The following is a 55,793-nucleotide window of genomic DNA, read 5'->3' as shown; positions in this document are numbered from 1 at the left end:
GCACGGATGAGGCGGGTATCGTCAAGGCGCTGGAACTGGGGGCGGATGACTATATCACCAAGCCTTTCGGCATGAACGAACTCGTCGCCCGCATCCGTGTTGCTCTGCGCCATCGTCTGCAAAGCCAGGGGGAGAGGCCGGTGTTTCAGACCGGCGACCTCTCCGTCGATCTGGTCAGACGCATCGTCCGGGTGGAGGACCGGGAGGTGAAGCTCTCGCCGAAGGAATATGACATCCTGCGGGTTCTCGTGCAGCATGCCGGCAAGGTTCTGACCCACCGTTTCCTGCTGGAGCATGTGTGGGACGAACTGACCGACGTGCAATATTTGCGGGTTTATGTGCGCCAGCTTCGCCAGAAGATCGAAAAAATTCCGGATCAGCCCCGTTATATCCTGACGGAAACCGGTGTGGGTTATCGGCTGCAGGAGGTGTGAGGGCGTCGCGATGCGACGCCCTGATATTTCAGACGGCAGCGCAGATCGACAGGAAGTCGTCCACATCGGCCTCGGTTGTCGCGAAGCTGGTGACCATGCGGATCAGCATCTCGTCCTTGCCGACTTCTTGCGGCATGTCGCGCGGTTCCAGCCAATCATAGAACTTCGCACCCTTTGCCGTAGCAGCTTCGGCGGCAGCCTTCGGCAGAATAGCGAAAACCTCGTTCGCCGTGGTCGGCCAGGCAAGGCGGGCGCTGTTTAGCGAAGCGAAACCGGCGCGGAGCCGGTTGGCCATGGCATTGGCGTGGCCGGCGAGACCGAGCCACAGGTCGTCCTGCAGATAGGCCTCGAACTGTGCGGCAATGAAGCGTGATTTCGAAAAAAGCTGGGCGGTGCGTTTGCGCAGAAAGGAAAAGTCCCGGGCGAGCGAGGGATCGAAGAAGACGATTGCCTCCGCGCACCAGCAGCCGTTTTTCGTGCCGCCGAAAGACAGGACGTCGACGCCGCGTTTCCACGTCATTTCGGCGGGCGTGGTGCCGAGTGCGGAAAGCGCATTGGCGAAACGCGCGCCGTCCATGTGTAGCGGCAGGCCGTTGTCTTTTGCGATTTTGGCGATGGCGTCGATTTCATCGAGCGTATAGACGGTGCCGGCTTCGGTTGCCTGCGTCATGGTGATGGCCGCGGCGCGGCCGTGGTGCACGGCATCCTGCGGATAACGGGCAATGCGTTCGATCAGGTTTTCCGGCAGCATCTTGCCGTTCGGTCCCTCGACTGCCACCATGCGCATGCCGGAAAAGAAATCTGGCGCGCCGCACTCGTCCTCGATCACATGCGCTTCGGAATGACAGAAGGTCAGGCCGCCAGCGCGGGCAATGCTGGCCAGCGAAAGCGAATTGGCCGCCGTGCCGGTCGCGACGAAAAATACCGCGACTTCGCGTTCGAAAATCTCGTTGAAGCGTTTTTCGATGGAGAGATCGAGTTCGCTGGTGCCATAAGCTGCGGCAAAGCGTGTGGATTCCCGCGAAAGCCGTTCGTTGACGGCCGGATGGGCGCCAGCCCAATTGTCTGAAGCAAAAAACATCTCTGAAGGCTTTCCGATAGCTGAGGTTCTGTTCGGGCTGTTCGAAGCGATAACGGGAAAGTTCTAGGTCGGAACATTGAGATTGGCAAATCCGGTAATGAAAGCAACGGGTCGGGCTGCTTTGCGACAAGAAAGTTTCGCACAATAGGTCAGTATCGAAACTTCGCTGCAAAATGGGGCTTTCACTAATTGGATTCGCACCCTTGCAAAATTCGCCCGTTTCTGTCAAAATCCTCGTGAATTGAGACAGCTTTGCTGTCCTAAATTTGATCGAGCCGGGTTGAATACGGATTTTGCGGGAAGCGAAAATTCGTGTCGAGCCGGATCTTCGCATGAAACCATGCAAGTAATTTTGCAGGAGGGACAAAAATGATGAACAAGCCGCAGGCAGAGATTGCAGCCGCCGCCCTGACCACTGACTGTCCCACCGCGGCTGCGGCCGCACCCGTTTCTGCGAAAGCGCGTTTCGCGGGCGGCCTGCCGGAAAAGCAGGGTCTTTACGATCCCTCCAATGAACATGACGCCTGCGGCGTCGGTTTTGTTGCGCATATGAAGGGCGTCAAGTCGCACCAGATCGTCAAGGACGGCCTGTTCATTCTCGAAAACCTGACGCATCGTGGTGCCGTCGGTGCCGACCCGCTGATGGGCGATGGTGCGGGCATTCTAGTGCAGATTCCCGATCGTTTCTTCCGCGAGGAAATGGCCGGGCAGGGCGTGACGTTGCCAAAGGCTGGCGAATATGCTGTCGGTCACATCTTCATGCCGCGCGATCCTTCCCGCATCGAGCACTACAAGAAGGTGATCGTTGACGTCATCGGTGAGGAGGAGCAGCAGTTCCTTGGCTTCCGTGATGTGCCTGTCGATAATTCCTCGCTCTCCAAGGCGCCGGATATCGCAGCGACCGAACCGCACCATGTTCAGGTCTTCATTGGTGCCGGGCGCGACGCTGCCACCAATGCTGATTTCGAGCGCAAGCTGTTCCTGATCCGCAAGGTTCTCTCCAACCGCATCTATGATGAGGGCGGCGGCAAGGAAACGCAGGATTTCTATCCCGTGTCGCTCTCCTCCTCGACTATCGTCTACAAGGGCATGTTCCTCGCCTATCAGGTTGGCGCCTATTACAAGGATCTGGCGGACCCGCGTTTCGAATCCGCGGTTGCGCTGGTGCATCAGCGTTTCTCCACCAACACCTTCCCTTCGTGGAAGCTGGCGCACCCCTACCGCATGGTCGCCCATAACGGTGAAATCAACACGCTGCGCGGCAACGTCAACTGGATGGCGGCGCGTCAGGCGTCTGTTTCCTCCGTGCTGTTCGGCGACGATATCTCCAAGCTGTGGCCGATCTCCTATGAAGGTCAGTCGGACACCGCCTGCTTCGACAACGCGCTCGAATTCCTCGTGCGCGGCGGTTATTCCATGGCGCATGCCGTAATGATGCTGATTCCGGAAGCCTGGTCGGGCAACCTGTCCATGTCGGCTGAACGCAAGGCGTTTTACGAATATCATGCCGCGCTGATGGAGCCGTGGGACGGCCCCGCCGCCGTCGCCTTCACCGATGGCAAGCAGATCGGCGCGACGCTCGACCGTAACGGTTTGCGCCCGGCGCGTTATCTCGTCACCGATGATGATCGCGTCATCATGGCGTCCGAAGCCGGCACATTGCCGGTGCCGGAGGAGCGCATCATCAAGAAGTGGCGTTTGCAGCCGGGCAAGATGCTGCTGATCGACATGGAAAAGGGCTCTATCATTTCCGATGAGGATGTGAAGCACGAGCTTGCCGCCAAGCATCCTTACCGCACCTGGCTCGACCGCACCCAGCTCATTCTTGAGGATCTGAAGCCCGTGGAGCCGCGTGCGCTGCGTCGCGACGTGTCACTGCTCGACCGTCAGCAGGCCTTCGGTTACACCAGCGAAGATACGAAACTGCTGATGTCGCCGATGGCGACGACGGGTCAGGAAGCTATCGGCTCGATGGGCACCGATACGCCGATTTCGGCCATGTCGGACAAGTCGAAGCTGCTTTACACCTATTTCAAGCAGAACTTCGCACAGGTCACCAACCCGCCGATCGACCCGATCCGCGAAGAGCTGGTGATGAGCCTCGTTTCCTTCATCGGTCCGCGCCCGAACCTTCTCGATCACGAAGGTGCGGCCCGCGCCAAGCGTCTGGAAGTTCGCCAGCCGATCCTGACCAATGGCGATCTGGAAAAGATCCGCTCCATCGGCCACACGGAAGACCGTTTCGACACCAAGACGCTCGACTTCACCTATGATGTGGAGCGCGGTGCGGAAGGCATGCCTGAAATGCTCGACCGCCTGTGCGAGCGGGCGGAATCCGCCGTTCGCGGCGGCTACAACATCATCGTTCTCTCCGACCGTCAGCTCGGCCCGGACCGCATTGCGATCCCGGCACTTCTGGCGACGGCCGCCGTGCACCATCACCTGATCCGCAAGGGTCTGCGCACCTCGGTCGGTCTCGTCGTGGAAACCGGTGAACCGCGCGAAATCCACCATTTCTGTCTGCTCGCCGGTTATGGCGCGGAGGCGATCAACCCCTATCTCGCCTTCGATACGCTTCTCGACATGCACAAGCACGGTGCATTCCCGAAGGAAGTGTCCGATGATGAAGTCGTTTATCGCTACATCAAGGCAGTTGGTAAGGGCATCCTCAAGGTCATGTCCAAGATGGGCATTTCCACCTACCAGTCCTATTGCGGCGCGCAGATCTTCGACGCCATCGGCCTGTCTTCGGAATTCGTCGAGAAATATTTCTTCGGCACCGCCACCTCCATCGAGGGCGTCGGTCTGACTGAAATCGCCGAAGAAACCGTAACCCGCCACACGGCTGCCTTCGGCAAGGATCCGATCCTTGCCAACACGCTCGATATTGGCGGCGAATATGCCTATCGCATGCGCGGCGAAAGCCACGCCTGGACGCCGGATGCCGTTGCCTCGCTGCAGCATGCCGTGCGCGGCAACAGCCAGGATCGCTACCGCGAATTCGCCGGCATGGTGAATGAGACGGCGCTGCGCATGAACACCATCAGAGGTCTGTTCAAGGTCAAGTCTGCGGAAGCTCTCGGCCGCAAGCCGGTCTCCATCGACGACGTCGAACCGGCGGCTGACATCGTCAAGCGCTTCTCGACCGGCGCCATGTCCTTCGGCTCCATCAGCCGCGAGGCGCATACGACGCTTGCCATCGCCATGAACCGCATCGGCGGCAAGTCCAACACCGGCGAAGGCGGCGAAGAATCCGACCGTTACATGCCGCTGTTGAACGGCCAGCCGAACCCGGAACGCTCGGCCATCAAGCAGATCGCATCCGGCCGTTTTGGCGTCACGACCGAATATCTGGTCAATGCCGACATGCTGCAGATCAAGGTGGCGCAGGGCGCGAAGCCCGGCGAGGGCGGACAATTGCCCGGCCACAAGGTGGATGCGACGGTTGCCAAGACCCGTCACTCCACACCGGGTGTCGGCCTCATCTCGCCGCCGCCGCATCATGACATCTACTCCATCGAAGATCTGGCGCAGCTGATCTACGATCTGAAGAACGTCAATCCGGAAGCTGATGTTTCGGTGAAGCTGGTATCGGAGGTGGGTGTCGGCACGGTTGCGGCCGGTGTCGCCAAGGCGCGCGCCGATCATATCACCGTTGCCGGTTTTGATGGCGGTACGGGCGCTTCGCCGCTCACCTCCCTCAAACATGCCGGTTCGCCCTGGGAAATCGGCCTTGCCGAAACCCAGCAGACCCTGGTGCTGAACGGCCTTCGCTCGCGCGTTGCGCTGCAGGTGGATGGCGGCCTGAAGACCGGCCGTGACGTCATCATCGGCGCGTTGCTCGGTGCTGATGAATTCGGCTTTGCTACCGCGCCGCTGATTGCGGCCGGCTGCATCATGATGCGCAAGTGCCACCTCAACACCTGCCCCGTCGGTGTCGCCACGCAGGACCCGGTTCTGCGCAAGCGCTTCAAGGGTACGCCGGAACACGTCATCAACTACTTCTTCTTCGTGGCCGAAGAAGTGCGCGAAATCCTTGCCTCGCTTGGTGTTACCAGGCTGGACGAGATCATCGGTGCTTCCGAACTGCTCGAAAAGGATGAGATGCTCGCGCACTGGAAGGCCAAGGGGCTGGATTTCAGCCGGATCTTCCACAAGGTCGAGGCTCCCAAGGAAGCGACCTTCTGGACAGAGCGTCAGAAGCACCCGATCGACGACATTCTCGATCGCAAGCTGATCGAGAAGTCACTGCCGTCGCTGGAAAACCGCGAGCCTGTCGTTTTCGAAGTGCCGATCAAGAACGTCGACCGTTCTGCTGGTGCGATGCTATCAGGCGCGCTTGCCAAGCGCTGGGGCCACAAGGGACTGAAGGACGACACGATCCACGTGACGCTGCGCGGCACGGCGGGCCAGTCCTTCGGTGCGTTCCTGGCCCGTGGCATCACCTTCGATCTGGTGGGTGACGGCAACGACTATGTCGGCAAGGGTCTTTCGGGTGGCCGCATCATCGTGCGTCCGCCGGAAAACACCCGGATTGTTGCGGAAAACTCGATCATCGTCGGCAACACCGTTCTCTATGGTGCGATCACCGGTGAGTGCTATTTCCGCGGTGTTGCGGGTGAGCGCTTTGCGGTGCGCAACTCCGGCGCCGTCGCGGTTGTCGAAGGCGTCGGCGATCATGGTTGCGAATATATGACGGGCGGCATCGTGGTCGTTCTCGGTGAAACGGGTCGTAACTTCGCGGCCGGCATGTCCGGTGGTGTGGCTTACGTTCTCGATGAGAAGGGCGATTTCGCCACCCGCTGCAACATGGCCATGGTTGAGCTGGAGCCGGTTCCGGAAGAGGACGACATGCTGGAGAAGCTGCACCATCACGGCGGCGACCTCATGCACAAGGGACGTGTCGACGTTTCCGAGGACATGACGCGCCACGACGAGGAGCGTCTCTACCAGCTCATCTCCAACCACTTCCACTACACGAATTCGTCGCGTGCCAAGGATATACTCGACCGCTGGAGCGAGTTCCGTCCGAAGTTCCGCAAGGTCATGCCGGTCGAATACCGTCGTGCGCTTGAGGAAATGGAACGTATGCGCATGGGCGTGGCGGCGGAGTAATCCGCCGCGTGAGGACACTACACCAACTGGTCTCGCTGATGATCGCGGTCGCCGTTCCCACGGCGATCTACTGGACGAGCGGCGAGACCGGATTTGAATTCATCGTATTGGGGGCGGCCTTCGGTTTCGCCACCTGGTACTGGGGCCCGACAGGCGCTCCGCTTTGATGTGAGGACATATACGTGGGCAAGGTAACAGGTTTTCTGGAAATCGACCGGCAGGTGGGCAAGTATCAGCCCGCATCGGATCGTATCCGCCATTTCCGCGAATTCACCATTCCGATGTCGGATGCCGAGGTGCAGAAGCAGGCGGCGCGCTGCATGGATTGCGGCATTCCATACTGTCACGGTCCGACGGGCTGTCCCGTGCACAACCAGATCCCCGACTGGAACGATCTGGTCTATAACAACAACTGGGAAGAGGCGATCCGCAACCTCCATTCCACCAACAACTTCCCGGAATTCACCGGCCGCGTCTGTCCCGCACCCTGCGAGGAAGCCTGCACGCTGAACCTCGAGGATGCGCCGGTCGCCATCAAGACCGTCGAGCAGGCGATTGCCGACAAGGCTTACGAGCTGGGCTTCATCGTGCCGAAGCCGGCGACGATCCACACCGGCAAGAAGGTTGCCATCATCGGCTCCGGCCCGTCCGGCATGGCGGCTGCGCAACAGCTGGGCCGCGCCGGCCACGAGGTTCATGTCTACGAGCGCGAAACGAAGCCCGGCGGGCTGCTGCGTTACGGCATCCCCGATTTCAAGATGGAGAAGAACTTCATCGACCGCCGTGTCGAGCAGATCAAGGGCGAAGGCGTTACCTTCCATTGCGGCGTCAATGTTGGTGTGGATGTGACGGTTGAAGCGCTTCTGGCCGATCACGATGCCGTTCTTTATTGCGGCGGTTCGGAAACCCCGCGCCCGGCCGGCATCGGTGGCGCCGATTTTAATGGCGTTTATGATGCCATGCCTTATCTCGTGCAGCAGAACCGCCGTGTCGGCCGTGAAAACATCGACAGCATCGGCTGGCCGGCCGATCCGATCCTCGCCGGCGGCAAGCATGTCGTCGTCGTTGGTGGCGGCGATACGGCCTCCGACTGCGTCGGCACGGCTTTCCGTCAGGGTGCGGTGAAAGTCACACAGCTCGATATCCGCCCGATGCCGCCGGAAAAGGAAGACAAGCTTGCGGTCTGGCCTTTCTGGGCAACGAAGATGCGCACCTCGTCCTCGCAGGCCGAAGGCGCCGTTCGCGAATTCCAGGTTGCCACGCTGGAATTCGTCGGTGAAGACGGCGTTCTGACGGGTGTGAAGTGCTGTCAGGTGGACGATCGTCGCAAGCCGATTGCCGGTACGGAATTCATCATCAAGGCCGATCTCGCCTTCATCGCCATCGGCTTCTCCGGTCCCTTCACCGATAGCGTGCTGAAGGAAATGGAAGGCCAGCTGACGCTGAATACTGACCGCCGCGGCTCCACCAACGTGGTTGCCAACGAGACGGATTACAGGACCTCGGTGGACAAGCTGTGGGCGGCGGGTGACGTGCGCCGCGGCCAGTCGCTGGTGGTCTGGGCCATCCGCGAAGGTCGCCAGGCGGCGCGCGCGATCGATGAGGCGCTGATGGGGGCGACCGTTCTTCCGCGCTAAGCACCGAAGATAATACGAACGGAAAAGGCCTGTTGCGTCTGCAACAGGCCTTTTCTTTTGTCTTCGAAAATGAGGGCTTCTTCTTCAGCAATAGGGAAGGGTGATGCGGAAGCAGGCGCCACCGGTGGAAGCATCGCTGATGGTAATCTCTCCGCCATGATAGCGTATGATCTCCTGCACGAGGTTGAGCCCGAGCCCGGTGCCGCGATCCTTAGGCCGCAGGCGGTGGAAGGCCTCGAAAATCAGCTCCCGTTCCTCTTCGGGAATGCCATTGCCTTCGTCAGCTATCTCGATCACCCGGTTTGCCGCGACCCTCATCGTGATCGTTCCGCGATTGCCGCCATGTTCGATGGCATTCTGCACGATGTTCATCAGGGCGCGCTGCAACGAGGCGTCGTCGGCAAGGGCGAGGATCGGCTCTTCCTCCGGCTCAAAGGAGAGCGCATATCCCTGTGATATGGCGAGCGGAGCCATATCGGCGACGACCGACCTGCAAAGGCCGACAAGATCAAGCGGCACCAGAGGTGCCTTCTGCCCGCCGAGACGTTGTAGATCCAGCAATTGTTCGGCCAGCACGGCAATGCGGCTGGCATCCGCCAAAATTCTGTTTCGGGCCGGGCCGTCCAGCAGCGTTTCAACGCGGGTCTGGAGAATGGCGACGGGGGTCCGCAATTCATGGGCGGCATCGAGAATGAAACGCTTGTGCCGTTCGTAGCCGTCATCCAGCCGTTTCAGCGCGCCGTTGACGGCATGCACGAGCGGTTGCACCTCTCGTGGAATATCGCCATCCGGCAATCGATATCCACGTCTGTCGATATCTATGGTTTCCGCTGTCCGGGCAATGGCGGAAAGGGCGCGAAATTCCCTGCGGATGAGCCAGGGAATGGCGACGATCGTCACGATGGACATGAGAATGAGGACCGGCATGATCAGTATGTTTGAGAACAGCAGGACGGGGAAAGTCATGCTGAACGGGCCGCCCTTGCCGATCATGACGAATTCTCCCGCTGGGCCGGAGGCGCGACGAACGACGGCGATGCGCACCACGGCAAGATAGGAATAGGAAAGCGCTGCGTCGCGTACGTCCGAGATCCTGACGTCGCTAAGCTGTTGATCCATGTTGCTGAAGGCCTCAGGCACCTGCCCGCCCTGAACGATCTCGCCTTTTTCGCTGACGGCGACAAACCAGAAATCAGAGGTGCCGTTGCGCAGGTCGATGAACTCAGGTGTTTCCCTGAGAACCAGCCGATTATCCTTATCGCGCACGATCGCATTGGCGGTTATCTGGGCCGCCTCAGGGCTGAGCAGCGCGCTGCCCGCACCGCCACTCGACATATAGGTGATGATGGCCGCGGTAACGATGAAAAGGCTGCCGATCTGGAACAGCAGCAATTGAATGGTGAGGCGGCGTTTGAGCGATTTTCTTTTGGCCGGTTTCATAAGGTGGCCCTCAGGAGATAACCGACGCCACGAATGCCGTGGACTTCGAGACCCGCATCTGCGGCCGCCAGTTTGCGGCGCAAGCGGGAAATATGGGAATCGAGCGCATTGGACTGGATCTCATCATCGAAATTATAGACAGCGTCCTCGAGCAATGAGCGCAGCACCGTTCTGCCCTGCCGCCGCAACAGGGCTTCGAGGATCAGCAGTTCCCGTCTTGTCAGTGGAAGAAATTCACCCATGATGCGCACTTCGCGGGTTTCGAAGCAGAATTCCAGCCTGCCGAGCTTTGCTGTCATCGTGACCGCACCCGCCGGCCGGCGCATCAGGGCCCGGATGCGAGCAAGCAATTCCTCGACGGCGAACGGCTTGGCCAGATAATCGTCCGCACCGAGATTGAGGCCATTGACCCGATCCGCAAGTGAACCCTGCGCCGTCAGCACGATGACGGGCGGGGTGATGGGCAGGAGGCGCAAATCTTCTATCAGCTGGATGCCATCGCCATCAGGCAATTGCCGATCAAGCACAACGAGGTCGTGAACACCATCCATGATGGCGTGACGGGCAAGATCGAGCGTGCCGACGGTATCTACGATAATATCGAACCGGTGGAGCGCGGCGGACAGGGCTGCTGCCATTTCGCGTTCGTCTTCAACAAGCAGCAGGCGCATGAATTCATCTCGGCATTGTCCGGCGTACCTTCCGGCAGGAAGGGGGGCGGGCGAAAGGCAAAAAAAGACGGCGCCGCTGACGCTACGGACAAGCGAGGCGTCGCCGTCAAATAAATATCGCCATGCAAAAGGGGGACCGGGGGTGGTGGATGGCCAACCCCGCATTCCTGCAAAGCTCTACCTACCCTGTCATGCGCGGATTGCCTAAACATTACGCCCGCTGCGGGGCGGTCAGGCCGCTGCGAAAGTGATTATTGTTTGGCCTGTGTGGTATCCGGCGCCACACGATAATCATCAATGCGACCTGCCGGTGCATCGGCCATCTCGCCGCGCTTGGTCAGCCTTTCGCGCGGCGATTCCACAACGGATACGCGTGTGGGGCCGGCGGTCAAAGGGGCGTCGCCCAGCAGCTTGTCGCCGCCATCGAGATTGGGATCGGTCAGGCTGATCGGCTGGGTCCGTACCTGCCCCGCATCGATGCCAAGTGCGGGCAGGGAGGTGAGCGCCGGCAGATTGCTGCCGTCCAGTTTCACGAGGTCCGGTCCGGCGCTATCAAGGTGCCGGCGCACGAATTTTTCGACGTAAAATGCAAGCTTGCGCTTGCCGGCCTGTGTCATGCCGATGCCATCAGCCTCACGCAGACGGGCCTGCTGGCCGTTCATGTCGTAGCCGGTGATGACGAATTTTCCCGCCTCATCGACGAAACCGTCCCAGACATCAACGAATTCACCGCCATATTTTTCGACATGGCTGCGATAAAGCCGGTTGAAGCCAACGAGATCGGCCGAAAGCGACGGCGACTGGAAGGCGGGAACGCCAACCCAGAGCAGCGGCACCTTCTGGCGTCCGGCAAGGGTCAAAAGTTCGTCGATCCGCCGTTCATATTCCTTGAACCAGACCTCCGTGCCGAATTTTTCCCTGATATCACCGATCTGCATCTGCTGGCGATCATTCGATCCCATCATGATGACGATGGTGGCGGGATTGGTCTCGCTGATGAATTGCGGCAGGTTTTTGAACCAGTCATAATAATCGGTGCGGACGAGGCCGGAAGAGCCGTTGGCACGCACATCGACGGCGATTGCCGGCGAGCTGGCAAAGGCATTGACCAGTTCTTCCCCCATGCCGCCGGCGAGAAAATCGCCGATGACCAGAACGCGCCTTGCATTTTCAAGCTTGGCTGCCGGTTCCGGTTTTGCGGTCCGCATCTGCACCACCGAGGGCGCTTTTCTGGCGGGTTGCGGGCGGGTGACCGATCGTTCACGCGGAGCAGAGGGAAAATCCCGGCGGTTGCGGGGCTGGTATTCACGACCGGATCCGCCATCGCGGCCCACAGGTTTGCCAAAGAGCATTTCAAACAGGGTGCGCCGTTGCTCTTGTGCGAAGCTTTCGGAAGGAACGAGCGGCAGTGTAAGCACAGCGGAAAGAAGGACGGCGCAGAAACGCCAGCCGGTTCTTCCGTTTTTTTCCGCAGGTTTCCTACTCATGACATCAACCTTTCCGGATGCATCGACGGCGCCCACAACGCCGCCGAATTCGCCGGCACATTATCAATTGCGCAGGGCTCTCAGCAACCGCTGCGACGGCTGACCGTCGGTTTCCATACCCATGCGCGACTGGATGGCGCTGATGGCGGCTTTCGAACCGGAGCCGAAGTTCCCGTCAACCTCGCCATCATAATAGCCGAGTTCCTTCATGCGGGTCTGGAGTTCGAATTTTTCACGAATATCCAGCGTCCCGTCGGGACGCGGCCATTTCTGTTGCATGCCGCCATAACCGGCAATCTCATCCGCAAGCAGGCCGACAGCCAGCGCATAGCTGTCGGAAGCGTTGTATTTCTTGATGGTGAAGAAGTTCTTCATCACCAGGAAACCGGGGCCGTTTGCGCCACCCTGCAATTTCAGCATGGCGCGATCGGAACCGCGGGTAAAGTTCTTGCCGTTCGGACGGGTGAAGCCAAGCTTTGCCCATTCCGCAATGGTCTTCGTCTGCCCTTCATAACGGGCGCCGCCACGCGGAACGGCGGTTTCGTAACCCCAGGTGCGGCCGGGCTCCCAGCCGTTCTTGGAAAGAAGATTGGCAGCGGTTGCCAGGGCGTCGGGAACGGAATGCCAGATATCGCGCTTGCCGTTGCCATCCGCATCGACGGCATAAAGCAGGTAGCTGGTGGGGATGAACTGGGTGTGACCCATCGCGCCCGCCCAGGAACCCGTCAGCTGTTTCGGTGTCACGTCGCCCGCCTGAAGAATCTTCAAAGCGGCGATCAATTGCGTGCGCGCGAATTTGGCGCGCTTGGGATCGGAGTAGGCGAGCGTTGCCAGCGCCTGCGGAATATTGTGCAGCCGCTCCGGCTTTTCGAGAACCGCGCCGTAATTCGATTCCATCGACCAGATGGCGAGAATGATGTGCTTGTCGACATTGAAGTTACGCTCGATCCAGTTGAGCGTCGTCGCGTGCTTCATCTTCATTTCGCGGCCGATCCGCACCGTGTACGGATTGACGCGGGAATCGAGATAATCCCAGATCTGCGTGGTGAATTCCGGCTGGAAGGTGGCCTTGCGCAGCGCATCCGGATCCGGCTCGCTGACACCGGCAAAGGCCTTCTGATAGGTCGCCTTGCTAATGCCTTCTTTCGCGGCTGTTGCGTAGAACTGGTTGATCCACTGTCTGAACCCCGCATCTGCGTGAGCAGAAACGGGCGCCAGCGAGATTGCCAAACCTGCAACCATCATGCAGCCGAATTTGCGGACACCTGAAAGGATCATCTTTGTCATCGTCAGTCTTTCGTTCTCTCGAATGTCATTTCGATTGCGAAAACGCATCGGGCGTCGTCATGGATAACAAAAGAACGTCAACAAATTCTTTACCATTAATAGATGGTAGCGTCACCCTTTACAAAACGTTGTTATTTTTGAAATAACAACAGCGTGCGGGGATTGTGATCAAGTTTTATCTCTCAGGAGGGATATGTGGTAGAACAGAAGAAAATTCGGAAGGCTGTATTTCCGGTCGCAGGTCTCGGTACGCGTTTCCTGCCCGCCACCAAGGCGGTTCCGAAAGAAATGCTCACCGTCGTCGACAAGCCGGTCATTCAATACGTCGTTGATGAGGCGGCGGAAGCGGGCATCGAGCATTTTGTATTTGTCACCGGCCGCGGCAAGGCTGTGATTGAAGATTATTTTGATATTCAATTTGAACTCGAACAGATGCTGCGCGAGCGCAACAAGAATGCCGAGCTGACATTGCTGGCCGGCCTTCTGCCCAAGGCGGGCACGGCAAGCTTCACGCGCCAGCAGGTGCCGCTTGGTCTTGGCCATGCGGTCTGGTGCGCACGTGATATCGTCGGCGACGAGCCTTTCGCCGTGCTCTTGCCCGACATGATCATGCATTCGCAGAAAAGCTGCCTTAAGGGCATGGTCGAACTTTACGACCAGACCCAGGGCAATGTCATCGCGGTGCAGGAATGCGCCCCTGATCAGACGCATAAATATGGCATCGTCGGCGTGGGCGACGCCGTCGGCGAAGGTTTCAAGATCACTGAAATGGTCGAAAAGCCTGCCAAGGGTACGGCGCCGTCGAATTTCTACATCAACGGCCGTTATATTCTTCAGCCCGAGATTTTCGACATTCTCGAAAATCAGGAGCGTGGCGCCGGCAATGAAATCCAGCTGACGGACGGCATGCTGTCGCTTGCCAAGTCGCAGCAGTTCGCCGGCTATCATTTCCGTGGCCAGACCTTCGATTGCGGCGCCAAGGATGGTTTCATTCTTGCCAACGTCGCATTCGCGCTCGAGCGTGGCGATATTCGCCCTGCGATCGAAGAGCCGATCAAGGCTCTGATCGACGGTCTGAAATAATCGACCGAGCATATAAGGAAATCCCGGCCTTTGCGCCGGGATTTTCGTTTGTGGCCATTATCGCTTCAGGACAAGTCCTGCGCCGACGCGCAGCTCGCTGCTGTCATAAACCGGCGTCCACTGGTAGCTGACGTCCGCGGTCAGGTCGAGATAGCGGTTGAGACCCCAGGTCAGGCCGGCACCCGCGGTATATTCCACGGCATTTTCTGTGTCGGAAGAGGGGAAGGTGCGGTGCACGATCTGTCCCGTCAGGCGGGCGACAAGGTTGTTGCGCAATTCGTGGGTCAGGCCGGCATCCAGCCGGTAGGAAATCCAGCCACCCTGCGGCCCGCCGGCAAAGTCCTCTATCGTCGTGCGCAGGCCGAGATTGACATTCGTGCCGCGCTGGGGTGACCAGTTGAGTTCGCCATCCAGTGTCAATGCGCCGATCGAGGCGAGACGATCGTCATCATATTGCTTGCGCAGATAACCGATGGCGGCCTCGCCGCGTGTCTTCTCGCCAAGATCGACTTCCGCGCCGATCTTTGCCCCATAGGCATTGGAGGAACGGGCATAGCCCGAATTGTCGAGACGCCTGTCATATTTGGTCGTCCCGGCGTTCAGCTCGAGGAAGGGGATGAGCGCCGGTGACAATTCATAGCCGATGCGTCCGCGCAGGTTGGCACCCTTCTGGTCGCGGTCGCTGAGGCTGATCGGCCGTCCGTCTATGCCTTTTGCATCCGTATAGACCGTGCGCGAGAGATCGAGCGCCGCCAGGCCGCGCAGCTTGCCGAAATCCCGCTCTATCGACGCGCTCGTGGTGAAGCGGTGTTCGCCGCCCTGTACGGCAGCGCCAGTCAGAGCGTTGGGGTCCGTCGTGTCCTCACGGCTGAATTCGTAACCGGCCTTGAGATTGGCTGTCGTTTCTTCGCCGAGATCAAGGCGCAGATCGGCCTCTATTCTTGCCCGGGGCTCTTCGCCATCCTTGTCGCTGCCGAAGTTTCTCTCCCAGGCACCGTCGCCTGTCACCGTCAAAGCGTGGCGGGACCAGTCGCTGGTGAGCGTGCCGCGTATGCCCGTCGTCAGATAGTTGCGTCTGGAAGGGCCGCCGGTATTCGTTTGTTTTTCCGTGTTGATCGTCTGGCTGATCGAAGGCCGCAGCAGGAATGTACCGAGCCGGATGCCGGGCGTCTGTCCGGGCTGAGTCGCTATCCGTGGATTTTCGCCGCCGTCCATCGTCGGCTCATAGGGGTTTTCGGCGTCGGCATAGGGTTGGCCCGCGTCGTCCTGCTGTTCGTAAATCGGGTCGCCGGGATTGTTGGACGGACGCCAGAGTTGTGGTGCGGGCGCCGGCGTGGCTGTGGCCTGAGCCGTGCCTGTGTTCACCCCTCCATCCGTCGCCAGCGGGGGTGAGGTTCTTCCGTCTCCGGCAGAAGCGGCGCCCGGTAATACGGGCGTGGCCGTCGTTGCAGTCTGCGCGAAAGCACTTCCCTGCGGGCAAAAAATCGTACAGGCGAGCAGCAGGGTTGCTGCTTTCCGCGACGTCGGCAGACGTGTGGCGGTGCCCTTCACATTCATTCCTTTTCACCCGGCGAGTTTGGCCGATGCCGGATCGAAGGCCCGCCAGGGCATCTCCTCGGACCCGATGAGTGACAGGCCGATGAAATGACATGAAGAAACCAGGGACCAGACAGGCGACGCAAGTTTTAACATCGCTTTAACAATAGGTTTTTTATGGTTAACAGTTGATAAAGATCGCCGGGATTTCAGCGTTATGGCGGGCGGCGGAAAAGCAGCGGCATCCATCACCGAAACCGACGGCTCGATTTCGTCCGCTCCGATGACTGGAGAAAAATAGTCATAAATGCAAAAAAATTCTAATATGAGAAGATTAAAACGTTTCAATTTGGCACGGAATCGCCCTATGATCTAACAGGGCTGATCTTCTATTGCTCAGCAAGCCGTATTAAATTTATTTTGTGTGACAGCGTCGTTTCATGAATCCCGTTTTGAACATCAAGCAGGTTGGCTTTTATTGTTGGGATATTACCAATGACCGTTTCTATTTAGATGAAGTATGTGCTGATCTCTTCGGGATTCCACTAAGACAGGCGATGCAGGGCATCAGCATTTTTCAGATGCTCGAAAAAGTGGACCTGGATCATCGAAACCGTGTGATCGAAACGGCGTTGATCACCCTGAAGGCCGCGAGTTTTTATAATCAGGAATATGCCGTACGCCGTAGCGACGGCTCGGTCTCATGGGTAAGGACGCTCGGGCGATATCTGGTCGATGAGGAAAACATCCCTTTCAAGCGGCTGGGAACGATCGAGGAGATTTCTCCACCGGACCGGCGTCATTGACGACATGCCGTCGTACCGAAACCGCTGAACATTTTCGGGTGGCATCTACTAAAACTCGGTGCTTGCCGGCTGAAGAGTGGACTTATTCCGGCTGAAAGAGTAACAGTCGGCCATGATTACGCGCGCCGTCAAACTGGTCGAAGACAACGCCATCGAATCCGCCGTGCGGACGATTTCGATGGAGCGGGCTGGCCTTGCCGCCCTTGAGGACGCTCTCCAGAACGGTCTTTCCGAGCCCTTCTGCAAGGCGATCGAGACCATCGGCCAGTCGAACGGCCGCCTCATCATCACCGGGGTCGGTAAAAGCGGCCACATAGGCGCGAAGCTTGCGGCCACCTTCGCCTCCACCGGCACGCCTGCCTTTTTTGTGCATGCGGCGGAAGCCAACCATGGCGATCTCGGCATGATCGGCGGCGACGACGTAGTGCTGGCGATCTCCAAAGGCGGCGAAAGCGCGGAATTGCGCAGCATCATCAATTATTCGCGCCGTTTTTCCATTCCGCTGATCGCGCTCACCTGCTCGGAAAATTCATCGCTGGCCCAGGCTTCAGATATTGTGCTGCTGGTTCCCAATGAGCAGGAAGCCTGCCCGCTCGGACTTGCACCGACGACCTCCACATTGATGCAGCTGGCGCTGGGCGATGCCCTTGCCGTTGCGCTTCTCGAGGCGCGCAATTTCACAGCGGGCGATTTCAAGGTGTTTCATCCCGGCGGCAAGCTGGGGGCTAGCCTGACACTGGTCAGCGATATCATGCATACCGGTGATCGCGTGCCGCTGGTCAATAAGGGAACGGCCATGCCGGAAGCGGTTGGTGTTCTCTCGCGCAAGCATTTCGGCTGTGTTGGCATTCTGGATGAGGATGGCCGTCTGTGCGGCATCGTCACCGAGGGTGACATGGCGCGCAACCTGTCGCGCAACCTCGCCGAAATGACGGTCGACGACATCATGACCCGCTCGCCGAAGACCGTCAAAAAATCGGTGCTGGCAACCAGCGCACTGGCGACGCTGGAAAAATTCCACATCGGCGCGCTGATTGTCATTGATGACGACAATCGACCGATCGGGTTGGTGCATTTCCACGATCTCTTGAGGATCGGCGTGGCTTGACGCTACCGCCGATCCTGAAAACCTATCGGTCAATCGGCTCGACTGTCAGCGTGCGTCCGCGCGCAGAAGCGATCCTCACGCGGGTTCCGGCCGGCATGTCTTCGCCGTTTACCGGCCACCATGTATCGTCCAGCCTGATCCGGCCACGCCCTTCGACAATCGGTTCCTGAAGGGTCGCCGTGCGGCCGACAAGGCTTGCCTCCCGCTGATTAAGGAATGGCTCGTCGCTTGCCCCGCGGTTTCGGCCGAAATATTTACGGCCGAGCAGGGCGAAGACGACGGAGAGCGCGGCAAACAGCACCAGCTGCAATTGCCAGGCCCAGATTGCGGCATCCCATAAGAACAGCGAAAAGACGCCGATGACCAGCGCAGCAATCCCGATCCAGATCAGGAAGACGCCGGGCGCGATGAGTTCTGCGGCGAGCAGCACGAAGCCGACGATCCACCAGCTCCAGGGTCCCAGCTCAGTGGCAAGCCGTTGCAACATCGTCACTTCTCCGATGAAGAACCGAAGGGATTACCCGGGATGGTAACATTGATGCTTTGGCCGGAGGGCCGGGTCGGCGGCACGGAGCGGGATGACGTGGGGGCGGCGGGCGCGCTCGGTGCATCGCCCTTGTCGCCGAAGACCTCCCGCGCAATCGTGCCGATGCCACCGAGGGAGCCGATCAGTGCCGAGGCTTCCATCGGCATCAGCACGATCTTGGAATTCTTGGCCGTGCCGATTTCGGCAAGCGCTTCGGTGTATTTCTGGGCGACGAAATAGTTGATGGCGTGGACGTTGCCGGAGGCAATGGCTTCCGACACCATGCGGGTGGCGTTGGCTTCGGCCTCGGCCAGACGTTCGCGTGCTTCGGCATCGCGGAACGCCGCTTCGCGCTGGCCTTCTGCCTCCAGAATGGCGGATTGCTTGGCGCCTTCCGCGCGAAGGATCTGGGCGTTGCGGGCGCCTTCTGCTTCCAGCACCTGCGCGCGCTTTTCGCGCTCCGCCTTCATCTGCCGCGCCATGGAATCGACGAGGTCCTTCGGCGGCGCAATATCCTTGATTTCGATACGGGTGACCTTGATGCCCCAGGGCCCCACTGCCTCATCGACCACGCGCAGCAGGCGGTCATTGATGGCGTCGCGGTTTGACAGCAGCTCGTCGAGGTCCATCGAGCCCATCACCGAGCGGATATTGGTCATGGTGAGGTTTTCGATCGCCATTTCCAGATTGGCGATCTGGTAAGCCGCCTGTGCGGCGTTCAGCACCTGATAGAAGGTGACGGCATCGGCAGAAACACTCGCATTGTCGCGGGTAATGACTTCCTGCGTCGGTATGTGGAGCACCTGCTCCATCACATTCATTTTCGAGCCGATTTTCTCGAAGAACGGCACGATGAGGTTCAGGCCCGGTTCGAGCGTGCGGGTATAACGCCCGAACCGTTCAACCGTGTAACGATGCCCCTGCGGCACGGTCTTGATGCCGGCAAACAGCACCAGAATAACCAGAACAACCGCCGCTATGACGACGATGTCGAAACCGCCCAATGCAATCATCACTTTCCCTCCAAATCAGAACTATCGGGGATTTATCCCAACAACCTTATGGCAAGATTACACCCAGCCTTGCAACTCCCGTCTTACAACCGTTTCGAGAACATTCATGCCCTCGACGCTGTCGTTGAGACACGGAATATGGGTAAATTTCTCACCGCCATTATGCAGGAATATCTCCCCGGCTTCACCGGCAATTTCTTCCAGTGTTTCAAGACAATCCGAAACGAAGCCGGGATTCATGACGGCGATGCGCTTCACGCCCTCGGAAGCCAGTTTTTCCACTGTTTTGTCGGTATAGGGCTGCAGCCATTCTTCCGGCCCGAAACGCGACTGGAAGGTGATCATGAAGTTCTTTTCGGTCCGCCCCAGCGCTTGCCGCAGCAGGCGGGCGGTTTTCTGGCAATGACAATAATAGGGGTCGCCCTTTTTGAAATAGGATTGCGGAATGCCGTGGAAGGAGGTGATCAACATCTCCGGCTCCCAGTCCAGCGTGGCCAGATGATTTCTGACGGAGGCCGCGAGCGCCTCGATATAGGCGGGATCGTCATGATAGGGCGGCACGGTGCGGATGGCGGGCTGCCAGCGCAGCTTCATCAGATGCTCGAAAGCCTTGTCGTTCACGGTCGCAGTGGTCGATGCGGCATATTGCGGATAAAGCGGGAAAAGCAGGATTTTTTCGCAGCCCTGTTCCTTCAGGGCGTCGATCTTCGAGGCGATTGAGGGCTGGCCGTAGCGCATGCCCCAGTCGACCACGACGTTGGGCAGATCCTTCAACGCTTCCGCCATCAACTCGCCCTGGCTGCGTGTATAGGTGCGCAGGTAGCTTTCATTGCGCTCGTGGTTCCAGATTTCCTCATAGGCCTTGCCGACCTTCTGCGGGCGCTTGTTGAGGACGATGCCATAAAGGATCGGATACCAGTAGAGGCGCGACCACTCGATCACGCGCTTGTCGCTCAGAAACTCCGCCAGATAACGGCGCATCGGCCAATAGTCCGTGCCGTCAGGTGTGCCGAGATTGACGAGCAGGACGCCCACCTTGCCAAAAGTTACGCGGGGATGGTTTGTGGGGAGTGGGGATAGTTCTGTCGCCATGAATGATACCCTGAAACTCGGACTGGTTGTATAAGGAGCGGCCCGCCGCAGATAAAGGCCGGAAACGCTCCATCTTCTGTTTATCTGCCCGAACGCAAACCGATGAGGTTTGGCCGGAATGCCCGAGCTATACGCTCTGGCCGTCATTTTGTTCATCGTGTTCTAGACGAAATTCTTCAGGATTGAACCATCGGCGGCGGCAATTTCCGGGGTGAGGGGAGGCGCAGGCTCGCCCTTGGCAAAATTTCATCCGTAGCGCTTTGTTTTTAAATAGAAAATAAGAAGCCGGCCCCGATGTCCCGGGGCCGGCTCTGTGTCTGCGGCAAATTGCCCTGTTCGTTCCCGCCCGGTTTATTGGGCCGGCAGTTCCAGCTCCTCGCCGATTTCAATGTGGTTCGGCTGCTTCAGCGTGTTTGCCTTGGCAATTCTGTGCCAGAGAGCGCCGTCGCCATATTTCTCCGCTGCGATCTTCCAGAGCGAATCGCCCTTTTCGACGACGTATTTGCTGACGGCGGCAGCGGCCGCAGCAGGTGCCGGGGATGCCGGCGCAGTTGTAGCGGGTGCAGCGGGTGCGGTGGCCGCGGGTGCCGCAGGTGCTGGAGCAGCAGCCGGGGCAGGCGCGGTTGCGGCTGGTGTCGGTGCCGCAGGCTTTGCCGGAGCGACATAACCGGCAGGCGTCACTTCGCTGATGCGGCCGTCGGTATAGGGCTTATAGGGGCTGTTGGCGGTGATATAAGCCGCAACTGCCTCTTCAAGGTTAGGGCCGAAGTCATAGGCATTGATCGCCTTGGTCGCGAAGACCTTGAAGCCATCACCGCCGGTGCGCACGTAGTTATTGGCTGCGACGATATAGGTCTTGGCGGGGTCGAGAGGCACGAAAGCATCGCCTTCCTTGACGTCGACCGAAACGATGCGGCTACCGGCCGGCTTGGAACGGTCGAAGGAATATTTCATGCCGGAAACCTGCATGAAGCGGCCCGCGACGTCATCGATCTGGCTGACGCCGTTTTCGAGCGCAACGCGAATATCCTCGCCCTTGAGCTGGAAGGTTGCAACGGTGTTCTGGAACGGCAGAACCGTCAGCACTTCACCCATCGAGACATCGCCGCCATCGATGGAGGAACGCAGGCCGCCGCTGTTTGCAAAAGCGATGGTGACACCCTGATCCTTGACGCGGGCCAGCGTCGCATCGGCCACCAGATTGCCCATGGAGCATTCCTTCACGCGGCAAACCTTGCGGTCGCCTTCGATCGGGCCTTCCGAAGTGCCGACGACCTTGGATTTCAGCGCTTCGATCGGCGCCTTCAGCTCATCAATGCGCTTCAGCGTGGCTTCATCGGGCTTGAAGGAGGAATCGATAAGGATCGGGTCGCCCTTGCTTTCCTTCACGACGCCGCCGTCGTCGAAGACCACTTTGAGGTCGCCGAGATATTTGCTGTACTGGCCGGCCTGCACCACCGGAACCTTGTAGCCGCCGGGATTGTCGACGAGGGTCGGATAAGGGCCTTCGGCCTTCTGGTCGGTGTTGGACAGCAACGTATGGGTATGGCCGCCAACCACGACGTCGACATCAGGAATTTTGGCGATGAATTCGAGATCGCGCGGATATCCGACATGCGTCAGCGCGATGATCTTGTTGACGCCGTCCTGCTTCAGCTTCTGCACCTGTTCGCTGATTTTTGCGACATCTTCGGCGATGGTGATATTGGGACCGGGTGTTGCCAGTTCCGCCGTATCGTTGGCAACGGCGCCGACGATGCCGATTTTCTGTCCGCCGACTTCGAGCACGATGGACGGCTTGACGCGGTCGCCGATTTTCGAGGCGGCAGTGGCCACCACATTGGCGGTTACGACCGGGAACTGCACCTTGTCGAGGAAGCCGGCAAGGCCGTCTTCGCTATCGTCGAATTCATGATTGCCGACGGTCATGGCGTCGAACTTCATGGCGTTCAGCACTTCCGCTTCCACCGTGCCTTTATAGGTGGTGTAGAACAGCGATCCCTGGAAATTGTCGCCGGCATTCAGCAGCAGGACATTTTTCCCTTCCGCCTTCAGCGCGTCACGGGTCTGGTTGATTGCGGTCAGCAGGCGCGCGGCGCCGCCGAAGCATTCGTTCTTGCCTTCTTCTTCCGCCGAGCAGGTCGAGTCGAATTTGTTGATCGATTCGATACGGGAGTGAAAATCGTTGATGTGAAGAATGTTGAGCTCGTAATCGGCCAGAGCCGCTCCAGCTGAAAGCGTTATTACCGAAACGCTCAGCATGCCCAGTCCCAAAATTTTCTTCATGGTCCCTCTCCTGTTCAAAGCGGAAGTCCAGGCCGGCTGATCATTCTCCGACCGCGCTCATTCTTTAATCCGAAAACATCTCAGTCTTTCGAAAACCGGATGTTTCCATTTAGCGGCAGCCGCCGCAAGCGAAATTATGACAGGTGCTCAATAAAGAAAAACGCACGCCGAAGGCGTGCGTTTCAGAAGGTCATCCTATTGAAAAGGCGATATTATCAGCCCTGGCGCGTCAGCGAGAACTGGCTGTTCGTGTCGGTCGTGCAGTTCAATTGTGACGGGGAGACCAGGGCGCAGTTGACGCGTGACTGCGTGTTGCGCACCAACGACGTCATGTTGATTTCATAAAGCGTCGGCGAAATCGTCACGTAGGTGCCGGAGGCCAGAAGCGTGTTGGTGTCTGTCGAACGCGTGGAGAAAGCGCCGTTCTGGAACGTGGATACGATGCCGTTGCGGTCGATCCAGCGGCCGTCGACTGCCGGGCCGCGGGAAAGCGAAGGCGCCATCGAGGTCTGCTGGGAGGGGCCCGGCGCGACGCATGAAGACACCGCGATGGCGGCTGAAAGCAAAGCAGCGCTTGTCTTGAAGTTCATGAGCCTGTTCTCCTGCGATTCGATGAAACCTTCTGTGCTTCGACCATGCCGTGAAGCGTTCTTTATTTCAAGGCAACGTTGTTCGCTCTCCCCGGTTCCTGACGTCGTTCAGGAAAGCCCCGGCGTGGCAAATATGAGACTCTGCCGCGTCAGCGCACAAGGATGTTGCGGAACTGCCAGGGATCGGACGTGTCGATATTGTCGGGGAACAGTCCCGGGCGACCGTCGAGCGGCGTCCAGTCAGTATAATGTCCTTCGACGGGCCCGAGATAGGGGCGTTGCACCTCGAGGCAGCGGCGGTAATCCACCTCGTCCGCTTCAACGATGCCGGCCTGCGGATTTTCAATCGCCCAGACCATGCCGGCCAATACTGCGGAACTGACCTGCAATCCGGTGGCATTCTGGCTGGGGGCGAGCGAGCGCGCCTCCTGCAGGGTGAGACGCGAACCATACCAATAGGCGTTCTTGTCATGACCATAGAGCAGAACACCCAGCTCGTCGGCGCCGTCGACAAGCTCGTCTTCACCGAGCACATGCTGGATCGGCTGGGGGTTGCCGCCATTGCCGAACAGCTCATGCAGCGACAGAATGGCGTCGTTGCACGGGTGATAGGCATAGTGACAGGTGGGCCGATAGGTCACATCACCGTCATCGTTGCGGACGGTGAAATAGTCCGAAATCGAAATCGCCTCATTGTGGGTGACGAGAAACCCATATTGCGGTCCGAGCCCCGGGCACCAGGTGCGCACCCGTGTATTGGCGCCGGGCTGATCGAGATAGATCGCCGACTTGCTTCCCTTTTTCTGCTTTTTCGCGTTTTTCGGCATCCAGTTTTCATGCGTTCCCCAGCCGAGTTCGGCGGGCTGGAAACCTTCGGCGATAAAACCTTCCACGGACCATGTGTTCCAGAAAGCCCCGAAAGGCTTCGGCTCTTTCGCCCGTTGGGTATCGCGCTCGGCCACATGCACGCCCTTGACGCCAAGCTGCTTCATCAGCTTCGCCCAGCCTTCCCGGTCATGTGATTGCGGTTCCTCGATGTCGAGGCCGGTATCCTTGGCGAGATTGACGAGCGCCTGCTTCACGAACCAGGACACCATGCCGGGATTGGCGCCGCAGGTGGAAACCGCGGTCGTACCGCCGGGCCTGCGCGCTCTTTCCTTCAGCATGGTTTCGCGCAGCGAATAATTGGTTCTGGCGGCATTGTCGGCATCGGCATCGAAATAAAAACCGGGCCACGGTTCCACCACGGTGTCGATGTAAAGCATGCCGTGCTTGCGACAGATCCGCATCAGGTCGACGGAGGCGGCATCAACCGAAAGATTGACGCAGAAGCCCTGGCCCTGCACGCCTTTGAGAAGCGGCTTGAGAACTTCCTTATAGTTCTCCTTGGTCAGATGTTTCTGGACGTGGCGGATGTTTCTCTCGGCCAGAAAGGCGGCGATATCCTCGCGCGGGTCGATGACGACGAGCCGGGTCCTGTCGAAATTGAAATGACGTTCGATCAACGGAAGAGTGCCGCGCCCGATGGAGCCGAAGCCGATCATGATGATGGGGCCGTCAATATCGCCGTAAATCGGGTGGTTTGCGTCCGTCATTCGTCAATTTTCCTTTTTCAGCCAATAAGTAAGCTAGATCATAAAAGCGTGCCACAATAAAGGGCAGGTGGATGACGGACATATGACGATAATGGCGGCGAGACGGGCGAACGCATTGTTTCCACCATTTCTGCCTCTTCGCATTTTAGAGAGTGCGTTTATAATTAAATTCTTCTTTTCGTTTTGTGCGTCCAGAGGCGTGGGGGCTTTGGCCGGATGACGACAGGGCAGTTTTTCGCCATCGCAGGGGAGTTGCCTGTTGAATGATCTTTTAGAGCGTGTCGCAGCTCTTCAGAGTGCCACCCCCGTCCTTATTGCCCTTTACGATTCCGAGGACCGGTTGCGCCATGCCAATCCGTCGTTTCGGGAAAGCTTTCAGCTTGCCGCCGGTGATTTGCCAACCTGGGCGGATATCATGCGGCTGAACCATCGGCTGCGCACCGGTGTCGTCATCCGCAACAATGATTTCGAGGGATGGCTGCTCTCGGCGCAGTCCCGGCGCGGCAAGCTGCCCTATCGCGCCTTTGAGATGGACCTGTATGACGGCCGCTGGTTCTGGATGACCGAGACGGTGCAGCAGGATGGTTGGATGCTGTGCGTCGCAAGCGACGTCACTGAACTGCGCCAGGGTTATAGAACCCTGCGGCAGGACAGGGATCTGGCGGTACGCGCCTCGCAGACGGATGAATTGACGGGAACAGCAAACCGCCGTTTCGTCTTCGCCAAGCTCGCTCTGCAGGTGGAGCAGGTCACCAAGGGGCTTGAGGCGCCCTTTTGCCTCTGCACGCTCGACATCGATTTTTTCAAGCAGATCAACGATCGTTTCGGTCACAAATGTGGTGATGCGGTATTGCGCGATTTTGTCACCATCGCCCACTCCGTCATCCGGCGGGTGGATTGTTTCGGCAGGATCGGCGGTGAGGAATTCATGCTGATTTTGCCGCGCAGTTCGGTTGCCGAAGGCCAGGAGATTGTTGAGCGGCTGCTGCAGAAAGTACGCCTTTCCAGACCTCTTTCCGAATTCCCGGATTTTTCCTATAGCTGCTCGGCGGGCATGACCGCCTATCAGGTGGCGGAAAGCGCCGACGATGTTTTCCTGCGCGCCGATCAGGCCCTTTATGCGGCCAAGGAGAGAGGACGGGACCGGCTTCTGGCGGTGACTGTTTAAACAAGCTCTGCCGCAATCAGCCCATGCAGCGAATTACCGACGAACAGCTTCCGGCCGGCGATGTCTTCCGGTTTCAGCGCCTGTCCGCGCGCCCTGCGTTCGCGGATCAGATCGGCGCGCAGCACACCCGGCAGGATGCCGCTGTCGAGCGGCGGCGTCAGCAATTGCCCATCCGGCATTTCGACGAAAATGCTGGTCGATGAGCCCTCGCACAATTCGCCACGCTCGTTGAGCAGCAGCACCTCGTCTGCCTCCCCGGCTGAAAATTCGGCTCGGGCGGCATCATAGGGCTCCCGGCGGGAGGACTTGTGGCGATAGAAGGTGTCGGAGGAATCGAGCCTGGTCTGCCGGGCGATGCGAACCCGCCAGACCGCATCCTGCTGCAAGGGCTGGAAATCGGCCGTGTCGATATCGAGTTCGCCCTTGTAGTTCATCACCAGCCTGACGCAGAGCGGCTTTTCACCGCCCACCTTCTTTTCCAGCACCTGCACTGCGTTGACCGGCGCGCGAAAACCGAGCGCGTCGGCGGAGCGCAACAATCGGCGCATATGCTGGTCGATGCGCTGAAAGCCGGTCTGCGGCTCCCAGCGCAGGGTTTCCCTCAAGGTCAGATCGGCGGGTTTGCGTTTCATTGCCTTTGCTCGTCGCCTGAATTGTCTGCCGGTGTCTTCTGCCGGCAATATCAACCGGCAAAGCTTGTCCGAAATAGGATAGCCCTGCCGGCGGAAGAGATTAAGCCTGTTTGTTATCCAGCGCTTCCAACTCGTCGATCAGTCCTTCGATCATCGAAAGTCCCTTGTCCCAGAAGGAGGGATCGGTCGCATCGAGCCCGAAGGGTTTGAGAAGCTCCGAATGGTGCTTGGTGCCGCCCGCCTTCAGAAGCTCGAAATATTTCTCCTGAAAGCCGGTCTCGGCCTTCTGGTAGACCGCATAAAGCGAGTTCACCAGGCAATCGCCGAAGGCATAGGCATATACGTAGAAGGGCGAATGGATGAAATGGGGGATATAGGTCCACCAGGTCTCATAGTCCTCGGAAATCCGGATCGCCGGACCCAGGCTCTCGGCCTGAACGGAAAGCCACAATTCGCCGATCTGTTCGGAGGTCAGCTCTCCCTGTTTGCGGGCGGTGTGCAGCTTTCGCTCGAATTCGTAGAAAGCGATCTGGCGCACGACCGTATTGATCATATCCTCGACCTTGCGGGCGAGCATGGCCTTGCGTTCCCTGATATCCTTGGTGTCATCAAGCAGCTTGCGGAAGGTCAACATTTCCCCGAAAACGGAGGCTGTCTCGGCCAGCGTCAGCGGCGTGGCGCACATCAGGGCGCCCTGTTCGCCAGCCAGAACCTGATGAACGCCATGACCAAGCTCATGAGCAAGTGTCATCACGTCGCGCGGTTTGCCGAGATAGTTGACGAGCACATAAGGATGAGCCGAGGGTACGGTTGGATGCGCGAATGCGCCCGGCGCCTTGCCGGGACGGGCCGGCGCGTCGATCCACTCTTCATCGAAGAAACGGCGGGCAATATCGGCCATCTCGGGGGCAAAATTGCCATAGGCGGAAAGCACGGTATCCTTGGCCTCATCCCAGGGGATGATCGTGTTCGACGTATCGGGAAGCGGCGCATTGCGGTCCCAATAATTCATCTGCTCCATGCCGAGCCATTTCGCCTTCATGGCGTAATATCGGTGCGAAAGGCGCGGATAGGCCTTTTTGACCGCTGCCGCCAAGGCATCGACCACTTCCCGCTCGACGCGGTTCGCCAGATGGCGGCTATCGGCAATATCCTCGAACTTGCGCCAGCGGTCGGAAATATCCTTGTCCTTGGCAAGCGTGTTGGTGATGAGGGTGAAGACCCGCAGATTGTCCTTGAAAGTGGTGCTCAGCGCTTCCGCCGCCTTCCTGCGGGTTTCCGGCTCCGGCTCCTGCAGCATGTTTAGCGTCACTTCCAGCGGAAGGCTCGCACCGTCTATATCGAAACGCAGATCGGCCATCGTCTCATCGAACAGGCGGTTGAAGGCCGCCGCGCTGGTCATCGATTTTTCGAGGAACAGCTGCTCCAGCTGGTCGTCGAGCTGGTGCGGCTTGTCCTTGCGCAAATCCACCAGCCAGGGACGGTAATGGCCTGCCGCGGCATCATTGGCCATGCAGGCGTCCATCGTGGCGTCGTCGATGCGATTGAGTTCAAGCGTGAAAAACAGGAGATGCGCGGAAATATCCGTCAGCTTTGCCTGGGCGTCGCCGTAAAGCTTGCCGTTTGCCGGGTTCGACGTATCGGAAAAATAAGTGAGCCCGGCAAAGGAGCCGATGCGGCCGATGAGATCGTCCAGCGCTTCATATTCCTTCAGCGCGGCCCCGATGCCCTTTTCGCCCGTGGCCTTCGCGGCGGCTTCGAGCTTTCCCTTCCACTTCTCCTCGAAAGCCGCCGCCATCGATGCCGCCTTCTCGAGATCACCCTTATATTCCGGTGAATCCCCCGACGGATAGAGATCCGAGAGCTTCCAGCCGGGCAGATCGCCAAGCGCCGGGCCGGAGGTTTCGGCAAGGGAGAATACGGGTTGCGGGGTAGCGCGGTTGAGGGTCATCCAACGTGTCCTTCTGATTATGCGTGCGAAGCATATGGGGACCTTGTTTCCCGCGGCAATGGATAAAATGCAAGCAATTCTCAAAACTGGATGTTCAAGTCTCCCATGCCAGAGTGCGGAATAAGGGACCGCATGAAGCAGGTCCATAAACCGGAAACCGGAGCTAAAAATGACCGCGCATGTTCTCGTGATAGACGATGATCCCGTCCAGCGCCGCCTGCTCAAAAATGCGGTGGAACGTTATGGGCATCTCGCCTTGCTTGCCGAAAACGGCAGAGCGGGGCTGGAACTGCTCAAGCAATATAGTGGCGAGATCAATGTCATCGTCCTTGATCTGATGATGCCGGAAATGGACGGGCTTACCTTTCTGAAGGCCGTCGGCGAACTCGGCACAGACGTTCCCGTCATTGTACAGACGGGGCAGGGCGGCATCGATACCGTCGTGCAGGCCATGCGCGCCGGCGCCTTCGATTTCGTTGTGAAGCCGGTCTCGCCGGAAAGGATCGGCGCCGCCATCTCCAATGCGCTCAAGCTTGACAGGAGAGAGGCAAAAGCCCGCACGGGAAGGCGCGGACGGAGCAATGCAGTGAATTTTACCGATATCGTTTCCGCAAGCCCCGCAATGCTGAGGGTCATTGAGCTCGCGCAGCGTGCCGCCCAGTCCAGCATCCCCGTGGTGCTGGAAGGTGAATCCGGCGTGGGCAAGGAAATGGTCGCCCGGGCCATCCAGTCTGCCGGCGACAGGGCGAACAAGCCCTTCATAACAGTCAATTGCGGCGCCATTCCCCATAATCTGGTGGAAAGCATTCTCTTCGGCCATGAGAAGGGAGCCTTCACGGGTGCTACGGAAAAACATGTAGGCAAGTTCATGGAGGCGGATGGCGGCACGCTGTTCCTCGATGAAATTGGCGACCTGCCGCTCGACGTGCAGGTAAAGCTGCTCCGCGCGGTCCAGCAGGGCGAAATCGAAACCGTCGGCTCCGCACGGGTGCAGAAGGTGAATGTCCGGCTGATCTCCGCCACCAACAAGAACCTCATCGAGGAGGTGAAGGAAGGCCGCTTCCGCGAGGACCTTTATTATCGCCTCAACGTCTTTCCGATCACTATTCCGGCGCTGCGTCGCCGCAAGGAAGACATTCCCCATCTGGCGCGGGTTTTCGCCGAGCGCTTTTCGGCGGAGCAGAAACTGCCCAATCCCGTCGGCCTCAACGCCAGCGCGCTGGCACTGCTGACGGCCTATGACTGGCCGGGCAATATCCGCCAGCTTGAAAATGCCGTTTTCCGCGCCGTGGTGTTGTCGCAGGGCGAGGAACTGTCAGATTCCGATTTTCCGCAGATCGCGCTGCAGCTGCCGGAATTTTCGACCGGCGATGATGCGGATGATCTCATCCGTGCGCCTTCAGGGGCGTCGCTGAAGCTAGCGGCCTATTCACCGCCCCCGCCGACGGCTGCCGAAAGCCATGCCGTCATCGAGGAGCCGTCGGATATTTCCACCACCATCTATCGGGGCGGAAACCTGATCTCCAGCATGGATGAGTCGGGCAATATCCGCAAACTGGCAGAAATCGAGGAAGAACTCATCCGTTTCGCTTTGCGCTTCTATCGCGGGCAGATGAGTCAGGTCGCCAGAAAGCTCGGCATCGGCCGCTCGACGCTTTATCGCAAGCTGAAGGATTATGGCATTGATCCCGACGATCCCCTTCGAGATGCAGCCTGAAGGCAGAGACCGCGTATTCGAAGGCAGATCGCAAATTCGTTAACTTCTGAGCAAGGATATCCGCTTACCGTCTATAAACCTCTTGTTAGTGGCTGATTCACTATGTAGAGGAAGGTTGTATGTGTGTGGCAATTTTGCCATCGTGTCACCGTATTTGACGTTCATTTGAGGCAATGTGACAGAAATTGTCTTCCAGGCGGGGATCGAATTGCCATATCTGCATCGGAATAACGCGCTTTCGACCAGGATCGCGCGCGGCTTGATCAAGGATATATGCACGAAGCTGTCGGCGCGCGCTGTCACCTTTGCCTGCCTGATGCTCGCCGCAATGCCCTTCGTAGGTGTTTCGGCGACGGAAGCCGCCGCCGAGACGCGCAGCCTCAAACTGTATTATATCCATACACGCGAGAAGGCGGTCATCACCTTCAAGCGCAATGGAAAATATGACCAGAAGGGCCTGCAGGAGCTGAACCGATTCCTGCGCGACTGGCGTCGCAACCAGCCGACACGCATGGATCCGCGCCTTTTCGATCTCGTCTGGGAAGTTTATCGCCGCAGTGGCGCGACCGATTACATCAACGTCGTTTCGGCCTTCCGCTCGCCGGAGACCAACGGTCTCCTGCGGACGCGCACCAAGGGCGTCGCCGAAAAAAGCCAGCATATGCTCGGCAAGGCAATGGACTTTTATATCCCCGGCGTGAAGCTTTCCCGCCTTCGTGAAATCGGCATGCAGATGCAGATCGGCGGCGTCGGCTTCTATCCGACCTCGGGATCTCCCTTCGTGCACATGGATGTCGGTGGCGTTCGCGCCTGGCCGCGCATGAGCCGCCAGGAACTCGTCCGCATCTTCCCGAACGGCAATACGCTGCACCTTCCGTCCGACGGCAAGCCGCTTCCCGGTTATGAGCAGGCGCTCGCCGATTACAAGAAGCGCGTCAACTCCTCCTCCGTTCAGGTTGCTTCCAGCGCCGGTGGCGGCCCTGCCTCTTCCGGCGGCGGCAAGCGCAAGACCCTGTTGCAGGCCCTCTTTGGCGGTGGCGACGAGGATGAAGATCCCGATAGCATCGCAGCGCCGGAGCCCGCAGAACGCCCGGCTGTCGCTCGCCCGGCGGCTCCGCAGCAGGCAGCTCCCGAGCCTGAACCCACCATTGCAGTTGCTTCGGCACAGGCACTTCCCGGCGTGAATGATGCGCCGCTGCCGACGGCTCGTCCCGCATTCGGCAACCAGCCGCCTGCCAATACCGGCCTTGCGACGGCCCTTTATTCTCCGGCCCGCAATGCTGCGCAGGATGCTCTGCAGGCAGCGACCACGCCGACGCCGACGTCAGCTCCGGCCGAGCGCCAGCAATTTGCCGATCTCGCTGAGGTTTCCGTGCCCGTGCCCACACTTCTCGGCCCGCGTGGCATGAAGGGTGATGCGGAAGGGTCTATCCTTACGGCTTCCGCCGACGGTGCGACACCGGCTGCGACCGGCGAGCTTGCTTCCGTTCCGGTTCCCGCCAACCGTCCGGCCGTGGCAGAAGCCCTGCTCGCGGCTGCAAATGCCGATCCGGAAGGTGAAGACGATCTCGCCGAGGCGCAGCAGGATACGCTTTCGCCGACGGTGGTTGCCGCTCTTGAACAGAGCGGTCAGGCTGCCCGGTCGCAGGTCCAGTCGGCTGCCATGCCGACAGCCGCGCCATTCCCGGCTGCCGTCAACCACAAGGTTACCGTCGCACCCGCCGAAACGGCCAAGGCCGAACCGCAGGCTGGCTTCGGTGATGCTTTTGATCTGAAGCCCGCCATCAATGGCGGCCTCAGCGCCGGCATGCCGACCAAGGGTTCGCGTCCAAGCAGGCAGGATGCCGCCGTTTCCCAGCAGGCCATGGTGGGTGGTGGACGCCTCACGCAGGACCTTATTTCGGACTGGGCGCTCAACCAGAACAAGGGCACGACCGGACGCTCGGTAAAGGCACCGCGTGTTGTCGCCAACCGCATGCTCAGCAACGACATGTCGGCTTCCGCCACTTCGGCGAGCTTCAAGCCGGGTGCCGTGGCCATCGAATCCAGCCGCTTCAGCACGCCGGTGAAGATGCACTGAGCCAGTTCTATCAGATGACCAATAAAAAACCCGCCGGCGACGGCGGGTTTTTTCATGCTGTATATTGCGCGGCGTCAGACGCCGCTCTGGCCGTCCGAGCCGATATAGGCAATGCGCACCATATTGGTCGCGCCGGGGGTGCCGAGCGGCACACCTGCGGAGATGATGATGCGATCGCCCGGCTTGCCGAAGCCTTCGGAAACCACGATGCGACAAGCGCGGTTCACCATGTCGTCCAGATCGCTGGCATCACCGGTGACGACGCAGTGCAGGCCCCAGACGACCGACAGGCGGCGTGCGGTCTGGATGATCGGCGACAGCGCAATGATCGGAACCTGCGGCCGTTCGCGCGCGGCGCGCAGGCCGGTCGTGCCCGAGGACGTATAGGTGACTATTGCCGCAAGCTTCAGCGTTTCGGCGATCTGGCGGGCGGCAAGCGAAATGGCGTCGGCACCTGTCGGTTCCGGCTGGGCGCGCTGCGCATAGATGATATTGGAATAATAGGGGTCCTGTTCCACCGTGCTGGCGATGGAGGCCATGGTGGAAACCGCTTCGACCGGGTAGTCGCCGGAGGCGGATTCAGCCGAAAGCATGATGGCATCTGCGCCTTCGAAGACGGCGGTGGCGACGTCGGACACTTCGGCGCGGGTCGGTACAGGTGCAGTGATCATCGATTCCAGCATCTGCGTGGCGACCACGACCGGCTTGCCCGCACGGCGGCAGGCGCGGGTCAGCTGCTTCTGGATGCCGGGAACGGCTTCCAGCGGCATTTCGACACCCAGATCGCCACGGGCAACCATCAATGCATCGGAAAGCTCGATGATTTCTTCGATACGCTCGACAGCCTGGGGCTTTTCGATCTTGGACATCAGGCCGACGCGGCCACGTGCGATCTTACGCACTTCGGCCAGGTCTTCCGGACGCTGGACGAAGGAAAGCGCCACCCAGTCGACTTCACCGGTTTCGAGGACTGCATCAAGGTCGACGCGGTCCTTGTCGGTCAGAACGCCGACGCCGAGCAGCGTATCCGGCAGGCTGATGCCCTTGCGGTCGGAAATGCGGGTGCCGGAAATGACTGTCGTGACGATGCTCTTGCCGTCGCTCTTTTCAGCGCGCAGATGGAGCTTGCCGTCATCGATCAGCAGGCGGTGGCCGGGCTTGACCGCTTCAAGAATTTCAGGGTGCGGCAGGAAAACACGGGTGTTGTCGCCGGGGGTGTCGTTGTTATCAAGCGTGAAGGTCTGGCCCGGAACCAGATCGACCTTCGTCTCGGCGAATTTTCCGACGCGCAGCTTGGGACCCTGCAGGTCGGCCAGAATGCCGATGGGACGACCGGTACGGCTCTCGACGGAGCGGATGCGCTGAATGAGCGTCCGCATCACGTCGTGGCTCGCATGGCTCATGTTGATCCGGAAAAGATCAGCGCCAGCAAGATGCAGCTTCTCGATCATGGCCTCTTCGGAAGAGGCCGGGCCGAGAGTTGCAAGAATTTTGACTTTGCGGTTACGCTTCATCAGTTTTGATTTCCCTGTGTGCCTGGCGTATCGGAAAGCTGGACCATCCAGCTGCCCTGTCTGCCCGTGTCATATTCCTTGAAACCCATTCTCTGGAAGCTGCGGGCAAAACAATCGTCCACGCCGTTGATCTTGAACTCGTTCTCCGCCACGCACATGTTGACGTCACCGGTCCAGCGGCCGCCATGAGCGGCATCTTCGGCATAGAGATAATAATAACGTGACTGCAGCTCGCCCTCGATCAGCGTCGCGCAGGTCGAAGAGGGGACCTGCCACCAGCCTTCGCTGACCCAGCCCTCCTGTGCCCGGTAGCCGATTGCGACCCCCACGAGGTTCTGCGTGCTGTTGCACACGCGAAAATCCGCATGCGCGGGTGCCGCGATCATGAACGGGGTCAAAAACAATGCCGCTGCGGAAAAAAGACGGGCGATATGCCTGAAGTGGCGAGGAAGAGCGAGAGATGACTGAGTCACGGCTTCCATCCGGATTCCATGGTTATAATGAACACACTTCTTGGCGTGGCCGCCCAAGAAAGTCAACGCGAGTTTAATCGATTATATTGTTCGTGGGATCATGAGTGCGATAAGGTAGATGGCTGTTCTTTCGCCGTAACTTGCGCCCGGCCTCAAGCCATGCCATCAAGCTTCTCTCCTCAATCCTGCCCCAGAAAATCATCGATGAACGACTTCATACCCTATGAAATCATAGAAGGCGAATATGACAAAGGCATGGTTCTTCTGGCGGACCATGCCATGAACCTCCTGCCGGCACACTACGGCAAACTTGGCCTTCCGCAAACCGCTTTTCATCGCCATATCGCATTTGATATCGGTATAGAGGGGCTGACGCGCTCGCTTGCCGCGCGCCTGGGCGTACCGGCGGTGCTCGGGCGGTTTTCGCGGCTCCTGATCGATCCGAATCGCGGCGAGGATGATCCCACTCTCATCATGAAGATCTCGGACGGGGCGATCATCCCCGGTAACCATCCGATTTCGGACGAGGAATGGCAAAGGCGAATCGAGATTTTTCACCGGCCCTATCACAATGCCGTGGACCGTGTGCTGACCGGCGTGGCCGAGGCCTCGGAAGAAGCGCCGCTCGTCCTGTCGCTGCATTCCTACACGCCGTTCTGGAAGGAAACGCCGCGGCCATGGCATGCGGCGGTTCTGTGGGACACGGATCATCGCGCGGTCGATCCGCTTCTGGCGCATCTGCGTGCCACCGGCGATATCCTTGTGGGTGACAACGAACCCTATGACGGGGCGCTGAAGGGCGACACCATGTATCGTCATTGCATGATGAAGGGCCTGCCGCATGCGCTTCTCGAGGTTCGGCAGGACCTGATCGCGGATGAGAAGGGGATCGCCGAATGGTCGGATCGGCTCGCTCCCATTTTCGCCGCAATGAATGACGATCCCGTTTTGCATGAATATCAGATGTTCTCCTCCCGCACCGGTCCCTATTGAGCCTGGAGTTTTGCCATGACGAAAGAGAACGACAACAGGCAGATCGAGTTTGAAGCGGCCGCCTTCCGCCGCCTCGTCAGGCACCTTCGTGAACGTCACGACGTGCAGAATATCGACCTGATGAATCTCGCGGGCTTTTGCCGCAACTGCCTTTCCAACTGGTATCGGGAAGCGGCCGAAGAGGCTGGCGTTCCGCTCAGCAAGGATGAATCCCGCGAAATCGTCTACGGCATGCCATATGAGGATTGGAAAGAGAAATATCAGGCGGAGGCGAGTGATACCCAGAAAGCCGCCTTTGAACAGAACCGGCCGAGGGAATAACCTCTGATCGACGGAAACGACTTGACGGGACGCCTTTCAGTGGGCAGTTCACAGGCCTGAATTTTGCTGCCCGCTGGCAGCGGCCGGCGAAGGCTTCGTCCGGAATGATGAACAAGGCTCCCATGCGGGCCGCCAATAAAGGATGATATGATGGACGATACCAGCACCACCGAAACCGTCGCCGCCGCAGAACTGCGTCAGTTCATCGAGCGCGTTGAGCGCCTCGAAGAGGAAAAGGCCGCCATTCAGGGCGATATCAAGGATGTCATGGGCGAGGCCAAGGGTCGTGGTTACGACACCAAGGCGATCCGCACCATCATCCGTCTGCGCAAGAAGGATGCCAATGAGCGCATCGAAGAAGAAACGATTCTCCAGACCTATATGGCCGCGCTCGGTATGGAATGATCGGTTGAGAACGTCTCAATGAAAAATCGCCGCTTCTGCGGCGATTTTTGTTTGGGCCTCTGCCCAATTCAGCCGCGCGTGCCGGCGAGCTTTTCCGAAAGGTCGGCAGCTTCCTTGCGGGCGTCCTTGTCCGCAGGATAAAGCGCCAGATAACGCTCCCAGGCCTTCAGCGCCAACTCGTCGCGGCCCGAGGCTTCGAGGATGTTCGCAAGGCTTGCGAGTGCCGGGAAATAGCGCGGCTCCCTTTCCAGCGTCAGATTGATATCCGCCATCGCCTTGCGGGTATCACCATCGGCGAAATGGACCATGGCGCGGCGATACGGCGCCTGCACATAGTCAGGATCGAGCAAAACAATCTGGTCGAGAAAATCGTAAGCGGCGGCGTTGCGCTTTTCGTCGGCGGCTTCGCCCGCCCATTGCATCAGGAGATTGATTGTCGCGCTGCCGGAATCATTCCATTCGGAGGCGATCTGGTTGGCAATGCTACGTGCCTTGACCGCATTCCGTTCTTTTTTCAGCGATGCAAAAAGAGTGTCAATGGTTTTGGCGGGTGAAGGCGCGGATTCCGCAACAGCAGGTGCCTGCCCGTCCGCCGCATGGGCAATCGCAGCCATTCCCGGAAACGGGAGGCTTGAAAACAGGAAGCCCTGAGCGAGAATGATAGCCGTGCAAAAACGATTTGGGCGCATGGGTTAAAGCTTAACCCGGCTGCGCCCAATATCAAATGCAAACTTCTGCACTGTCAACAAAGTGATCCGCGAAATCATCGCGAACCGCAGTCAATCAGCCCTGACGAGCCTTGAAGCGCGGGTTCTGCTTGTTGATGATGTAGACGCGGCCCTTGCGGCGAACCAGGCGGTTATCGCGATGACGGGCCTTAAGCGCTTTAAGCGAATTCTTGATCTTCATTTTACTGGTCCGCAGTTTTGCACGGATTTTGCCGTGCTATTCAAACAATCAAAAGCGCGCAACGGGGCGCGCTCTTTTCGGTTGGCAGGCAGATACCCGTTTGAGCCCTGCCTGTCAACACTTGGCCGTGCCTTTGCCTTAAAAGACTAGGCTTTTCCTGTGTGCAGAAGCTCGGTCACATGGCCCATCTTGCGGCCCGGCCGTGCTTCCGTCTTGCCGTAGAGATGCACGAGACAGTCTTTTTTCGACAGCCATGCCGGCACATCGTCGATGTCGTCGCCGATCAGGTTGGTCATGACGCAATCGGAGTGGCGCTCCGTGCTGCCGGGGGCGAGGCCCGACACGGCCCGGATATGCTGTTCAAACTGCGAGATCACGCAGGCCGCTTCCGTCCAGTGGCCGGTATTGTGAACGCGTGGCGCCATTTCATTGGCAACCAGCGAACCATCCGGCAGGACGAAGAATTCGATGCCGATGACGCCGACATATTCGAGCGCGGCCAGAAGCTTCTCTGCTGACTCCACGGCAACCGCCTTCGCGGCACCGGAGAGCGCTGCCGGAACAGTGGACGTGTGCAGAATGCCGTTCAGATGGACATTCTCGGCGGGATCATAACAGGTGACAGTACCGTCCTGGAAACGGGCGGCGATGATCGAAATCTCCCGCTCGAAGGCGACAAAGCTCTCGAGAATGAGCGGCGCGCCGCCGAGCGCTGCAAAGGCACCCGCGAGGTCTTCGCCGCCCCGGAAGAGACGCTGGCCCTTGCCGTCATAACCCATGCGACGGGTCTTCAGTACGCCCTTGCCGCCGAAAGCGGCCAGAGCAGTTTCCAGCTCTTCCTGGCTGTCCACTGCACGAAAATCGGCGGTCGGGATGCCGCAACCATTGAGGAAGCGTTTTTCAGTCAACCGGTCCTGCGAGGCGCTGAGCGCCTGCGCCGGTGGATAGACGGGAACGGAGAGGCTGAGCTTTTCGGCGGCCGCGACAGGCACGTTTTCAAATTCGTAGGTCACGACATCGCAGCGGTTTGCGAGTTCCGCAAGCGCTTTTTCGTCATCATATTCCGCGACGATCTGGTCGTTGCAGACCTGCGCAGCCGGGCAATCGGCCTGCGGTTCCAGCACGATGGTTCGGTGGTTGAGACGGGCAGCGGCCATCGCCAGCATGCGCCCGAGCTGCCCGCCGCCGATGATGCCGATGGTCAGGTTGGTCGTCTTTGCCATCACTTCGGTCGTCACTGGGCGCTGTCCATGGGATATTCGGCGACGGCTGCCGACTGGCGCGCACGCCAGGCATCAAGCCGGTCAGCGAGGTCCTCGTCGCTCAGCGCCAGAACCGCAGCGGCGAGAAGGGCCGCATTGATCGCGCCGGCCTTGCCGATGGCGAGCGTGCCGACGGGAATGCCGGCGGGCATCTGAACGATGGAATAGAGGCTGTCCTGACCGGACATGGTCTTTGACTGAACCGGAACGCCGAACACCGGAAGCGGCGTCATTGAGGCCGTCATGCCGGGCAGATGGGCAGCGCCGCCGGCGCCCGCGATAATGACCTTGAAGCCTTCGTCCTTCGCGCCATTGGCGAAGTCATAAAGCCGGTCCGGGGTGCGGTGGGCGGAAATGATGCGGGCTTCGTATTCGATGTCGAGCGCATCCAGCGTATCGGCGGCGTTCTTCATGGTCTCCCAGTCGGACTGGCTGCCCATGATGATGGCGACGGGGGGCGTTTCTGCTGTCACGTAATCTCTCCGGCTCAGGCGATGATATCGGGAATGACCTGGTCTTCGAGCTGGGTCATCTTGTCCTTGACGGCCAGCTTCTTCTTTTTCATGCGCTGTATTCTCAGCGCATCGCAGCTGGTCTGGATCATCGCGTTGATCGCCGCGTCATAATCCTCATGCTCCTGGCGCAGCCGCGCCAGCGTGAGCCTGATGTCCGCCTGGTCCTGATCGGGCATCTCGTCATCCCCATTTTATGCTAGCCGGATCGGCTCCGGCGCGTCTGTGATCGTTCACGAGCCTCTATCATCAAATCGCGGTAACGGGAAGTTATCCCTTGCGACCAAATTGCCCACTTATTGCCTTCATTTCGCCTTCGACAAGACCAACGATCCGTGTCACATTGTCGTCGCAAACCTGAAACTCCAGCGATGGAGAGCTGGAGGTAGGCTTAAAAATGGAAGGACGTGCCGCATGACCATTCAGGCTCATATTGCATCGCTCGAAAAGAAACACGGTGCTCTGGAGGAGGAGCTCGAAAGTATTCTTGCTTCCCCGTCCTCTGACGATAGAGAGATCGCCGACCTCAAACGCCGTAAACTGCGCCTGAAGGATGAACTGCAGAGGCTTAAAGCCTCCACAAGGCACTAATTGATGCCAAACCGCAGCCTTCAATGAAGGACTGACGGATTCCTTTTCGGCCCTGACGGCACCTGCGTGCTGCCAGGGCCTTTTAGTGGCTGCCTGAGCCTAGAAAGGCAACCCGTCCCAAAGCAGTTTCAGCGCGGCAATCAGCGCCATGGAATACATCAGCGGGTAAAACACGGATGGTTTCAGATATTTCACCACCCTTGCACCGGCAAGCGTCGCCAGCATCGCCACCGGCAGTAAGCTGGCCGAGGTTTTGAGGTTGGTGGCATCAAGCGCGCCGAGCGCGAAATAGGGAATGAGCTTGATCGCATTCATGATGGCGAAGAAGCGCACGCTCATGCCGGTATAGGTCTTTGGATCGAGCTTCAGCGGCAGAACATAGATCTGAAAGGGCGGTCCACCCGCATGGGCAACGAAGCTCGCATAACCGGAAAGGCTGGACCAGAGCGTGGCAGCAGCCGGTCTTTGCGGTTTGGCCGGAATTTCCTGTCCCTTACGGCTTTTGAAACTCTCCTGAAAATAACGCAGCACGAACAGGATCGTCACCGAGGCGACGACGAGGCGCATGGCATCCGCGGAGATGAGGCTTGAGGTCGCCCAGCCGAGCGTGATGCCGGCGATTGCGCCGGGCAGCATGATGAGGAGCGTTTCCCGGTGGTTGTGGTGCCGCCAGGCCCAAAGCGCCACGAGATCCATCACGATCAGGATCGGCAGAAAGATCGCGGCGGCCTGCACAGGCGATACGGCAAGCGCCATCAGCGGCACGCCCATTAGGGCCAGTGCGCCGCCCAGCCCGCCCTTGGAAAGGCCGACGAGCACGACTGCGGGGATGGCGACGAGATAAAAATGAAAATCGGTCAGCATGGATGGACAGTTGATCCTTTCGCCGGTCCGGTTTATCGGATTTGTCATATGAAAACGAGTGCAGATTGCGCGGCAAGCGTCTTCTGTCTGAAATGGACGAACCGATGACCCTAGTTGAAGATCGTTGCCGCCTTGTCCTGATCGTTCCGGAATCGGACGACGCGCAAAAGCAGGCAACAGAAGTGGAAGAAGCATTGCGGGGCGGCGATGTCGCTTCCGTCATCATTCCGCAATATGGTCTGGATGACGCCGCTTTCCAGAAACGCGCCGAATTGATCGTGCCTGTCGTGCAAAAGGCCGGTGCGGCGGCGCTCATTGCCGGAGACAGCCGCGTTGCCGGTCGCGTGAAGGCGGATGGCCTTCATGTGGCTGGCAATGCCGAGGCGCTTGCCGAGGCCGTGGAAAAGTTCACGCCGAAGCTGATCGTCGGCGGCGGTAATGCGGATGACCGTCACAAGGCTCTGGAGCAGGGCGAGTCCAATCCGGATTATGTGTTTTTCGGAAAGCTGGAAGGCGACATCAAGCCTGAGGCGCACCCCAAAAACCTGGCTCTCGGTGAGTGGTGGGCGTCGATGATCGAAATTCCGGCCATCGTCATGGGTGGCACGGATGTGTCTTCGGTTGTTGCCGTAGCTGAAACCGGCGTGGAGTTCGTGGCGATGCGCAGCGGCGTCTTTGACAATGCCGGTGGCGCTGCCCAGGCGGTTTCTGAAATCAACGCCCTGCTTGACGAAAAAGCGCCACGGTTTGGCGGTTGATACAGGCGATGATCATGCGCTCGGTTCACCTCTGCTTTTCCGTTTCGCTGCTGACGCTTGCTTTCGGCGCGCCGGCGGGTGTCGCTTTTGCTCAATCCGGGCCGCAGAGCGAAAGCAATGCGCTTTCCCGCCAGCTGGAAAATGAGGCTCAGCCGACCCGTCAGGGCAGGGTGCAATCCGAAGAGCAGAAGGACTTGCAGCCGTCCGCAGGCGTCAATGTCTATCAGCGCATGGGTGCGGAGCTGCCCGCCCTGCCGCCTGAAAAGGAATTCAAGGGCAGGGTGGACGAAGCCTATGGGCATTTCCAGCGCGGTGAATATGTGCAGGCGCTCGACAAGGCGCTGAACCGTGCGCAGAACGGTGACGCATCCGCCCAGACGCTGGTGGCGGAAATGATGTCGCGTGGTCTGGGCATTGCCCGTGACGAGAAAACCGCTGCTTTCTGGTATCAGCAGGCTGCAGAGGGTGGCGATCCCGTTGCCATGTTCAAATTCGCCCTGATCCTGATGGAAGGCAAATTCGTCACCCGCGACAAGGCGAAAGCTGACGATTTCATGCGCCGCGCCGCGGAAGCCGGTAATGCCTCTGCCCAGTTCAACTGGGGCCAGATACTGGTTTCGGAAAATCCCGGCGCCAAGGGCCTGCTGATGGCATTGCCTTTCTACGAAAAGTCCGCCGACCAGGGCATTGCAGATGCGCAATATGCGGTGTCGCAGATTTACTGGTCGGTGAAGGACGTGCCGGCCGAAAAGAAGGCCAAGGCGCGGGACTGGCTGATGCGGGCCGCAAAGGCGGGTTACGACACCGCGCAGGTCGATCTTGGCATCTGGCTGGTGAATGGTTTCGGCGGCGAGCGCAATCTGGATGAGGGCTTCCGCTGGCTATACGGTGCGGCACAGCGTGGTAATGTCGTGGCGCAGAACAAGGTGGCGCATCTTTATATTCAGGCGCTTGGCACCCGGCCCGATGCGGTCGAAGCGGCCAAATGGTATGTGCTTTCCCGTCGCGCGGGGCTCAAGGATCCCTCCCTCGAGGACTTTTATCTCGGGATCACCGACGAGCAGCAGAAGAAGGCGATTGAGGCCGCAAATCGTTTCCGCCCGACGTGATGGCAGACGGGCCTAACCACGCCGGCGCAGCCCCATGGGCTTTTTGCCTTGAATTTCCGCGCGTTTTGTGGTCTTGAACCGCAAACTTTCAATTCAAGAAAATAATGACGTGCCTGTCCGGTGAACTTCCGGGCGGTTCGCAAGCTTTCCAGGAAACAAATTCGATGGCCCGTTCAGCCCTTCTCAATGTCATGGTTCAGGCCGCCATCAAGGCGGGTAAGTCTTTGTCGCGTGACTTCGGTGAAGTGCAGAATCTTCAGGTTTCGGTCAAGGGGCCGAGCGATTTCGTCTCGCAGGCGGATCTGAAAGCCGAAAAGATCGTGCGCGATGAATTGATGAAAGCCCGCCCGACCTATGACTTCCTGGGTGAAGAAGGCGGCGAGGAAAAGGGTAGCGATGGCGCGCATCGCTGGATTGTGGATCCGCTTGATGGCACCACCAACTTCCTGCACGGCATTCCGCATTTTGCGGTTTCCATTGCACTGGAGCGTAACGGTGAAGTCGTTGCCGGCGTGATCTTCAATCCGGCCACCGACGAACTCTACACCGCCGAGCGTGGCGGCGGCGCGTTCCTCAACGATCGCCGCATCCGTGTTGCCGCGCGCAAGGCGCTGACCGATTGCGTCATCGGCTGCGGCGTGCCGCATCTCGGTCGCGGCAATCACGGCAAGTTCCTGGTCGAGCTTCGCCATGTCATGGGTGAGGCTGCCGGCATCCGTCGCATGGGCGCGGCTTCGCTCGATCTGGCTTATGTCGCCGCGGGCCGTCTCGACGGTTACTGGGAAGCCGATCTTTCGCCATGGGATATGGCGGCCGGTCTGGTGCTGATTCGTGAAGCCGGCGGCTTCGCATCCGACATCAAGGGCGGCACGGATATCTTCGGCAGCGGCACCGTTGCTGCCGGAAACGAATATATCCACAAGGCGCTCGTTGAGGTCGCCAACCGTCCCATCCCGGGCCGCTGATCGGTTTTCGGCGGAAAACCTGTCGTTTTCTACAAGTTTTAGACGCCCGGCGAATGTTCGCCGGGTGTTTTTGTTTTCCATTGCTGGGTGCTCACACATTTTCCTAAAACGCCTGTGACGAAAGACCGGCTTTTCGCTTCAAATCGTCGCAATTTTCAAATAGCTTCCGCTGGATACCTGACCAGAGGGAATGCGAACGTTATGGCGGATTCGGAGCTGCTCGATCTTGGCGTCGAGAAACCGGTGACCACACGGCAATACAGCCACAAGCTGTCCAGCCCCACACCGTTTCTCTGGACGATGGTTCTGTTTCTGATCCTCGTCGGCTTTCTGGCGGCCATTCTCTATCGGCAGGCGCACACCGCCTTCATGACCAATCCGGGGCTCAACGGCTTCATTCTCGGCGTGTTGGCCATCGGCATCATTCTGGTGTTTACGCAGACGATGAGCCTGCGCTCGGAAGTCCGCTGGTTCAATGCCTTTCGTGCTGCCGGCAGCGTCGAAAAGGTCGGCCGTGCGCCAAAACTGCTTGCGCCGATGAGCACGCTGATCGGCAAGCGCGGCGAAGTCCGGCTTTCCACGGTCACGCAGCGGACCATCCTCGATTCCATCGCAACACGACTCGACGAATCGCGTGATACCTCGCGTTATCTCGTCGGCCTGCTGGTGTTTCTCGGTCTGCTCGGCACCTTCTGGGGCCTGATCGGCACCATCGGCGCCATCAGCAATGTCATCCAGTCGCTCGATCCGAGCGCCGGTGACAGCAACGATATTCTGAGCTCGCTCAAGGCCGGTCTCACCGCGCCGCTGGCGGGCATGGGAACGGCCTTCTCCTCGTCGCTGCTCGGTCTTTCAGGTTCGCTGATCCTCGGTTTTCTCGATCTTCAGGCCGGTCGCGCGCAGAACCGTTTTTACACCCAACTCGAAAACTGGCTGTCATCGGTAACTGACACCTCGGCGGAAGGGCCGAGGGAGTTCAAGGCCGTTGAGCCGGGCGCCATGGTCAGCACCGAGCGTTCGCTTGCGGCCATGACCAGCCTTGCCGAGGGCATTCAGGGTCTGGTCAAGAACATGCGCAGCGAACAGCAGATGCTGCGTGACTGGATCGAGGCGCAGCAGGAGGAATCGAAATCACTCCGCCGCACGCTCGACCGGCTGTCGGCGCGGATCGATAGCGACACGAAATCATCCGGACGCACCCGGCACGATAACGGGAGCGAGTAGCCATGGCGCTTGCGCGCAACCGCCGCCGCGACAGGGGTGTGGATTATTGGCCGGGTTTCGTCGATGCGCTTTCGACGCTGCTGATGGCCATCATGTTTTTGCTGACGGTCTTCGTGCTGGCGCAATTCGTACTGTCGCGCGAAATTACCGGCAAGGACGAAGTGCTGACGCGCCTCAACAGCCAGATTGCCGAACTGACCGAACTTCTGGCCATGGAAAAAGGCAACAAGCAGGATATTGAGGACGCGCTCGCAAGCCTGCAATCGACGCTCGCAGCTTCAGAAAACGAGCGTTCCCGACTGCAGGCGCTTCTCGATGCGGGATCGGGCAACAATGCGAACGCCAATGCCCGGATTGGTAGCCTGACCGGCGAGCTGGACGACCAGCGGCAGGCCAATTCCCGCGCCTCCGCGCAGATCGAATTGCTGAATCAGCAGATTGCGGCGCTGAGAGCGCAGATCGCTTCGGTGGAAGCCGCCCTGCAGGCTTCGGAAGCCAAGGATACCTCGTCTCAGGTCAAGATCGCCGATCTCGGCCGTCGCCTCAATGTCGCGCTGGCGCAGCGGGTGCAGGAACTGAACCGCTATCGGTCTGATTTCTTCGGACGGCTGCGCGAAATCCTGTCGGACCGCGAAAATATCCGCATCGTCGGTGACCGGTTCGTCTTCCAGTCCGAAGTGCTCTTCCCTTCCGGCGGCAATGAACTCAATCCGGAAGGACAGACGGAGATGGAGAAGCTGGCGGTCGCGCTGCTCGATCTCGCCAAGGAAATTCCGGCGGAAATCAACTGGGTCCTGCGCGTGGATGGCCACACGGATAATGTCCAGCTTTCCGGTTCCGGACGTTACCGGGACAATTGGGAACTATCCTCGGCCCGTGCCACCTCTGTGGTGAAATTCCTGATTTCCAAGGGCGTCCCGGCAAACCGGCTGGTCGCCGCTGGTTTCGGCGAATATCAGCCGATTGCCGAAGGCGATACCCCGGAAGCACGGCAGCAGAATCGCCGTATCGAACTCAAGCTCACCGAGCGCTAGCATTTATGGAGAATGCATGACGTTTCCACACGAGCCTTACGCCGTTGCTCAACTGGCAATGTCACAGTTGAAGTCGGCCATTTATCTCCTACTGAAGGACGCTAAGAGCGTCGGAATGAAGAATTCTGAAATCGGTCGGGCGCTTGGAATCTACACGGGCCATGTTGAGCACGAAGGCCATATTTCACGGACTTTGTTGTCGATTATGGAGGCAGAGGGCGTGGTAGAGCAAAATAAAGAAACAAAGCTCTGGTCGCTAAAAAAAATCTAGCTCGCTCAAGATTTTTATCTCCCACATTCGGGGCCCCTGCGATAAGTTCTGAATTTACGTTCGCGTAAAAGTAATTCCGTCATATCTGGGAGGGGCTGATGGAGCGCTATGATGTGATCGTTGTCGGCGCGGGGCTTGCCGGGCTGGTGGCGGCAACCGAGGCTGCTGAGCGAGGTTTCAGCGTCTGTATCGTGGATCAGGAGGGCGAGCAGAACCTTGGCGGCCAGGCCTTCTGGTCGCTGGGCGGTCTGTTTTTCGTCGACAGTCCCGAACAGCGCCGGATGCGGGTGCGCGACAGTCTCGATCTTGCAAGGCAGGACTGGTTCGGCTCAGCCGGTTTCGACCGTCCGGAGGATTATTGGCCGCGCCGTTGGGCGGAGGCCTATCTCGATTTTGCCGCCGGTGAAAAACGCGAATGGCTGCACCGTATGGGCATGCGCTGGTTTCCCGTGGTCGGCTGGGCCGAGCGCGGCGGCAGCCTCGCTCATGGTCATGGCAATTCCGTTCCGCGTTTCCATGTCACGTGGGGCACGGGTCCGGGCGTACTCGCACCCTTCGTTAAAAAGGCGAAGGCCATGGCGGCAACCGGCCGGCTGACCTTCCGTTTTCGCCACCGGGTTGATCGTCTGGATATCACCGACGGCCGGGTGACCGGTATTTCAGGCGCTGTTCTTGCAGCCGACCCCGTGCAGCGCGGGCAGGAGAGCAGCCGGGAAGAGCAGGGCGATTTTACCTTCTCCGCTGCGGCGGTCATCGTCAGTTCCGGCGGCATCGGCGGCAATCAGGACTTGGTGCGGCGCAATTGGCCGGTGGAACGTCTGGGCGAGCCTCCTGCCGGCATGGTCTGCGGTGTCCCCGCGCATGTGGACGGCCGCATGGTCGCCATTACGGAAACGGCCGGTGGGGCCGTCATCAATCGTGACCGCATGTGGCATTATACCGAGGGCGTGAAAAACCATGATCCGATCTGGCCGGGTCACGGTATCCGCATCCTGCCCGGTCCCTCGTCCTTCTGGTGCGATGCGGATGGAAACCGCCTCGCCGCCCCCGCCATGCCGGGTTTCGATACGCTCGGCACGCTTAAAATGCTGGGCGAACGCGGCAGCGGCCATAGCTGGTTCATTCTGACCAAGGTGATCATCAAGAAGGAATTTGCGCTTTCAGGCTCGGAGCAGAATCCTGATCTGACCGGCAAGGATATACCGCTGCTGCTCAAAAGGTTGGGCAAGGAGCCGCCGGGACCAGTGCGTGCTTTCATGGAGCGCGGCGAAGATTTCGCGGTTCGAGATACGCTGGAAGAACTCGTGGCGGCGATGAATGCCATCAGTGGCGATAACCGGCTGCATATAGACCATATCCGCCGGCAGATCGAAGCGCGCGACCGCGAAATCGAAAATGGTTTCAGCAAGGATGCCCAGGTAACGGCCATCCATGGCGCACGTCGTTATCTTGGCGACCGGCTGATGCGGACGGCAAAACCGCACCGGCTGCTCGACCCGTCGATGGGACCGTTGATTGCCGTGCGGCTGCATGTGCTGACGCGCAAGACGCTTGGCGGCCTTCATACCGATCTTGAAGCCCGGGTGCTGGATGCTGCCGGTGAGCCGGTGCCGGGGCTTTATGCCGCCGGCGAAGTGGCGGGTTTCGGTGGCGGTGGCATGCATGGCTACAACGCGCTGGAGGGCACATTCCTTGGCGGCTGCCTGTTTTCGGGCCGCATTGCCGGACGCAGCGTGCTGGCGTGAGCCGTTGAGAGCGGAATGGTGAAACACCAGCGGTTTTGCCTGAAATTCCGCTCCGATCGCGTGAACTAAGCCTGGGCGCGCAATTCGTCCGGTCCGGTCTGGAATTGCAGCCGGGCAAGCCGCGCATAAAGGCCGTTCTGGCGGATGAGGCTCTGATGCGTGCCTTCTTCAATGATGCGGCCTTCATCCATCACCAGAATACGGTCGGCCTTCAGCACGGTGGCAAGACGGTGAGCGATGACGATGGTGGTGCGGGTTTTCATCAGCTCATCAAGCGCCTTTTGAACCAGCGTTTCGCTTTCCGCATCGAGTGCCGAAGTCGCTTCGTCGAGCAGCAGGATCGGCGCATTGCGCAGGATGGCGCGGGCAATGGCGATGCGCTGGCGCTGGCCGCCGGAAAGCGTCACGCCGCGTTCACCCACCTGGGTATCGTATCCATCGGTGAGACGTTCGATGAAGCTGTCGGCCTGTGCGGCGATGGCGGCGGCGCGCACCTCCTCGCGTGTCGCGTCAGGTCGGCCAAAGGCGATATTGTCGTGGATGGAGGAGGCGAATATCGCCACATCCTGCGGAACGATGGACAGGCGCGCGCGCAGATCGGCGAGGGTGACGTCGCGGATATCCGTGCCATCGACGGTGATGCGGCCCTGTTGCGGATCGTAAAAGCGCATCAGCAGCGAAAAGACCGTGCTCTTGCCCGCACCTGAAGGCCCGACGATTGCGACGGTTTCGCCGGCGCTGACCTTGAAGGAGAGGCCGGAGACGATCGGCCGCCCTGTCGCGAGCGGGTAGACAAAATCGACATTTTCGAATTCGGCTTCGCCGCGCGGCGGCTGCGGCATGGCGACAGGGGTTGCGGGTTCTGCGACGGGCGAGCGCTCGTTCAGCAGTTCGGAAAGCCGTTCGGCTGCACCACCCGCCTGCGCCAGTTCCCCCCAGACTTCCGAGAGTTGGCCGAGACCACTTGCGGCGATGACCGAATAAAGCACGAATTGACCGAGCGTGCCTGCCGTCATGCTGCCCGACAGGACGCTTTGCGCGCCATACCAGAGAATGCCGACGACGCTGCCGAAGACCAGCGCGATGGCGACGGCGGTGAGAATGGAGCGTGCGCCGATCGCTGCCCGAGCGCCCTGATAGGCGGCTTCCACGGAAGCGCCATAACGGGCATTTGCCAGCACCTCGGCGTTAAAGGACTGCACGGTGCGGCTCGCAGCGATCGTCTCGGAAGCATAGGCGGCGGAATTGGCCAATGTATCCTGCGTGGTGCGGGAGCGGGCGCGAACCGAGCGCCCGAAGGCGATCAACGGAAAAACGATGAAGGGAATGGCAAGCAGCGCAAGGCCCGAAAGACCGGGGCTGGTATAGATCATCATCGCCACGGCACCACAGCACATGATGATGTTGCGCAAAGCCACGGAGGCGGACGACCCGAATGCCGAGCGGATCTGCACCGTATCGGCGGTCAGTCGCGAGGTCAGTTCGCCGGATCGATTGCTATCGAAAAACTGCTGCGACAGGGTGGTGAGATGGGCGAAGACATCGCGGCGCAGATCGGCAACGACCCTTTCACCAATGGTCATGACGTAATAATAACGCATGGCGCTGGCGAGCGCGAGGACAACGGCAATCGCCAGAAGCATCGCGAAATAGCTGTTGATCATGCCGCCATCCGGCGTCTGGAAACCGTGGTCGATGATGCGGCGAACGGCAAGCGGCAGGGCCAATGTCGTGGCGGAGGAAAGCACAAGCGCGAAAAGAGCTGCCGCCATCAGGCCGCGATAACGGCTCAGATAGGGGAAGAGGCCAAGAAGCGGCTTCAGGCTTCTCTGTTTCGCAGCTTTCTGCTCGTCAATATCTGCCACGTCCTCTATGCTCCTTGTTCAATGCCGTTTTTGGACCTTTTGCGGGTGAATTTCCGGCGTGCGGTAAAATTCCAGCCCCTGCGGCCATCTCCTTTCACAAGGGGATAGCAGGCTCTTGTTATCTGGGCGACCTTCATGTATAGGCTCCGCATCGAATTGGGAAGCCATAGCCCATCTGGTCTATGGCTTCATTTATTGAAATGGCTCAGTTGACGCAATTGCGGCAAATGGACCGCACGTCACTTAACCAGGAAGATTGTCATGAAGGCTGATATCCATCCCGCTTATCACACGATCAAGGTCGTCATGACCGATGGCACCGAATACGAAACCCGCTCTACCTGGGGTTCGGAAGGCGCAGTCATGAACCTTGAAATCGACCCCAAGTCCCATCCGGCATGGACGGGCGGCAACCAGCAGCTTATGGACCGCGGTGGTCGCGTTTCCAAGTTCAACAAGCGTTTCGGCGGCCTCGGCCTCTGATCCACTTGCGGACGGATTGTTTAAAAAAAGCCCGGTTTTTCCGGGCTTTTTTGTTGTCTGCTTTTCGCGGCCGTACATATGGGTGTAACGACCAAAACAAAAAAGCAGGCTTTTCAGCCTGCTTTTCAAATTGTCCGGATAAGGTCGTCTTTTCTCAGTTGATCGAGAAAGCCGTGCGCAGAAGATTGAGCTGCGCCTGCACGCTGTTTTCATTGTCCGGCACCTTGGCGGCTTCGGACGGGCGATAGATTTCGCGGTCGAGCAGGGCGATGCGGTTCTGGAGACGCAGCGAGCGCTCGATGAGGTCGCGGAAGGATTCGGGCAGGTCGTTCCAGCCGGGCGCGTTGCGGTCGACGTTAAAGCTGTCGAGCCGCACCTTGTTCTTTTCGCTCAGAACCTGATCGCGCGTCATTTCGCCATTGTTGACGGCGCGCTGCAGAAGCAGCCAGGAGGCCATCTGCATCAGGCGGGTGGTGAGGCGCATCGATTCCGCCGCATAAAGTACCGAGGCCATGCGCGGCAGCACCTTGGAGGCGGCGCGGCCGGCACCGTCGAGATAACTTGCCGTTTCCTCAACCAAGGTCATGCCTTCGGTATAGAGGGTCTTGAACTGGTTGGAAGCAGCCGCGCGACCCGCAAAGCTTATGGTATTTAAAACCTGTTCCGACATTTTCTTTAAATCCCTGCTCACGCACCACACTGTCAGGCAACGACGACCCGGATATTTTGTTCCGGCCTTTAGTGTTTTCAGGATGGTATCTTTACCTGAAATGCGCAAGGCAATTATTAAAGAAGGGTTAATACCCACAGTTTTACGGAATCCGGCAAGCGGCAAAAAAAGAGCCGCGAAAGCGGCTCTCAAGGTAAAACAGGGAGAAAAATCAGACCAATTCGCCGTATGGAGAAGATGCCTGAGGTCCAGAAGAACTGGACATGTATAGTAATCTCTCAGAAAGCTTAATTTTTGGTTAATGGTAAACGAAAGACTGCCCCGGAATATTCATTTCCAGATACCGCCTGAGCCGCAGCTCTAGGCATTGGAAGTGCAGTCCCATGTCTATTCTCAACTGCGCGTCAGGACCGGAAGAGATTCTCCGCCGCCTGCCTGCCGGCGGATTTCCGTGTCCTCTCCTCTTCCAGCCGGGTGATTTCGGCTTGCAGAAGATCGATACGGCTGCTCAGTTCGTCCACCGAAAGAAGGCTGAGATCGCCGCCGATCTCGTGCGCTGCCGGTTTTTGCGGACGGTCATCGTCAAAGAGACTCATATGCCTGCTCCTTTTTCCACATAGTCGCCATCGTCCCCGGGATATTGCTGCGCGCGCGGGTCAAGCGCAATACTTTCCGGCGTGACGAGCGTTGAGGGCGTCGTCGGCATCATGGTCGAGAAATTGTCTTTTTCCTCGGTCGAAAGTGCTGCGCGCTGGCGGCTTCTGATGATGGCATAGGCGGTGATGAGCAGATGCGCCACAGCCGTCACCAGAAACAGCGCATAGGGGCCGAAATGGGTCATGATCGCGCCGCCGAGCGTCGGGCCGATGATGGTGCCGATGCCGTAAAGCAGAAGCAGGCCACCCGAGACCTTGACGAAGTCTTCCGAGGCGGCGAAGTCGTTGGCATGCGCCACAGCGATGGGATAAAGCGCGTTGGCGGCGGCGCCGTAAATGGCGATCATGAAAATCAGCACATAGACGTCATGCGGTTGTACCACCGCGACAGCGAGGCCCGCGACCGCGCCAACCCCGGCAAGTCCCGCCAGCACGTAACGGCGGTCTATCCGGTCTGAAAGCCTTCCCGCCGGAAATTGCGCCAGCGCACCGACGAAAATCGTGACCGAAACCATGATGGCGATCATGGTCGGGTCCAGACCTGCGCGCGCGCCGAAGACGGCGCCGAGCGTGCCGTAAGCGCCGTTGGCAATGCCGATCATCAGGATGCCGACGAAGGAGACCGGCGAGTTGCGGTAAAGGGCCGGCAGATCCAGCTTCACCTTCTGTAACGGCTGCGGACTGGCCGCTTTCGAAAGCGTGGCCGGCAGAATGGCGATGCAATAGATGATGCCGCAGATCATGAACAGAGACGTATTGCTGATATCGCCCATCGGCACGATCATCTGCCCTGCCACGACCCCGAGCAGCGTGATGGCGATATAGAGCGAGAAGATCATGCCACGGCTTTCATTGGTGGCGCGCTCGTTCAGCCAGCTCTCAATGATCATCGAGGTGCCGGCCGTGCAGAAGCCGGTAAGCGCGCGCAGCGCGATCCACGATGTGTCATCGATGATAAGGCCGGTCATCAGCACCGTCAGGCACACCAGCGCCACGAAGGAGCCGAATGCCCGCACATGCCCCGCACGGCGCACGATGGCAGGCGCGACAAAGCAGCCGATGACGAAGCCGGCCGCCCAGGAGGTGCCCAGAAAGCCCAGAATTTCATTGGAGTAACCTTCCGCTGAACCACGGACGGGCAGGATGAGACCCTGAAGGCCGTTGCCGAGAAAAAGAAACAGAGTGCTGGATAAAAGAGCGAATACGGGTAGAAGATTTCTGCTCATGAAAACACTCTCATGCGTTCGGACGGACGGTCGGACAGGCCATAGACGGGCGTTACCCGAATGAGTTGCACTCTTCTGGTGAACGGTAAAAATGTCCAGCCTGTGACGATGCAGAAATAAAGAAAAGGCTCAATAAATGACGAAGGCGATCGGCCTTTTTTTACTGCTGGCCATGGCGATCCAGATCATCCGGCCGCTAGGTCTGCCGGGCCTGAAGAAAAGAGGCGATTGCTGGAAGATCGCGGTTGCCGCCTTTGTCATCTGGTCGGCGACGCTGCTTCTGCGTCCGTAACGAAAAAGCCGCCCCAGAGGGCGGCTTTTGTTTGACTAAATGCCTGCCGGTGAGGGCCTCAGGCTGCCTTTTCGAGTTCCTGCTTCCAGTTACCCTTGGCGGCGAGGCTGTTCATCGCGGCGCGGTGCGTGAAGGCGCGCTGGCCGGCGGCGACATTTTCCTGCTTGCCGCCCCAGGTCTTGAGGGCCGTATCCTGAAGCGCGCGGCCGTAGGAATAGGTCAGTGACCAGGGCAGGTCGTAGCCGGCATTCATGGCGGAGAGATGCGCGGTTGCCTCTTCGGAAGACTGGCCGCCGGAAAGGAAGGCAATGCCCGGAACGGCTGACGGCACGGTCGCCTTCAGAACCTTCACGGTCTTTTCCGCCACTTCCTCGACCGAAGCCTTGCGGGCATTCTTGCCGTCGATGATCATGTTCGGTTTGAGGATCATGCCTTCGAGGTTCACGCGGGCGTCGAACAGATCCGCGAAAACGGTCTGGAGAACCCATTGCGTGACTTCCGCACAGCGGTCGATGTCATGCGTGCCCGGTTCGCCGTCCATCAGCACTTCGGGTTCCACGATCGGCACGATATCCGCCTGCTGGCAGAGAGCGGCGTAACGGGCGAGCGACTGGGAGTTTGCCTTGATAGAACCCCAGCTCGGACGCTGTTCACCGATGGTGATGACGCCGCGCCACTTGGCGAAGCGGGCACCGGCGTCATGATATTTGCGCAGGCGCTCGTAAAGACCGTCGAGGCCTTCGGTGATGAATTCGTGCGGGTGGAAAGCCATCGGCTTGGCGCCGATATCCACCTTGATGCCGGGCAGGCTGCCGGCCGCCTTGATGATATCAACGAAAGGCGTGCCATCGGCGGCCTTCTGGAACAGGGTCTCTTCATAAAGGATGACGCCGGAGATGTATTTCTTCATAGCGTCGTCGGAGCGGAACAGCATTTCGCGGTAGTCGCGGCGGGCGGTCTCGGTGGACTCCAGATTGATGCTGTCGAAACGCTTCTTGATCGTTCCTGTGGATTCGTCGGCTGCGAGCAGGCCCTTGCCGTCGGCAACCATTTTGATGGCGATGTCTTCGAGACGTTCGGTCATTTGCTATTCTCCCAAGGCACAATAAATTTCCGATAACAGAAGTTCCAGGGCAGGGAAATGGCACGCTAACTCATTGAAACGATTGAAATCATTTCAATCGTTTGAAACTTTTCCTCAAGGTGCCGCTTACCAAAAGACAAGGCCGGACAAGCATGGCTTGTCCGGCCTTGTGTCAGGCAAGTGGGGTAAGTTTACTTGGCGGCGGTCAGGATGGCAACGCCCGGCAATTCCTTGCCTTCCATCCATTCGAGGAAGGCGCCGCCTGCCGTCGAGATATAGGTGAAATCGTCCGAAACGCCGGCATGGTTGAGTGCGGCCACGGTGTCACCGCCGCCGGCGACGGAGACGAGCTTGCCGGCCTTCGTGCATTCCGCTGCGTGTTTTGCAGCAGCCACAGTCGCCGCGTCGAAGGGTTCGATTTCGAAAGCGCCGAGCGGGCCGTTCCAGACCAGCGTTTCCGCGCGGGAAATCCAGGCCTTGATGCTTTCAACCGATTTCGGGCCGACGTCGAGAACCATCGCGTCGGCGGGAATGGCGTTGATATCGACGGTTTCATTGGCCGCACCGGCCTTGAATTCGCGGGCGACCACGCCGTCTTCCGGCAGAACAATCGCACAGCCGGATGTCGCGGCCTCGATCATGATCTGCTTTGCGGTCTCGGCAAGATCGTGTTCGCAGAGCGATTTGCCGACTTGTGCGCCGCGTGCGGCAAGGAAGGTGTTGGCCATGCCGCCGCCGATGACGAGGGCATCGACTTTCTTGACGAGGTTCATCAAGAGATCGATCTTGCTCGAAACCTTGGCGCCTCCGACGATGGCGACCACCGGACGGACCGGCTGGCCGAGGCCCTTTTCCAGCGCCTCAAGCTCGGCCTGCATGGTGCGGCCGGCATAGGCGGGCAGGTGGCGCGCAAGACCTTCGGTGGAGGCGTGGGCGCGGTGGGCGGCGGAGAAAGCGTCGTTCACATAGATATCGCCGTTGGCCGCCAGAGCCTCGACGAAGGCGGGATCGTTCTTTTCTTCGCCCTTGTGGAAGCGGGTGTTTTCCAGAAGCAGGATATCGCCGTCGTTCAGTTTCGCGACGGCATCCGCCGCAGGCGCACCGACGCAGTCGGTCGCGAAGGAAACGGCGTGATCCAGCACTTCCTCGACGGCGGGCACGATCTGGGAAAGCGACATGTCGGCGACCGGTTCGCCCTTCGGGCGGCCGAAATGTGCGAGCAGGATGACTTTCGCGCCCTTTGAGGACAATTCCAGAATGGTCGGCGCAACACGTTCGATACGGGTTGCGTCCGTCACCTTGCCATCCGCGACCGGCACGTTGAGATCAACGCGGACGAGAACGCGCTTTCCGGCAATGTCGTTGAGGTCGTTGAGGGTCTTGAAAGCGGGCATAGGTCGATCCTGATTTGTTGCGAGTTCGGCACGGACCATACTATGCCTGATTGACGACGCAAGCCGGTCAGGCCTCATTTTCTCTCACTGTATTGGCCGGGGCGGGGGCACTTTCTTCAACGCCGGCGGCGCGCGGCTGACGCTTCTGCGCCAGATAATCGCGCACACGGTTGAGGATTTCCGAAAAGCTGATGAAGATCGGCAGGCTGGTGGCCGGCTCCACCGGTTCGAGCGAGATTCCGACGCCGGTGATTTCCTCATGCTCGTCCAGTGTGCGGACGATCAGGACGATGGAGCCGAGGCGCACACGGTCGGCATAATCGGCCTTTCCGGCAAGGCGCGCCTCTATCAGTTCCGCGACGCTCATCGCCTGCTCGGCGGGCGAAAGCAGGCCGGGGCCATAGGCCGCGTCCAGCTCCTTCGCCGGGCGGGCGGGTGAGATCGCGAAGGTGCCGAAGAAATCGGCGTCGTCATCAGCAACCGGCAGGGCGCTGGCGAACAGCCGGTCGATCAGGCGGGAATAGCCGGGTGCGATGAAGAGATAGACGAGATCGTTTTCACGCAGCCGCCCGGCATATTGGTAGCGGATCGACTTGCCGTCGCGCACCACCAGCGAGGGCATGGCCCAGCGGGGAATACGTTCACCCTGCATGATGGCGCTGCCCTTGGCGACCCGGTAGGAAATCAGTTCATGATTGGCGGTGCCGGGAAGGTCCACCTCGAGCTTGTCCACCTCGCCCATGCGCGGCGGCACGATCAGCCCGAGCCTTGTTGCCACAGGCTTGATGGTCCAGCCCTGCACAAGCAGCGAGACCAGAACGATGATGAAGGCGGCGTT

53 protein-coding genes (2 of these 53 running past the window's edge) are annotated in these 55,793 nt (G+C 59.3%); 23 read left to right on the top strand and 30 right to left on the bottom strand.

Going from position 1 to position 55,793, the window contains the following annotated elements:
* Positions 1 to 434 carry the 3' portion of a response regulator transcription factor gene (locus tag MRBLRC7O_RS18085; protein ID WP_003506100.1) on the top strand. Its footprint begins 256 nt before the window's first position, so only the last 434 of its 690 coding nucleotides appear in the window; the start codon falls outside the window, past its left edge; the stop codon is at positions 432 to 434.
* Positions 435 to 462: 28 nt separating this feature from the next.
* On the opposite strand, the gene MRBLRC7O_RS18080 is transcribed toward MRBLRC7O_RS18085, so the two are convergent.
* On the bottom strand, positions 463 to 1,515 hold the full coding sequence (locus tag MRBLRC7O_RS18080) for a threonine aldolase family protein (protein WP_060723129.1): 1,053 nt from the start codon (positions 1,513 to 1,515) through the stop codon (positions 463 to 465).
* A gap of 369 nt (positions 1,516 to 1,884) precedes the next feature.
* Between MRBLRC7O_RS18080 and gltB the strand changes: the two genes are divergently transcribed.
* From gltB to MRBLRC7O_RS18065, 3 genes are read left to right on the top strand one after another with little or no spacing between them, the layout of a single operon-like run.
* Positions 1,885 to 6,630, top strand: a complete 4,746-nt coding sequence (gltB, locus tag MRBLRC7O_RS18075; RefSeq protein ID WP_087746076.1) for a glutamate synthase large subunit — start codon at positions 1,885 to 1,887, stop codon at positions 6,628 to 6,630.
* Positions 6,631 to 6,638: 8 nt separating this feature from the next.
* Positions 6,639 to 6,797, top strand: a complete 159-nt coding sequence (locus MRBLRC7O_RS18070; protein ID WP_161490922.1) for a hypothetical protein — start codon at positions 6,639 to 6,641, stop codon at positions 6,795 to 6,797.
* Between the two features lie 15 nt (positions 6,798 to 6,812).
* A complete protein-coding gene (locus MRBLRC7O_RS18065) occupies positions 6,813 to 8,267 on the top strand; it encodes a glutamate synthase subunit beta (RefSeq protein WP_112278438.1) in 1,455 nt (484 codons plus the stop codon).
* Between the two features lie 84 nt (positions 8,268 to 8,351).
* On the opposite strand, the gene MRBLRC7O_RS18060 is transcribed toward MRBLRC7O_RS18065, so the two are convergent.
* From MRBLRC7O_RS18060 to MRBLRC7O_RS18045, 4 genes are all read right to left on the bottom strand, one after another.
* A complete protein-coding gene (locus tag MRBLRC7O_RS18060; protein ID WP_111820587.1) occupies positions 8,352 to 9,707 on the bottom strand; it encodes a sensor histidine kinase in 1,356 nt (451 codons plus the stop codon).
* The gene (locus tag MRBLRC7O_RS18055) at positions 9,704 to 10,378 is read right to left on the bottom strand and encodes a response regulator transcription factor (RefSeq protein WP_020809062.1); all 675 of its coding nucleotides are present in this window, start codon (positions 10,376 to 10,378) and stop codon (positions 9,704 to 9,706) included. The genes MRBLRC7O_RS18060 and MRBLRC7O_RS18055 overlap by 4 nt, the downstream gene beginning before the upstream one ends.
* Positions 10,379 to 10,629: 251 nt before the next feature.
* On the bottom strand, positions 10,630 to 11,865 hold the full coding sequence (locus MRBLRC7O_RS18050; RefSeq protein ID WP_087746249.1) for an SGNH/GDSL hydrolase family protein: 1,236 nt from the start codon (positions 11,863 to 11,865) through the stop codon (positions 10,630 to 10,632).
* Positions 11,866 to 11,928: 63 nt separating this feature from the next.
* On the bottom strand, positions 11,929 to 13,152 hold the full coding sequence (locus MRBLRC7O_RS18045) for a lytic murein transglycosylase (protein ID WP_087746072.1): 1,224 nt from the start codon (positions 13,150 to 13,152) through the stop codon (positions 11,929 to 11,931).
* 195 nt (positions 13,153 to 13,347) lie between these two features.
* Between MRBLRC7O_RS18045 and galU the strand changes: the two genes are divergently transcribed.
* Positions 13,348 to 14,235 (top strand): UTP--glucose-1-phosphate uridylyltransferase GalU, encoded by an 888-nt coding sequence (gene galU, locus MRBLRC7O_RS18040; protein WP_003506117.1) that lies wholly within the window; start codon positions 13,348 to 13,350, stop codon positions 14,233 to 14,235.
* A 57-nt stretch (positions 14,236 to 14,292) separates the two neighbouring features.
* Here the strand turns inward: galU and uppP are convergent, their stop codons facing one another.
* A complete protein-coding gene (gene uppP, locus MRBLRC7O_RS18035) occupies positions 14,293 to 15,792 on the bottom strand; it encodes a polysaccharide biosynthesis protein UppP (protein WP_112539542.1) in 1,500 nt (499 codons plus the stop codon).
* Between the two features lie 6 nt (positions 15,793 to 15,798).
* Complete coding sequence (locus tag MRBLRC7O_RS18030) at positions 15,799 to 16,119, bottom strand: hypothetical protein (RefSeq protein WP_153315100.1); 321 nt, start codon at positions 16,117 to 16,119, stop codon at positions 15,799 to 15,801.
* 92 nt (positions 16,120 to 16,211) lie between these two features.
* Between MRBLRC7O_RS18030 and MRBLRC7O_RS18025 the strand changes: the two genes are divergently transcribed.
* Both MRBLRC7O_RS18025 and MRBLRC7O_RS18020 read left to right on the top strand, forming a co-directional pair.
* Entirely contained in the window at positions 16,212 to 16,577 is a 366-nt protein-coding gene (locus MRBLRC7O_RS18025; RefSeq protein ID WP_020809342.1) for a PAS domain-containing protein, read from the top strand.
* A gap of 112 nt (positions 16,578 to 16,689) precedes the next feature.
* The gene (locus tag MRBLRC7O_RS18020; RefSeq protein ID WP_003506123.1) at positions 16,690 to 17,685 is read left to right on the top strand and encodes a KpsF/GutQ family sugar-phosphate isomerase; all 996 of its coding nucleotides are present in this window, start codon (positions 16,690 to 16,692) and stop codon (positions 17,683 to 17,685) included.
* 22 nt (positions 17,686 to 17,707) lie between these two features.
* Here the strand turns inward: MRBLRC7O_RS18020 and MRBLRC7O_RS18015 are convergent, their stop codons facing one another.
* The 6 genes from MRBLRC7O_RS18015 to MRBLRC7O_RS17990 all read right to left on the bottom strand — a co-directional run bounded on the left by MRBLRC7O_RS18015 (position 17,708) and on the right by MRBLRC7O_RS17990 (position 24,787).
* The gene (locus MRBLRC7O_RS18015) at positions 17,708 to 18,172 is read right to left on the bottom strand and encodes an NfeD family protein (protein ID WP_003506125.1); all 465 of its coding nucleotides are present in this window, start codon (positions 18,170 to 18,172) and stop codon (positions 17,708 to 17,710) included.
* A gap of 2 nt (positions 18,173 to 18,174) precedes the next feature.
* The gene (locus MRBLRC7O_RS18010; protein WP_003506126.1) at positions 18,175 to 19,224 is read right to left on the bottom strand and encodes an SPFH domain-containing protein; all 1,050 of its coding nucleotides are present in this window, start codon (positions 19,222 to 19,224) and stop codon (positions 18,175 to 18,177) included.
* Positions 19,225 to 19,281: 57 nt separating this feature from the next.
* Complete coding sequence (gene hemH, locus MRBLRC7O_RS18005) at positions 19,282 to 20,316, bottom strand: ferrochelatase (RefSeq protein WP_060723134.1); 1,035 nt, start codon at positions 20,314 to 20,316, stop codon at positions 19,282 to 19,284.
* A 351-nt stretch (positions 20,317 to 20,667) separates the two neighbouring features.
* Entirely contained in the window at positions 20,668 to 22,602 is a 1,935-nt protein-coding gene (locus tag MRBLRC7O_RS18000) for a 5'-nucleotidase C-terminal domain-containing protein (protein WP_065695119.1), read from the bottom strand.
* A 215-nt stretch (positions 22,603 to 22,817) separates the two neighbouring features.
* On the bottom strand, positions 22,818 to 23,192 hold the full coding sequence (gene omp10 / locus MRBLRC7O_RS17995; protein WP_003506132.1) for an outer membrane lipoprotein Omp10: 375 nt from the start codon (positions 23,190 to 23,192) through the stop codon (positions 22,818 to 22,820).
* Between the two features lie 149 nt (positions 23,193 to 23,341).
* Entirely contained in the window at positions 23,342 to 24,787 is a 1,446-nt protein-coding gene (locus MRBLRC7O_RS17990) for a homospermidine synthase (protein ID WP_020809346.1), read from the bottom strand.
* A gap of 259 nt (positions 24,788 to 25,046) precedes the next feature.
* On the opposite strand from MRBLRC7O_RS17990, the gene MRBLRC7O_RS17985 reads away from it, so the two are divergent.
* Positions 25,047 to 25,955 (top strand): sensor domain-containing diguanylate cyclase, encoded by a 909-nt coding sequence (locus MRBLRC7O_RS17985; protein ID WP_020809347.1) that lies wholly within the window; start codon positions 25,047 to 25,049, stop codon positions 25,953 to 25,955.
* Here MRBLRC7O_RS17985 and MRBLRC7O_RS17980 read toward each other — a convergent pair.
* Entirely contained in the window at positions 25,952 to 26,587 is a 636-nt protein-coding gene (locus tag MRBLRC7O_RS17980) for an aminotransferase class IV family protein (protein ID WP_060723136.1), read from the bottom strand. The genes MRBLRC7O_RS17985 and MRBLRC7O_RS17980 overlap by 4 nt on opposite strands.
* Before the next feature lie 100 nt (positions 26,588 to 26,687).
* The gene (locus tag MRBLRC7O_RS17975; RefSeq protein ID WP_060723137.1) at positions 26,688 to 28,538 is read right to left on the bottom strand and encodes a M3 family oligoendopeptidase; all 1,851 of its coding nucleotides are present in this window, start codon (positions 28,536 to 28,538) and stop codon (positions 26,688 to 26,690) included.
* A gap of 169 nt (positions 28,539 to 28,707) precedes the next feature.
* Here MRBLRC7O_RS17975 and MRBLRC7O_RS17970 point away from each other — a divergent pair, with 169 nt between their 5' ends.
* Together MRBLRC7O_RS17970 and MRBLRC7O_RS17965 are read left to right on the top strand one after the other, a co-directional pair.
* On the top strand, positions 28,708 to 30,255 hold the full coding sequence (locus MRBLRC7O_RS17970) for a sigma-54-dependent transcriptional regulator (protein ID WP_060723138.1): 1,548 nt from the start codon (positions 28,708 to 28,710) through the stop codon (positions 30,253 to 30,255).
* Between the two features lie 175 nt (positions 30,256 to 30,430).
* A complete protein-coding gene (locus MRBLRC7O_RS17965) occupies positions 30,431 to 32,335 on the top strand; it encodes a peptidoglycan L,D-endopeptidase MepK (RefSeq protein WP_162706177.1) in 1,905 nt (634 codons plus the stop codon).
* A gap of 74 nt (positions 32,336 to 32,409) precedes the next feature.
* Here the strand turns inward: MRBLRC7O_RS17965 and pyk are convergent, their stop codons facing one another.
* Together pyk and MRBLRC7O_RS17955 are read right to left on the bottom strand one after the other, a co-directional pair.
* The gene (pyk, locus tag MRBLRC7O_RS17960; RefSeq protein ID WP_003506145.1) at positions 32,410 to 33,849 is read right to left on the bottom strand and encodes a pyruvate kinase; all 1,440 of its coding nucleotides are present in this window, start codon (positions 33,847 to 33,849) and stop codon (positions 32,410 to 32,412) included.
* Positions 33,849 to 34,235, bottom strand: coding sequence for a DUF1036 domain-containing protein (locus MRBLRC7O_RS17955; RefSeq protein WP_020012242.1), 387 nt, complete (start codon positions 34,233 to 34,235; stop codon positions 33,849 to 33,851). Before MRBLRC7O_RS17955 ends, pyk begins: the two co-directional genes overlap by 1 nt.
* A gap of 291 nt (positions 34,236 to 34,526) precedes the next feature.
* On the opposite strand from MRBLRC7O_RS17955, the gene MRBLRC7O_RS17950 reads away from it, so the two are divergent.
* From MRBLRC7O_RS17950 to MRBLRC7O_RS17940, 3 genes are all read left to right on the top strand, one after another.
* A complete protein-coding gene (locus MRBLRC7O_RS17950) occupies positions 34,527 to 35,315 on the top strand; it encodes an N-formylglutamate amidohydrolase (protein WP_031234257.1) in 789 nt (262 codons plus the stop codon).
* 15 nt (positions 35,316 to 35,330) lie between these two features.
* Positions 35,331 to 35,636: a DUF1244 domain-containing protein gene (locus MRBLRC7O_RS17945; protein ID WP_003506151.1), complete on the top strand. Its 306-nt coding sequence runs from the start codon at positions 35,331 to 35,333 to the stop codon at positions 35,634 to 35,636.
* Between the two features lie 147 nt (positions 35,637 to 35,783).
* Positions 35,784 to 36,041: a DUF2312 domain-containing protein gene (locus MRBLRC7O_RS17940; protein WP_020812069.1), complete on the top strand. Its 258-nt coding sequence runs from the start codon at positions 35,784 to 35,786 to the stop codon at positions 36,039 to 36,041.
* Positions 36,042 to 36,109: 68 nt separating this feature from the next.
* On the opposite strand, the gene MRBLRC7O_RS17935 is transcribed toward MRBLRC7O_RS17940, so the two are convergent.
* From MRBLRC7O_RS17935 to MRBLRC7O_RS17915, 5 genes are all read right to left on the bottom strand, one after another.
* On the bottom strand, positions 36,110 to 36,730 hold the full coding sequence (locus MRBLRC7O_RS17935) for a tetratricopeptide repeat protein (RefSeq protein ID WP_060723140.1): 621 nt from the start codon (positions 36,728 to 36,730) through the stop codon (positions 36,110 to 36,112).
* 94 nt (positions 36,731 to 36,824) lie between these two features.
* The gene (gene ykgO, locus MRBLRC7O_RS17930; protein ID WP_003497670.1) at positions 36,825 to 36,950 is read right to left on the bottom strand and encodes a type B 50S ribosomal protein L36; all 126 of its coding nucleotides are present in this window, start codon (positions 36,948 to 36,950) and stop codon (positions 36,825 to 36,827) included.
* 146 nt (positions 36,951 to 37,096) lie between these two features.
* Entirely contained in the window at positions 37,097 to 38,173 is a 1,077-nt protein-coding gene (locus MRBLRC7O_RS17925; RefSeq protein ID WP_065695127.1) for a 5-(carboxyamino)imidazole ribonucleotide synthase, read from the bottom strand.
* Positions 38,174 to 38,184: 11 nt separating this feature from the next.
* Complete coding sequence (gene purE / locus MRBLRC7O_RS17920; protein WP_035212960.1) at positions 38,185 to 38,652, bottom strand: 5-(carboxyamino)imidazole ribonucleotide mutase; 468 nt, start codon at positions 38,650 to 38,652, stop codon at positions 38,185 to 38,187.
* A 47-nt stretch (positions 38,653 to 38,699) separates the two neighbouring features.
* Positions 38,700 to 38,903 (bottom strand): YdcH family protein, encoded by a 204-nt coding sequence (locus MRBLRC7O_RS17915; protein WP_003497661.1) that lies wholly within the window; start codon positions 38,901 to 38,903, stop codon positions 38,700 to 38,702.
* A 235-nt stretch (positions 38,904 to 39,138) separates the two neighbouring features.
* Between MRBLRC7O_RS17915 and MRBLRC7O_RS17910 the strand changes: the two genes are divergently transcribed.
* Positions 39,139 to 39,315, top strand: a complete 177-nt coding sequence (locus tag MRBLRC7O_RS17910) for a YdcH family protein (protein ID WP_003506164.1) — start codon at positions 39,139 to 39,141, stop codon at positions 39,313 to 39,315.
* 99 nt (positions 39,316 to 39,414) lie between these two features.
* On the opposite strand, the gene MRBLRC7O_RS17905 is transcribed toward MRBLRC7O_RS17910, so the two are convergent.
* Positions 39,415 to 40,179: a sulfite exporter TauE/SafE family protein gene (locus MRBLRC7O_RS17905; protein WP_003506166.1), complete on the bottom strand. Its 765-nt coding sequence runs from the start codon at positions 40,177 to 40,179 to the stop codon at positions 39,415 to 39,417.
* A gap of 104 nt (positions 40,180 to 40,283) precedes the next feature.
* Here MRBLRC7O_RS17905 and MRBLRC7O_RS17900 point away from each other — a divergent pair, with 104 nt between their 5' ends.
* From MRBLRC7O_RS17900 to MRBLRC7O_RS17870, 7 genes are all read left to right on the top strand, one after another.
* Positions 40,284 to 40,937: a thiamine phosphate synthase gene (locus MRBLRC7O_RS17900; protein WP_003506168.1), complete on the top strand. Its 654-nt coding sequence runs from the start codon at positions 40,284 to 40,286 to the stop codon at positions 40,935 to 40,937.
* Positions 40,938 to 40,945: 8 nt separating this feature from the next.
* Positions 40,946 to 42,046 (top strand): tetratricopeptide repeat protein, encoded by a 1,101-nt coding sequence (locus MRBLRC7O_RS17895; RefSeq protein WP_162690781.1) that lies wholly within the window; start codon positions 40,946 to 40,948, stop codon positions 42,044 to 42,046.
* A 164-nt stretch (positions 42,047 to 42,210) separates the two neighbouring features.
* Positions 42,211 to 43,011, top strand: a complete 801-nt coding sequence (locus MRBLRC7O_RS17890; protein WP_003506172.1) for an inositol monophosphatase family protein — start codon at positions 42,211 to 42,213, stop codon at positions 43,009 to 43,011.
* Positions 43,012 to 43,212: 201 nt separating this feature from the next.
* Positions 43,213 to 44,235: a hypothetical protein gene (locus MRBLRC7O_RS17885; protein ID WP_003506173.1), complete on the top strand. Its 1,023-nt coding sequence runs from the start codon at positions 43,213 to 43,215 to the stop codon at positions 44,233 to 44,235.
* Between the two features lie 2 nt (positions 44,236 to 44,237).
* Positions 44,238 to 45,269 carry a peptidoglycan -binding protein gene (locus MRBLRC7O_RS17880; RefSeq protein ID WP_003506175.1) on the top strand — a complete coding sequence of 344 codons (1,032 nt, stop codon included), beginning with the start codon at positions 44,238 to 44,240 and terminating at the stop codon, positions 45,267 to 45,269.
* Between the two features lie 16 nt (positions 45,270 to 45,285).
* The gene (locus tag MRBLRC7O_RS17875) at positions 45,286 to 45,540 is read left to right on the top strand and encodes a hypothetical protein (protein ID WP_060723142.1); all 255 of its coding nucleotides are present in this window, start codon (positions 45,286 to 45,288) and stop codon (positions 45,538 to 45,540) included.
* A gap of 98 nt (positions 45,541 to 45,638) precedes the next feature.
* Positions 45,639 to 47,285: an FAD-binding dehydrogenase gene (locus MRBLRC7O_RS17870; protein ID WP_080866993.1), complete on the top strand. Its 1,647-nt coding sequence runs from the start codon at positions 45,639 to 45,641 to the stop codon at positions 47,283 to 47,285.
* A 65-nt stretch (positions 47,286 to 47,350) separates the two neighbouring features.
* Here the strand turns inward: MRBLRC7O_RS17870 and MRBLRC7O_RS17865 are convergent, their stop codons facing one another.
* On the bottom strand, positions 47,351 to 49,150 hold the full coding sequence (locus MRBLRC7O_RS17865) for an ABC transporter transmembrane domain-containing protein (RefSeq protein ID WP_080866992.1): 1,800 nt from the start codon (positions 49,148 to 49,150) through the stop codon (positions 47,351 to 47,353).
* A 261-nt stretch (positions 49,151 to 49,411) separates the two neighbouring features.
* Between MRBLRC7O_RS17865 and rpmE the strand changes: the two genes are divergently transcribed.
* On the top strand, positions 49,412 to 49,633 hold the full coding sequence (gene rpmE / locus MRBLRC7O_RS17860) for a 50S ribosomal protein L31 (protein ID WP_003506183.1): 222 nt from the start codon (positions 49,412 to 49,414) through the stop codon (positions 49,631 to 49,633).
* A 154-nt stretch (positions 49,634 to 49,787) separates the two neighbouring features.
* On the opposite strand, the gene rcdA is transcribed toward rpmE, so the two are convergent.
* The 3 genes from rcdA to MRBLRC7O_RS17845 form a co-directional block, all read right to left on the bottom strand.
* Positions 49,788 to 50,303 (bottom strand): protease adaptor protein RcdA, encoded by a 516-nt coding sequence (rcdA, locus tag MRBLRC7O_RS17855; RefSeq protein WP_003506184.1) that lies wholly within the window; start codon positions 50,301 to 50,303, stop codon positions 49,788 to 49,790.
* Positions 50,304 to 50,707: 404 nt separating this feature from the next.
* Positions 50,708 to 50,899: a DUF1192 domain-containing protein gene (locus MRBLRC7O_RS17850; RefSeq protein ID WP_003506186.1), complete on the bottom strand. Its 192-nt coding sequence runs from the start codon at positions 50,897 to 50,899 to the stop codon at positions 50,708 to 50,710.
* Positions 50,896 to 52,185, bottom strand: coding sequence for an MFS transporter (locus tag MRBLRC7O_RS17845; protein ID WP_003506188.1), 1,290 nt, complete (start codon positions 52,183 to 52,185; stop codon positions 50,896 to 50,898). The genes MRBLRC7O_RS17850 and MRBLRC7O_RS17845 overlap by 4 nt, the downstream gene beginning before the upstream one ends.
* Before the next feature lie 136 nt (positions 52,186 to 52,321).
* Between MRBLRC7O_RS17845 and MRBLRC7O_RS17840 the strand changes: the two genes are divergently transcribed.
* Positions 52,322 to 52,477: a hypothetical protein gene (locus tag MRBLRC7O_RS17840; RefSeq protein WP_003506189.1), complete on the top strand. Its 156-nt coding sequence runs from the start codon at positions 52,322 to 52,324 to the stop codon at positions 52,475 to 52,477.
* A gap of 58 nt (positions 52,478 to 52,535) precedes the next feature.
* On the opposite strand, the gene MRBLRC7O_RS17835 is transcribed toward MRBLRC7O_RS17840, so the two are convergent.
* From MRBLRC7O_RS17835 to MRBLRC7O_RS17825, 3 genes are all read right to left on the bottom strand, one after another.
* Positions 52,536 to 53,561 (bottom strand): class I fructose-bisphosphate aldolase, encoded by a 1,026-nt coding sequence (locus tag MRBLRC7O_RS17835; RefSeq protein WP_003506191.1) that lies wholly within the window; start codon positions 53,559 to 53,561, stop codon positions 52,536 to 52,538.
* Positions 53,562 to 53,752: 191 nt separating this feature from the next.
* A complete protein-coding gene (locus MRBLRC7O_RS17830; RefSeq protein WP_003506193.1) occupies positions 53,753 to 54,955 on the bottom strand; it encodes a phosphoglycerate kinase in 1,203 nt (400 codons plus the stop codon).
* Between the two features lie 67 nt (positions 54,956 to 55,022).
* On the bottom strand, positions 55,023 to 55,793 hold the end of the coding sequence (locus tag MRBLRC7O_RS17825; RefSeq protein WP_080867451.1) for a potassium/proton antiporter. Its footprint extends 1,095 nt past the window's final position; the window shows 771 of its 1,866 coding nt (coding positions 1,096–1,866); its start codon lies beyond the right edge, outside the window; the stop codon is at positions 55,023 to 55,025.

The organism is Agrobacterium radiobacter (assembly GCF_040801995.1).
In the GTDB taxonomy this organism is placed as follows: domain Bacteria; phylum Pseudomonadota; class Alphaproteobacteria; order Rhizobiales; family Rhizobiaceae; genus Agrobacterium; species Agrobacterium radiobacter.
The sequence above is the reverse complement of the archived record's forward strand: the minus strand, read 5'-3'. Positions and strand labels throughout refer to the sequence as shown.

Excerpts from the sequence above, each read along its gene's own strand:
- MRBLRC7O_RS18080 (WP_060723129.1), bottom strand. The coding sequence starts at position 1,515 with ATGTTTTTTGCTTCAGACAATTGGGCTGGCGCCCATCCGGCCGTCAAC.
- gltB (WP_087746076.1), top strand. The coding sequence starts at position 1,885 with ATGATGAACAAGCCGCAGGCAGAGATTGCAGCCGCCGCCCTGACCACT.
- MRBLRC7O_RS18060 (WP_111820587.1), bottom strand. The coding sequence starts at position 9,707 with ATGAAACCGGCCAAAAGAAAATCGCTCAAACGCCGCCTCACCATTCAA.
- MRBLRC7O_RS18055 (WP_020809062.1), bottom strand. The coding sequence starts at position 10,378 with ATGCGCCTGCTGCTTGTTGAAGACGAACGCGAAATGGCAGCAGCCCTG.
- MRBLRC7O_RS18050 (WP_087746249.1), bottom strand. The coding sequence starts at position 11,865 with ATGAGTAGGAAACCTGCGGAAAAAAACGGAAGAACCGGCTGGCGTTTC.
- MRBLRC7O_RS18045 (WP_087746072.1), bottom strand. The coding sequence starts at position 13,152 with ATGACAAAGATGATCCTTTCAGGTGTCCGCAAATTCGGCTGCATGATG.
- uppP (WP_112539542.1), bottom strand. The coding sequence starts at position 15,792 with ATGAATGTGAAGGGCACCGCCACACGTCTGCCGACGTCGCGGAAAGCA.
- MRBLRC7O_RS18025 (WP_020809342.1), top strand. The coding sequence starts at position 16,212 with ATGAATCCCGTTTTGAACATCAAGCAGGTTGGCTTTTATTGTTGGGAT.
- MRBLRC7O_RS18020 (WP_003506123.1), top strand. The coding sequence starts at position 16,690 with ATGATTACGCGCGCCGTCAAACTGGTCGAAGACAACGCCATCGAATCC.
- MRBLRC7O_RS18015 (WP_003506125.1), bottom strand. The coding sequence starts at position 18,172 with ATGTTGCAACGGCTTGCCACTGAGCTGGGACCCTGGAGCTGGTGGATC.
- MRBLRC7O_RS18010 (WP_003506126.1), bottom strand. The coding sequence starts at position 19,224 with ATGATTGCATTGGGCGGTTTCGACATCGTCGTCATAGCGGCGGTTGTT.
- hemH (WP_060723134.1), bottom strand. The coding sequence starts at position 20,316 with ATGGCGACAGAACTATCCCCACTCCCCACAAACCATCCCCGCGTAACT.
- MRBLRC7O_RS18000 (WP_065695119.1), bottom strand. The coding sequence starts at position 22,602 with ATGAAGAAAATTTTGGGACTGGGCATGCTGAGCGTTTCGGTAATAACG.
- omp10 (WP_003506132.1), bottom strand. The coding sequence starts at position 23,192 with ATGAACTTCAAGACAAGCGCTGCTTTGCTTTCAGCCGCCATCGCGGTG.
- MRBLRC7O_RS17990 (WP_020809346.1), bottom strand. The coding sequence starts at position 24,787 with ATGACGGACGCAAACCACCCGATTTACGGCGATATTGACGGCCCCATC.
- MRBLRC7O_RS17980 (WP_060723136.1), bottom strand. The coding sequence starts at position 26,587 with ATGAAACGCAAACCCGCCGATCTGACCTTGAGGGAAACCCTGCGCTGG.
- MRBLRC7O_RS17975 (WP_060723137.1), bottom strand. The coding sequence starts at position 28,538 with ATGACCCTCAACCGCGCTACCCCGCAACCCGTATTCTCCCTTGCCGAA.
- MRBLRC7O_RS17970 (WP_060723138.1), top strand. The coding sequence starts at position 28,708 with ATGACCGCGCATGTTCTCGTGATAGACGATGATCCCGTCCAGCGCCGC.
- pyk (WP_003506145.1), bottom strand. The coding sequence starts at position 33,849 with ATGAAGCGTAACCGCAAAGTCAAAATTCTTGCAACTCTCGGCCCGGCC.
- MRBLRC7O_RS17955 (WP_020012242.1), bottom strand. The coding sequence starts at position 34,235 with ATGATCGCGGCACCCGCGCATGCGGATTTTCGCGTGTGCAACAGCACG.
- MRBLRC7O_RS17950 (WP_031234257.1), top strand. The coding sequence starts at position 34,527 with ATGAACGACTTCATACCCTATGAAATCATAGAAGGCGAATATGACAAA.
- MRBLRC7O_RS17945 (WP_003506151.1), top strand. The coding sequence starts at position 35,331 with ATGACGAAAGAGAACGACAACAGGCAGATCGAGTTTGAAGCGGCCGCC.
- MRBLRC7O_RS17940 (WP_020812069.1), top strand. The coding sequence starts at position 35,784 with ATGATGGACGATACCAGCACCACCGAAACCGTCGCCGCCGCAGAACTG.
- MRBLRC7O_RS17935 (WP_060723140.1), bottom strand. The coding sequence starts at position 36,730 with ATGCGCCCAAATCGTTTTTGCACGGCTATCATTCTCGCTCAGGGCTTC.
- ykgO (WP_003497670.1), bottom strand. The coding sequence starts at position 36,950 with ATGAAGATCAAGAATTCGCTTAAAGCGCTTAAGGCCCGTCATCGCGAT.
- MRBLRC7O_RS17925 (WP_065695127.1), bottom strand. The coding sequence starts at position 38,173 with ATGGCAAAGACGACCAACCTGACCATCGGCATCATCGGCGGCGGGCAG.
- purE (WP_035212960.1), bottom strand. The coding sequence starts at position 38,652 with ATGGGCAGCCAGTCCGACTGGGAGACCATGAAGAACGCCGCCGATACG.
- MRBLRC7O_RS17915 (WP_003497661.1), bottom strand. The coding sequence starts at position 38,903 with ATGCCCGATCAGGACCAGGCGGACATCAGGCTCACGCTGGCGCGGCTG.
- MRBLRC7O_RS17910 (WP_003506164.1), top strand. The coding sequence starts at position 39,139 with ATGACCATTCAGGCTCATATTGCATCGCTCGAAAAGAAACACGGTGCT.
- MRBLRC7O_RS17905 (WP_003506166.1), bottom strand. The coding sequence starts at position 40,179 with ATGCTGACCGATTTTCATTTTTATCTCGTCGCCATCCCCGCAGTCGTG.
- MRBLRC7O_RS17900 (WP_003506168.1), top strand. The coding sequence starts at position 40,284 with ATGACCCTAGTTGAAGATCGTTGCCGCCTTGTCCTGATCGTTCCGGAA.
- MRBLRC7O_RS17895 (WP_162690781.1), top strand. The coding sequence starts at position 40,946 with ATGATCATGCGCTCGGTTCACCTCTGCTTTTCCGTTTCGCTGCTGACG.
- MRBLRC7O_RS17890 (WP_003506172.1), top strand. The coding sequence starts at position 42,211 with ATGGCCCGTTCAGCCCTTCTCAATGTCATGGTTCAGGCCGCCATCAAG.
- MRBLRC7O_RS17885 (WP_003506173.1), top strand. The coding sequence starts at position 43,213 with ATGGCGGATTCGGAGCTGCTCGATCTTGGCGTCGAGAAACCGGTGACC.
- MRBLRC7O_RS17880 (WP_003506175.1), top strand. The coding sequence starts at position 44,238 with ATGGCGCTTGCGCGCAACCGCCGCCGCGACAGGGGTGTGGATTATTGG.
- MRBLRC7O_RS17875 (WP_060723142.1), top strand. The coding sequence starts at position 45,286 with ATGACGTTTCCACACGAGCCTTACGCCGTTGCTCAACTGGCAATGTCA.
- MRBLRC7O_RS17870 (WP_080866993.1), top strand. The coding sequence starts at position 45,639 with ATGGAGCGCTATGATGTGATCGTTGTCGGCGCGGGGCTTGCCGGGCTG.
- rpmE (WP_003506183.1), top strand. The coding sequence starts at position 49,412 with ATGAAGGCTGATATCCATCCCGCTTATCACACGATCAAGGTCGTCATG.
- rcdA (WP_003506184.1), bottom strand. The coding sequence starts at position 50,303 with ATGTCGGAACAGGTTTTAAATACCATAAGCTTTGCGGGTCGCGCGGCT.
- MRBLRC7O_RS17850 (WP_003506186.1), bottom strand. The coding sequence starts at position 50,899 with ATGAGTCTCTTTGACGATGACCGTCCGCAAAAACCGGCAGCGCACGAG.
- MRBLRC7O_RS17845 (WP_003506188.1), bottom strand. The coding sequence starts at position 52,185 with ATGAGCAGAAATCTTCTACCCGTATTCGCTCTTTTATCCAGCACTCTG.
- MRBLRC7O_RS17840 (WP_003506189.1), top strand. The coding sequence starts at position 52,322 with ATGACGAAGGCGATCGGCCTTTTTTTACTGCTGGCCATGGCGATCCAG.
- MRBLRC7O_RS17835 (WP_003506191.1), bottom strand. The coding sequence starts at position 53,561 with ATGACCGAACGTCTCGAAGACATCGCCATCAAAATGGTTGCCGACGGC.
- MRBLRC7O_RS17830 (WP_003506193.1), bottom strand. The coding sequence starts at position 54,955 with ATGCCCGCTTTCAAGACCCTCAACGACCTCAACGACATTGCCGGAAAG.